Origin of the sequence: Muricoccus vinaceus, assembly GCF_042433125.1 — a bacterium.
GTDB lineage: Bacteria > Pseudomonadota > Alphaproteobacteria > Acetobacterales > Acetobacteraceae > Roseomonas > Roseomonas vinacea.
Genome location: NZ_JBHLVZ010000084.1, coordinates 169870 through 225708 on the forward strand (window position 1 = coordinate 169870; position 55839 = coordinate 225708).

Below are 55839 nucleotides of genomic sequence, written 5' to 3' on the forward strand. Positions count from 1 at the left end.
CCGCGGCAACCCCGCCGACGCCGAGATGCTGCAGCAGCTCACGCCCGGCGTGTCCAGCCGGGCGGATGTGACGGCGGTGTTGGGCTCGCCCAGCGCGACCTCCACCTTCGACCAGCGGGAGTGGTACTACATCAGCGCCACCAGCCACATTCGGCCGGGCCGGGTGCCCGCCGTGGACAAGCAGCGGGTGGTGGTGGTGCGCTTCGACGACCGCGGCATCGTCGAGGGCATTGACCAGAAGGGCCAGGACCAGATGCGGGACGTGGCGGTGGTGGACCGCACCACGCCCGTGCCGGGCAACGACCGCTCCCTGCTGCAGGCGCTGTTCGGCAATATCGGACGCTTTGGCCCGACCGCCGCGCCGGAAACCGTGCCCGGCGCCAATGGTGGGCTGGGCGCGCCCACGCGCTAGCGGCTTTCAGGCCGGGGCGGCGGCGCCCCGGCTCCGGCCGGCGCGGCGCCCGCCTATGCGGCGAAGCGCACGGGGCGGCGGGCGATCCGCAGCAGGGCGATGACCAGCGCCGGCAGCACCAGGATGTTCAGCAGGTTCCAGCCGCTGGTGGCGTGCAGCAGGCCCGAGCCGAAGGCCGTGCAGGCCACGGTGCCGAAGACGATGAAGTCGTTGGCGGTCTGGGCACGGACGCGCTCGGTGGGGGTATGGGCTTCGGCCAGCAGGGTGGTGGCGCCGGTGAACATGAAGTTCCACCCGACGCCGAGTGCCATCAGGGCCAGGGTGAAGTGCAGGAAGTCCTTGCCCATCAGCGCCAGCGCGACGCAGAGGGCGTTCAGCACGATGCCCGCCACGATGACCGGCCGCGTGCCGAAGCGGCCGATCAGCCGGCCGGTGACGAAGCCCGGGGCATACATCGCCATGGCATGTACCTGGATGACGGTGGCGCTGGCCGGGATGCCGAAGCCGCAGAGCATCATCTCCAGCGGGGTCGAGGTCATCAGCAGGTTCATGGAGCCATAGGCCACCGCCCCCGTCAGGGCCGCCGTCAGGAAGGCAGGGCGGGCCACGATCTCCATCACCGGGGTCGCCACGGCGGCACGGGGCGGCGCGGGCGGCAGGGTGACCCGTGTGAGCAGCGCCATGCAGGCCAGCGGCATCAGGGCCAGGAACAGGTAGGTGCCCAGGAACAGGAAGGGCGCCAGCAGGTCGCGGCTGTGCTTCACCAGTTCCGGCCCGAGCGCGGCCGCGATCACGCCGCCGGCCATGACGAGCGCGATGGCGCGCGGCCGGTAGGCCGGCGAGGCGACCTCGGCGGCCGCGAAGCGGTAATGCTGGGCGATCCCGAAGCCGAGGCCCGCCGGGATGGCGCCCAGGCAATACAGGGGAAAGCTCGCCTGCCAGACGCCCAGCGCGAAGACGAGGCTGCCCAGCAGGCTACCCGCGGCGCCCAGCATGAAGCCCGCCCGGCGGCCGAGATGGGCGAACACCATGCCCGCGGGGATGGAAGCGGCCATGGTGGCGAGCATCTGCAGGGCCATCGGCAGGGTGGCGAGGGACTTGTTCTCGGCCAGGCTGTAGCCGATCAGCGCACCCATGGTGGCCTGCCCGACAACCGAGGAATTCATCAGCGCCTGGCAGCAGAAGAGCAGCCGGACGTTGCGGCGCATGGCGGTGTCGGCGGGACGGTCCATGGTGGTCGCTGACATCAGAAGTGACTCCATCCCCCCCGCGGAAGGGTCACGGCCCGCCCGTCATGGTCCCGCACCGTGGCCTCCGCCGGCCCTGGCGTGAAGTGCCCGATGCGCGCAACCGCCGTGCCCGTGGCGCGGGACGCGGCAAGGATGCGCGGGGCATCCTCCGGGGCGGCGGCGAACAGCAGCTCGTAGTCGTCGCCGCCCGTGGCGAGGCGGGGGAGCCAGGACGGGTCGGCCCCGACCAGGGCGGCGGCGGGCGGGGAGAGCGGAAGGGCCGCGAGGTCCAGCACGGCGCCGAGGCCGCCCGCGCGGCAGAGATGGCCGAGGTCCTGGATCAGCCCGTCCGAGACGTCCATGGCCGCCCGGGCCAGGCCACGCAGCGCGGCGCCAAGGGCGAGGCGCGGCTCGGGCAGGCGGTAGCGCCGGGCAAGGTGATCGTCGGGCGGAAGGCGGCCCTGGAGAACGGCGAGGCCGAGCATGCCATCGCCGATCGTGCCGGAGACCCAGAGGTCGTCGCCGGGCAAGGCGCCCGCGCGGCGCAACGCCCGGCCAGGCGGGACGGTGCCGAGAATGGTGAGGGAAAGGCAGGCGGCGCCGGAGGTCGCAACGGTGTCCCCACCCAGCACATGCAGGCCGAACTCCCGCTGGTCCGCAGCCAGCCCGGCCGCGAAACCCTCCAGCCAGCCGGGCGGCGTGCCGCGCTGCAGGGCGGTGGTCATGAGATAGGCGAGCGGCGCCGCCCCCATGGCCGCGAGATCGGACAGGTTCACCCGGAGCAGCTTGCGGCCGACCGTCTCCGGGGGATCGTCGGGCAGGTAATGGACGCCCTCCACCATGGCGTCGGCTGCCAGGACGAGGTCGAGGCCGGGCGGTGGCGAGAGGAGGGCGGCATCGTCCGACAGGTCCAGCGCCCCCTCTCCCGCGAGGGGGCGGAAGTGGCGGGCGATGAGCGCGAATTCGGGGGGAAGGCTCACCCTGGAGCTCAGCCTGGGCGCGTCAGGCGCGCGGCTGGAACTCGGCACCGCGCATCTGGCGCGCGAGCGCGTCCAGCACGCCGTTGGCGAAGCGGGGCTCCTCGCCGTCGAAGAAGCCGTGGGCGATGTCCATGTATTCGTTGATCACCACCCGCGCGGGGGTGTCGCCCCCGGCCCAAAGCTCGGCGGCGGCGGCGCGGAGGAGGGCGCGCAGCACGGGGTCCAGCCGCTCGATGGTCCACTTGTCCGACAGGTGGGCGGCAATGGCGGTGTCGATCGTCTCGGAGTCCTTGGCGGCGCCGCGGACGATCCGACTGAACAGCGGCACGTCGGCCTGGGGCACGCGACCGTCCTCGAAGCCGTCCTCGGTGCCGAGGGTGCCGATGCGGTGGCGAACGAACTGGTCGATCACCGTCTCGGCGCTTTCCCCGCCCGCCTCGGACTGGAAGAGGGCCTGCACGGCGGCCACGCGGGCGCCGGTGCGGGGCCGGCCGGGGTTCGGGCGGGCTCCCTTGGCGCCCTTCGATGCGCCGGGTTTCGGGGCCTGGGTCATGCCGCCGTCTCCGTGAATGTCCCGGCGAACTTCCGGGCGAGCGCGATCTGGCCGATCATGGCGTTCGCGGCCTCCACCCCCTTGTTGTGCCGGTCGGGCGAGGAGCGGGCGATGGCCTGCTGGATGCTGTGGACGGTGAGCAGGCCGAAGCCGATGGCGGCGCAGGTCTCGATGGACACGTCCATGACGCCGCGGCAGGCCTCGCGGCAGATGTGGTCGTAATGGTCGGTCTCGCCCTTCACCACGCAGCCAAACACCAGGAAGCCGTCATGGCCCCCGGCGCGGACGGCCATGCGCAGCGCCGCCGGAAGCTCGAAGGCGCCGGCCACGTCCACCACCTCGGTCTCGGCGCCGAGGCCGGCGAGGACCGCGAGCGCGCCATCGACCATGCCGCCCACCACGTCCGCGTAGTAGGGGGCCTGGATCACCAGCACGCGGGGCGGCGGGCCATCCAGCTCGGGCGGGGCGCGGAGCGGGCTGTCGGCGGTGCTCACGGGTTGTCTCCGATGGGTCGGGTGTCGTGCAGGGTGATGCCGTAGCCCTCCAGGCCCACGATGGGGCGGGGGTGGTTGGACAGAAGGGTCATCTCGCGCACGCCGAGGTCAGCCAGGATCTGGGCGCCGATGCCGTAGTCGCGCAGCTCGGGCGAGATCTTCTCGCGCCCGGCACGCACGCGCTCGGACAGCGCCGTGGCCTTCACGTCGCGGATGAGCACCACGACTCCCCTGCCCTCCCGGGCGATCTCCTCCATGGCCATGTGCAGGTCCTTGGGGCCGTGGCGGCCGGTGATGTCGGCCAGCAGGTTCACGGCATGCATGCGGACCGGCACGGGGCCGGGGCGGGACAGGTCGCCCTTCACCAGGGCCACGTGCTCCCCGTATTCCAGGGTGTTGGCATAGATCACGACGCGCCAGGGCCCGCCGGGGGCGTCGTCCTGGGTGCCTTCCTCGACGCGGCGGATCAGGCGCTCCGTGCGGCGGCGATGGCCGATCAGGTCGGCGATGGTGCCGAGCTTCAGGCCGTGGAGCTGGGCGAAGGACACCAGGTCGGGCATTCGGGCCATGGTGCCGTCGTCGTTCATGATCTCGCAGATCACGCCGGCGGGGTTCAGGCCCGCGAGGCGCGAGAAGTCCACGGCGGCCTCGGTGTGCCCGGCGCGGACCAGCACGCCCCCTTCCCGCGCCACGAGCGGGAAGACGTGGCCGGGGGTGACGATGTGCTCGCGGTTCAGCTCGGGGTTGATGGCCACCGCCACCGTGCGGGCGCGGTCGGCGGCCGAGATGCCGGTGGTCACGCCGTCGCGCGCCTCGATGGAAACGGTGAAGTTGGTCTGGTGGCGGGTGCCGTTGCTCTGCGCCATGAGCGGCAGGCCGAGCTGCTCCACCCGCCCGCGGGTCATGGCCAGGCAGATCAGGCCGCGGGCGTAGCGGGCCATGAAGTTGATGGCGTCCGGCGTCGCGAACTGGGCGGGGATCACGAGGTCGCCCTCGTTCTCCCGGTCCTCGTCGTCCACGAGGATGAACATGCGGCCGCGGCGGGCCTCCTCCAGCAGCTCCTCGGTGGGGCTGATGAAGTCGGCGAAGGAGGTGGTGGTGGTCTGGATGTTCATGCGCCGGCCCCCTCGAACTGACGGAGCCGGGCCACGTAGCGCGCCAGCATGTCGATCTCGATGTTCACCCGCCCGCCCGGCCGGAGGGTGCCGAGGGCCGTGACCTCGGTGGTGTGGGGGATCAGGTTCACGCCGAAGGTGGTGTCGTCGGCCGCGTTCACGGTCAGCGAAACGCCGTCCACGGTGATGCTGCCCTTCTCCGCCACGAAGCGCGACAGGCCCTGCGGCAGGCGGAAGGTCCAGCGGTGGGAGCCATTCTCGGGGAACACGGACAGGATCTCGGCCACCCCGTCCACATGGCCGGAGACCACGTGACCGCCCATCTCGTCGCCCATGCGCAGCGAGCGCTCCAGGTTGATGCGCGTGCCCTCCGCCCAGGCGCCCAGCGTGGTGCGCGACAGGCTTTCGGCGGAGATCTCCACCTCGAAAAGGTCCTCGGCCAGGGTCACCACGGTCAGGCAGCAGCCGGAGCAGCAGATGGAGGCGCCGATGGCGACCCCTTCGAGCCAGCCGGGCGGGGTGGCGATGGCGACGCGCATGTCCTGGCCCGCCCCGATGGGGGTCAGGCGTCGGATCGTGCCGATGGCGGTGACGATGCCGGTGAACACGGGGGATGGTTCCGTTTCGATCGGGAGAAGCCCCGGAAGGGCCCGGAGGAGATTTCCGGTCTGCACCAGGGGATGGCGTGGGGGGCGCCTCCTGGCAAGGGGGAAGCCGCGCAGGTCAGGCCGGCGCGGCTGGCCCTGGAACAAGGTCGGCCTCGACCAGCCAGCAGGTCCCGGCGGGGCGGCGGGCGGTGACGCGGAGGCGCGGCATCTGGTCCAGCCGGTCCACGCCGAGGGAATGCAGCCCGGGCAGGCCATCGCCGCCCATCAGGGCGGGGGCCGCGAACCAGGCCAGACGGTCCACCAGCCCCGCGCGCAGGAGGGAGGCGGCCAGCGCGGCTCCGCCCTCCACCATCAGGCGGGTGATGCCCTTGGCGGCCAGGGCGCGCAGCAAGGTGAACGGTTCCAACCCGCCGCCGGGCGCGGGGGGCACGTCGATCAGCTCCGCCCCCCGCTGCTCCAGGGCCGCCATGGTGGCGGGGTCGTGGCCGGGGGCCGTGGCGATCCAGGCCGGGGCCTCGCTGTTGAAGAGGCGGGCGGCGAGCGGGGTGCGGAGGCGCGCGTCGGCCACCACCCGCACGGTGGGCACGGGGGCATAGCCCGGCAGGCGGCAGGTCAGCTCGGGGTCGTCGGCCAGCACCGTGCCGCTGCCGGCCATGACGGCGTCGTGCGCGCCCCGCAGCGCATGGGCCAGGCGGCGCGCCTCCGGGCCGGTGATCCACTGGCTCTCGCCGGCGCGGGTGGCGATGCGGCCGTCCAGCGTGGTGGCGAGCTTGAGCGTGACCATCGGCAGCCCCTGGGAAAGGCGCTTGCTGAAGCCGGCGTTGACGCGCCGCGCCTCCTCCTCCAGCAGGCCGACCTCCACCGTGATTCCGGCGTCGCGGAGACGCTTGAGGCCCACGCCGTCCACCCGCGGGTCGGGGTCCCGCAGCGCCACCACCACGCGGCCGACGCCCGAGGCGATCAGCGCATCGGTGCAGGGGGGCGTGCGGCCCCAGTGGCAGCAGGGCTCCAGGGTGACGAAGGCGGTGGCCCCGCGTGTCTGCCCGGCAGCGGCGCGGATGGCCTCGGTCTCGGCATGCGGGCGGCCGCCCGGCCGGGTGTGGCCGCGGCCGACCACGCGCCCGTCCCGGACGATGACGCAGCCGACGGAAGGGTTGGGCCAGGTGTTCCCCAGGCCCCGCGCCGCCAGGGCCAGGGCCGCCCGCATATGCTGCTCATCAGACACGGGGCGCATGTGCGCGCGGGATCAGGAGTTGTCCAGGGAGCCCAGAAAGGCGTGGAAGTCCTTCGCGTCGCGGAAATTCTCGTAAACGCTGGCAAACCGCACGTAAGCCACGGGATCCAGTTCCCGCAGCACCTCCATCACGCGCTGGCCGATCATGCGGGAGGTCAGCTCCTCCGGCCCTTCCGACTCCAGCCGGCGCTGGATGCCCGTGACGATGCGCTCCACCTGGTCCTCGTTGACCGGGCGCTTGCGAAGGGCCACGCGGATGGAGCGGGCCAGCTTCTCGCGGTCGAAGGCAACGCGGCGGCCGTCGGTCTTGAGCACCGTCAGCTCACGGAGCTGCACCCGCTCGAAGGTGGTGAAGCGGGCGCCGCAGGCGTTGCAGGAGCGGCGCCGGCGGATGCTGGCGCCATCCTCCGCCGGACGGCTGTCCTTCACCTGCGTGTCCTCGGACTGGCAGAAAGGGCAGCGCATCCGGCTGTTTCGGGCTTAGCTGGCGTAGATCGGGAAGCGGGCGCAGAGGGCATGAACCGCCTCGCCCGCCGCCGCCTCAACCGCCGCGTTGCCCTCCGGCGAGTTGGCGCGGGACAGGCCGTCCAGCACCTGGCCGATCAGGCGGGCCACCTCTGCGAACTCGGCCTCGCCGAAGCCGCGGGAGGTGGCGGCGGGCGAGCCCAGCCGCACGCCGGAGGTGACGAAGGGCTTGGCGGGGTCGAAGGGAATCGCGTTCTTGTTCACCGTCAGGTGGGCGCGGCCCAGCGCGGCCTCGGCCGCCTTGCCCGTCAGGTTCTTGGGGCGGAGGTCCACCAGCACGAGGTGGTTGTCGGTCCCGCCGGTGACCAGGCCGAAGCCCTGCGCTGCCAGCTCGGCGGCCAGGGCGCGGGCGTTATCGACGACGGCACGGGCATAGGTGCGGAACTCGGGGCGCAGCGCCTCGGCCAGCGCCACGGCCTTGCCGGCGATGACATGCATCAGCGGCCCGCCCTGGGTGCCCGGAAACACCGCGGAGTTGAGCTTCTTCGCCAGCGCCTCGTCATCCGAGAGGATCAGGCCGCCGCGGGGTCCGCGAAGGGTCTTGTGGGTGGTGGTGGTGACCACATGGGCGTGGGGGAAGGGTGAGGGATGGGCGCCGCCAGCCACGAGCCCCGCGAAATGGGCCATGTCCACCATGAAGATCGCGCCCACCTCGTCCGCGATCTCGCGGAAGCGGGCGAAGTCCCAGGTGCGGGCATAGGCGGAGCCGCCGGCCAGGATCAGCTTGGGGCGGCTCTCCCGCGCGATGCGGGCGACCTCCTCCATGTCGATCATCTGGTCCTCGCGCCGGACGGTGTAGGGCGCGACCTTGAACCACTTGCCGGACAGGTTTACCGGGGAGCCGTGGGACAGGTGCCCGCCGGCCGCGAGGTCCAGGCCCATGAAGGTGTCGCCGGGCTGAAGGAGCGCGAAGAACACCGCCGAATTGGCCGAGGCGCCGGAATGGGGCTGCACGTTGGCGAAGCCGCAGCCGAAGAGCTTCTTGGCGCGCTCGATCGCCAGCGTCTCCGCGATGTCCACGATCTCGCAGCCGCCGTAGTAGCGCTTGCCCGGCAGGCCCTCGGCGTACTTGTTGGTCAGCACCGAGCCCTGGGCCTCCAGCACGGCGCGGGAGACGATGTTCTCCGAGGCGATCAGCTCGATGCCGTCCTGCTGGCGCACCATCTCGCGCGCCAGGACGTCGGCGATCTCGGGATCGATCTCCGAGAGGGGGGCGTTGAAGAAGCGGTCGGTGCTGGCGGCGGGCGAGAGGTCGTTCATGGGGTGCGGGTCCAGTCCGGCGAGAGCTTCAGGACCCGGCGGTCGTGGCGGCCGCCGGCATAGGGGGTGGCGAGAAAGGCGCGCAGCGCTTCCAGCGCCGGTTCGACCCCGGTCATGCGAGCGCCGAAGGCGATCACATTGGCATCGTTGTGCTCGCGCGAAAGGCGGGCGCCGGTGGAGTCGTGCACGAGGGCGCAGCGGATGCCCGGCAGGCGGTTGGCGGCAATGGAGATGCCGATGCCAGTGCCGCAGACCAGAACCCCGTAGCGGGCGCGGCCGGCCTGCACGGCCTCGGCCACGGCCGCGCCGAAGTCGGGGTAGTCCACGCTTTCCGGGCCCTGGGTGCCCATGTCGAGCACGGAGTGTCCGGCCTCCTCCAGCGCCTGGCGGAGGGTGGACTTGAGGGCGACGCCGGCATGGTCGGCGCCGACGGCGATGGTGAGCGGGGCGGACATGGCGGCGCCTCTACCACGGCTTGTGCCGCGGGTGGAACGCCGGCGCTCATCCTTGGGGGCAGGTCCGCCATGCGGGAGCGCGGGGAGGCCGGGCGGAGCGGCAGGGCTTGGCGCCCGCGCCCGGCGGCGCGACAACATCCGGCATGACCCACGCCCCCTTCCCCACCGCCCGCCCGCGCCGGAACCGGCTGGACGACCCGACCCGCCGGCTGGTGGCGCAGAACCGGCTCTCGGTGGACGACCTGATCTGGCCGATCTTCGTGGTGGAGGGCGAGGGACAGCGCCAGGCGGTGGCCTCCATGCCCGGCGTGTTCCGGGTCTCGCTGGACGGGCTGTCCGACCATGTGGGCCCGGCGGCGGCGCTGGGGATCCCGGCCGTGGCCCTGTTCCCGGCCACCCCCGCGGAGAAGAAGGACGCGGAGGGAACGGAAGCGAAGAACCCGGAGAACCTGATGTGCCGGGCGGCGCGACAGCTTGCGCGGGACTTCCCGGAACTGGCGCTGGTGGGGGACGTGGCGCTCGACCCCTACACCGACCACGGTCATGACGGGGTGATCCGGACCGGCTACGTCCACAACGACGAATCGCTGGAGGTGCTGGTTGCCCAGGCGGTGGTGCAGGCCGAGGCGGGCATCGGGATCATCGCGCCGTCGGACATGATGGACGGGCGGGTGGGCGCGATCCGGGCGGCGCTGGACCGGCGCGGGCTGATCCATACGCGCATCATGGCCTATTCGGCGAAATACGCCTCCGCCTTCTACGGGCCCTTCCGCGATGCCGTGGGCTCGGGCGGAGCGCTGAAGGGCGACAAGCGCACCTACCAGATGGACCCGGCCAATTCCGACGAGGCGCTGCGCGAGGTGGCGGCCGATCTGGCCGAAGGCGCGGACATGGTGATGGTCAAGCCCGGCATGCCCTATCTCGACATCCTCCAGCGGGTGAAGGAGCACTTCTCGGTGCCGACCTTCGCCTATCAGGTGAGCGGCGAGTACGCGATGATCGCGGCCGCGGCGCAGAACGGCTGGATCGACCGGGAGCGGGCGATGATGGAAAGCCTGATGAGCTTCCGCCGCGCGGGCGCGGACGGCGTGCTCACCTATTTCGCGGTGGATGCCGCGAGGCGGCTGCGCGCCGGCTGAACCGGCGCGCGGGGTGGCTGCCGCCCGCCGGGGCACCGGCCGGACCGGTGCCCCGGGGGCGCGTCGTCACATCGCCGCGCGGCGACGGCCCTGGCGCGGCGGCGTCGGCACGTCGGCCGGCGCGCTGAAGGCGGTGCGGAGCGCCTCGCCCACCTGACGCTGGGCCTGCTTGGCCTTGGTCAGCACCGCGTCGGCCCCGAAGAACTCGTGGGTCACGCCGGGATAAACCGTGTGCGTGACGGGCACGTTGGCCGCGCGCAGCTTGTCCGCCAGTCGGTCGCCGTCAGAGGCCAGCGGGTCGATCTCGGCATTCACCAGCAGCACGGGCGGCAGGCCCGCGAGGTCGGCGCGGCCGACGATGTCCAGGCGCGGGTCCTGCAGCTGCGCGGGGCCGGTCGTGTAGTTGGCGACGAACCACTGGATCATCGGCTTGTTCAGCGGCTTGGCGTTGGCGAAGCGGGTGTAGGAGGGCGTCTCCAGGTCCACGCCGCCGACGGGGTAGATCGCGACCACCGTGCGCGGGGCGACCAGGCGCCGGTCGCGCGCGAAGATGGCGGCGTTCAGGGCGAGGTTGCCGCCCGCGCTCTCGCCCACGATGGCCAGGCGGTTCGGGTCGCCGCCGATCGCGGCGGCGTTGGTGACCAGCCAGGCATAGGCGAGGTTGGCGTCGTCATGCGCGCCGGGGAAGCGGACCTCGGGTCCCTGGCGGTAGTGGACGGAGACCACGATGGCCTCGGCCTCGGCGCAGAGGGCGCGGGCGGAGGCGTCGTAGGTCTCGATGTCGGCGATGACCCAGCCGCCACCGTGGAAGTAGAGGATCACGGGCAAGGGGCCGCTCGAGCGCGTGATGGGGCGGTAGATGCGCGCCTGCAGCGCGTTCGGCACCGTGGTCAGCGCCAAGTCCTGCTGGCTGTTGATCGGGCGCTGGGGATTGATGTTCTGCTGCTCCAGCGCGCGGGCGCGCACCGCGTCGGCCAGGCTCGGCTGCTGGCGGGCCTGGGCGGCGCCGAGCGTCTCGATCGGCAGGGGGTTCAGCCGGGCGTAGCTTTCCAGCAGCGACAGCATCTCGGGGTCGGCGCGGCCGGTCGGGTCGGCGTTCATCGCCATCTGGCGGGCGGCGGGGGCACAGGCGGCGGTAAGGCCAGCCAGGCCGAAGGGCAGCATCATCGCCCCCCGGCGGGAAAGAGTCGTCATGTGGGGTTCTTCTCCAACGGCCCGGGTGGGCACTGCCGGCAGGAACGTCACGCTGACGGTGCAGTTGCCGGCCCCCTCCTGCGGCCTCCGCCGCGTTCAGCCCTCCGGAACGGCCTTGAGGAGAAAGCCCGCGACCAGTTCGGTTTGTCCGGAATCCATCAGGGCGGGAGCATGGCCGCAGCCGGCGACGGTGACGAGCTGGGTCGCCGGGCGGCCGGCCATGGCGGTGGCGGTGCTCTCCTCCAGCAGGTCGCTCTCGGCGCCGCGCAGAACCAGGACGGGACAGCGGATGGCGTTCCAGAGGGCCCAGAGGTCCACATCCGCGACCGGCCCGGCCATGGGGGCGGCGATCGCGGGGTCGTAGTGCAGCACGGTCCGGCCCTCGGGCGTGCGGCGGGCGCTGGTTTCGGCCAGGTGGCGCCAGGCCGCATCGGGCAGGTTGCCGAAGGGGGCGTGGACCAGGCGGAGATGGGTCTCCACCTCCTCGATCCCCGCGAAGTCGTGGGACAGGGCGAGATAGGCCGCGATGCGCTGCAGGGCCGCGGCGGGGATGAAGGGGCCGATGTCGTTCAGCACCATCCGCCGGGGCCCGGCACCGGGGGTCGCGGCCACCGCCATGCCGATGAGCCCGCCCATGGAGGTGCCCACCCAGTCGTAGGGCCGGCCGAGCCGGGCCAGGAACTGGTGGAAGGCCATGGCGTAGTTGGGCACGGCATAAAGGCTGCCGTCGGGCAGCCAGTCGCTGAAGCCGCGGCCGAAGACGTCCGGGCAGATCACGCGGCGCCCGGCGCGGGCGAGGCGGGTGGCCAGGGCGTCGAAGTCCCGGCCCGTGCGGGTCAGGCCGTGGACGCAGAGAATGGGGTCGCCCTCCGGCGGCCCCCATTCGAACCAGCGCAGGGTCGCCTCCAGCGAGCCAAGGCGGGCGCGGAAGGCGCCCGGCCGGGGCTGCTCGCGGGGCGGCTCAGGCCGCGCCATCGGACCGCAGCTTCGCAATGGCGTCCGCGTCGAGGCCGAGGCGCGCCAGCACCTCCTCCGTGTGCTGGCCGAGCACGGGGGCGGCGCTGCGGTAGGAGGGCGGCGTGGCGGAAAGGCGCACGGGGTTGGCGATCACCTGCACGCGCTCGCCGCTGGCGTGGTCCATCTCCACGATCACCTCGCGCGCCTGCACGTGCGGATCGGCGAACACGTCCTTGAGGGTGTTGATGGGGCCGCAGCCGATCTTGGCCGCTTCCAGCGCCTCGACCCATTCCTTGGTGGTGCGGGTGCGCATCACGGGGGTGAGGGTGTCGGTGACGAGCTGGCGGTTCTCCACGCGCTTCGCGTTGGTGGCGAAGCGAGGATCGGCGAGCAGCGCCTCCTGGCCGGTGAGCTTGCAGAAGCGCTCAAAGGTCGGGTCGTTGCCGACCGAGAGAACGATGTAGCCGTCCTGCGAGGGAAACACCTGGTAGGGCACGATGTTGGGGTGCTGGTTGCCCAGCCGGGCCGGGTTCTCGCCGGTGGCCAGAAAGTTCATGCCCTGGTTCGCGAGCCAGGCGACATGCGTGTCGAGCATGCCGATATCGATGCGCTGGCCCTGGCCGGTGCTGTTGCGGTGGTTCACCGCCGCCAGCACGCCGATGCAGCCGTAGAGGCCGGCGAAAAGGTCGGCCACGGGGATGCCGACCTTCTGCGGCTCACCATTGATCTCCCCGGTGAGCGACATCACGCCTCCCATGGCCTGGATCAGCGCGTCGTAGCCGGGGCGCGGAGCATAGGGGCCGGTCTGCCCGAAGCCGGTGATGGAGCAGTAGATCAGGCGGGGGTAGCGGTCCTTCAGGTCCTCCCAGGCCAGGCCGTACTTGGCGAGGGCGCCGACCTTGAAGTTCTCGACGAGAATGTCGCACTCGGCGAGCAGCCGGTGGACGATCTCCTGCCCCTCGGGCCTGGCGATATCGAGCGTGACCGACTTCTTGTTGCGGTTCACGCCGACGAAATAGGCGCTCTCGGTGGTCTTCGGCACGTAGGGGGGCGCGAAGCCACGGGTGTCGTCGCCGGCGCCGGGGCGCTCGATCTTGATGACCTCGGCACCGAGGTCGCCCAGCATCTGCGTGCAGGTGGGGCCGGCGAGGACGCGGGTGAGGTCGAGCACCTTCAGCCCGGCCAGCGCGCCGGGCGCGAATTGGGGCGCCACGCTCAGGATGCCTTGGCCGGGCGCGTCTTGTCCTTGCGGACGGGCAGGGCCTTGGGCGGCGCGAGCAGGGCGTCGACGCCGCCCGAACGCACCACCGTGCCGCCGCGGGCGAAGGCCTCGTGGTTCCGCTCGATCTCGTCGCGCTCGTAGAGATAATTGACCATCAGTCCGTAGGATTCCTGCATGCCGCGGGGCGCGGTGTTGCCCAGCCAGTTGATCCGCTCGAGCCTTGCGCCGTTGCCGAGGTGGAAGCGCGCCACGGGGTCCATGCGCTCGCCCGGGCGCTCGCCGGTGCCGGTGAGGTACTCGGCGCAGAGCCGCATCAGGGGCGCGCGCAGCCCTTCGGCCCGGGCGGATTCGCGCCACCATTCCGGCTCGGAGAGCGGCAGCGCGAGCTCGCCGTCGGCGGCGCCATCGGCGATGCGCTTGTCCAGCCAGCGCCGGAAGCCGGGAATGGGCGAAAGGGTGGAGAAGCGGACGAGCTGCGGGAGTTCCGCCTTGAGGTCCTCCACCACCTGCTTGATCAGGAAGTTGCCGAAGGAGATGCCGCGCAGGCCCTCCTGGCAGTTCGAGATGGAGTAGAAGATGGCGGTATCGGCCTCCGCCGCCCGGGCCTCGGCGCCAGCCTCCCCTTCCGCCTCCAGCAAAGGCTGCACCGCGGCGGACAGGCCCTGCACGAGCGCCACCTCCACGAAGATCAGCGGCTCGTCCGGAAGCGACGGGTGGAAGAAGCCGTAGCAGCGGCGGTCGGCGGCGAGGCGGCGGCGCAGGTCGTGCCAGCCGGCGATCTCGTGCACGGCCTCGTAGCGGATGATCTTCTCCAGCACCGCGGCGGGCGTCTGCCAGTCGATGCGGCGGAGCTGGAGGAAGCCGCGGTTGAACCAGGAAACGAAAAGGTGGTGCAGGTCGGATTCCAGCGGCTTGAGCGCCGGCTCCGTCCGCATCTCCTGCAGAAGCTGACGGCGCAGCTCCACCAGGGCCGCGGTGCCGCCCGGGGACATGTTCATGCGGCGCAGCAGCTCCTGCCGCGGCGGCTCGGCGCAGCGGGACAGGTGGGCGGCGTTGGCCGGGCTGGGGTCGGACAGGTAGGCCAGCGCCGCCTCCCGCAGGGAGTCGGGCTTCGGGCCGAAGCTGGTGGCCATGAAAAGGTGGAACGCGGCGCGGTCGGCGGGGGCGAGGTCGCGCAGCGCGCCCATCACCTCCCGCGCGACGGCGGCGCCGGAGGCCTCCCCGCGCTCGGTCAGCAGGGCTTCCACCAGGCTCTTCGCGCGGTCCAGCGGGGGGATGGAATCGCTGGGGACGGAGGCGAAAAGGCGGCCGCGGTCGGCAATGGAGGACCAGAGCCGCTCGATCCAGGAGCGGGCGGCGGCGGGGGCGGCCTCGGCCTGGGCGTCCTGCTCGGGCGCCTCCCGGTCGACGGTCGTCACGGCCTCTGACATGTATCTCTCCGGTGCGGGGCCCGCGGCCATGGGGCCGGGGCGGGTCTGGCCCCCCGGTTCCGAGGCCGGGGCGCGATCGCCCGCAGATTGGCCGGGCGGGGCGAAGCGGGCAAGGCACGCTTCCGCCAGGGCGCCGGCGCGCTTGCGGCCCGGGGCCGGCGGGGGCACCCTCCCCCGCCTTTTCCGGAGGAAACACCATGCTCGACCGCCCGCATCCCACGCCAGAGGCGCCCACCACCGACCCCTTCGTGCTGGCCAAGGCGCTCTCCGGGCAGCACTTCATCGGGGGGCGCTACGTGCCGGCGCGCTCGGGCAAGACCTTTGCCGTGGTGAACCCCGCGACCGGCCAGGAGGTGGCGGCCGCGGCCGAGGGTGACGCCGCCGACGTCGACGCGGCGGTGCAGGACGCGGCGCGCGCCCAGAAGGAATGGGCCAGGACCCCCGCGCGCAAGCGCGGCGCGCTGGTGGCGCAATGCGCCGCCGTGATCCGCGCCCATGTGGAGGAGCTGGGCCGGCTGATCGCGCTGGAAACCGGCAAGGCGCTGCGCACCGAGAGCCGCGTGGAGGCGAACACCGTCGCCGACATCCTGGAGTTCTTCGGCGGCCTGGGCGGCGAGCTGAAGGGCGAGAGCGTGCCCTTCGCGCCCGACGTGCTGTCGGTGACGGTGCGCGAGCCGCTGGGCGTGGTGGGCGCCATCATCCCCTGGAACGTGCCGATGCTGCTGATGGCGCTGAAGGTCGCGCCCGCGCTGGTGGCCGGCAACGCCGTGGTGGTGAAGAGCGCCGAGGAGGCGCCGCTGGCGGTGCTCCGCATCTGCGAGCTGATGAACCGCATCCTGCCGGCAGGCGTGTTCAACATGGTCTCGGGCTTCGGCCCCGAATGCGGCGCGCCGCTGGTGGAGCACCCCAGGGTCCGCAAGGTGACCTTCACCGGCTCGGTCGAGACCGGAAAGATCGTCTACCGCGCGGCCGCGGAGAAACTGATTCCGGTGACGCTGGAGCTGGGTGGCAAGTCGCCCATGATCGTCTTCGCCGACTGCGACTTCGAGAAGACGCTGGCCGGCGCCATCACCTCCATGCGCTTCACCCGCCAGGGGCAGAGCTGCACGGCGGCCAGCCGCATCTACGTGGAGCGCCCGATCTTCCAGCGCTTCGTGGACGCCATGGCCGAGCGCGTGGACCAGATGGTGATGGGCGACCCGCTGGACGAGAGGACGGACATCGGCACCATCATCTCCGAGGGCCAGTTCGAGAAGGTGAAGTCCTTCATCGACGAGGGCGTGGCCACCGCCGGCGCGAACGGGCGCGCCTGCTCCGCCATGCCGACCGACCCCGCGCTGAAGAAGGGGCTCTTCATCCGCCCCTACATCTTCACGGGTCTGGACAAGGACAGCCGCCTGGTGCGCGAGGAGATCTTCGGCCCCGTCACCTGCGTGATGCCCTTCGACGACCCCGAGGCGGTGCTGGCCGAGGCGAATGACAGCGACTACGGGCTGGCGGCCAGCTTGTGGACCAACAACCTCAAGGTCGGGCTGAACCTGGCGCACAAGCTGGAGGCCGGGCTGGTGCAGATCAACCAGAACCTGGTGGTGCAGGCGAACCTTTCCTATGGCGGGGTGAAGTCCTCCGGCCTGGGCAAGGAGGCCTCGCTGGAGGCGATGCTGGAGCACTTCACCCACAAGAAGACCATCATGGTGAACATGGGCTGATGGCCCGGCCACCCCGGCGCCGGGCGCCGGGGTGGCCGTCATTGTGCTGACCGGCCGGTCATGATTAAGCTTTCTCCAGAATGGCGCACCCAAGCGCCCTCGGGAGGAACACGATGCCACCAACCCCCTGGCGCCTGCCACTTGCCTGCGCCCTGACCCTCGCGATCTCCCTGCCCGCCCTCGCTCAGCAGCCCGCGCCGGCCGCCGCGGCTCCCGCCGCCCCACCCTCCTGGGCCCAGGGCCGCGGCGCGGAGCAGGCGAACAGCCCGCTGGCGCCGCACTCGCCACGGCTGACCGCGACGCCCGCCGACCGCATTCCCGTCGATGCCATCCGGCTGCCCGCGGGCTTCCGCGCCGAACTCTGGGCGTCCGGCATGCCCGGCGCGCGCATGATGACGCGCGGCGAGGACGGCACCGTCTATGTCGGCACGCGCACCATCGGGCGCGTTTACGCGATCAAGGACGAGGGCGGCACGCGCACGCCGCGGGTGCTGGCCCAGCGCCTGGACAATCCAAACGGCGTGGCCGTGCGGGACGGCTCGCTTTACGTCATCGCGATCAACCGCGTGCTGCGCTACGACAACATCGCGCAGAACCCCAACGCGGAGCCCGTGGACCTGACCCAGGCCTTCGCGCTTCCGACCGAGGCGCATCACGGGTGGAAGTTCGCGTCCTTCGGGCCGGACGGCAAGCTGTACATGAACATCGGCGCGCCCTGTAACGTCTGCGACATCGACGAGAACAAGCATGCCCTGATCGTGCGCTTCAACCCGGACGGCTCGGGGCGCGAGGTGGTCGGGCGCGGCGTCCGCAACTCGGTGGGCTTCGACTGGCAGCCGGGCACGGGCGTGCTCTACGCCAGCAACAACGCGCGGGACTGGGTGAGCAACGAGGTGCCGCAGGACACGCTGCACCGGCTGAACCGCGTGGGCGAGCACCACGGCTTTCCCTTCTGCTCGGGCGAGGCCTGGCAGGACCCCGGCCATGCCGGGCGGGTGTGCTCAGAGTTCCCCGCGCCCGTGGCGATGCTGGGCTCGCACACCGCGCCGCTCGGCATGCGCTTCTACGGCGGCACCATGTTTCCCGAGAACTACCGCGGCCGCGCCTTCGTCGCCCGCCACGGCTCCTGGAACCGCGACGCCAAGAGCGGCTTCGACGTGGTGACCGTGACGCTCAATGCCGACGGCTCGCGTGGCACGGTGGAGCCCTTCCTGACGGGGCTGCTGGACAGCGGCGACAACAGCTTCAAGGGCCGGCCGACGGACGTGATGGTGATGCCCGACGGCTCCATGCTGGTGTCGGACGAGCTGAACGGCGCGATCTACCGCATCTCCTACGCCCGGTGACCGGGTTGCGGATGATGCTCGCGGGGGGGCTGGCGCTTGCGCTGGCCCTTCCCGCTTCCGGGACCCTTGCCGCCGATGCCGCGCGGGGCGCGGCACTGGCCGAGGAGCGGAACTGCGGCGCCTGCCACGGCGCGCGCGGCGTCTCGGCCATCGAGAACATCCCCTCGCTCGCCGGGCAGCAGCCGGAGTTCATCGCGCTGCAGCTCGTGCTGTTCCGCGAAGGGCTGCGCGACGTGCCGCCGATGGAGGCACCGTCCTCGGGGCTGACGGACGAGCAGGTGGAGGATCTGGCCGGGCATTTCGCCTCCCTCCCCCACGCGCCGCCCGAGGACCGGGCGCCGCGCAACGCCGAGGCCTTCGCGCGCGGCGAGGCGCTGGCGGGGCCGCTGCGCTGCGGAATATGCCACCGCGCCGACCTTTCCGGGCAGAACCAGGTGCCGCACATCGCGGCGCAGCGGGAGGATTTCCTGGCGGAGTCCCTGCGCGCCTATCGCGACGACAAGCGGCGCGGCTCGGACACGCAGATGAACGGCGTGGTGCAGGGGCTGAGCGACGCCGACATCGCGGCGCTCGCGCATTACGTGGCCCAGCGCTGACCGTCAGACCGCGGCCTTCGCCCCCATCTCGCGATAGGTGAAATCCGGGGGGGCCGCGGCCGCTTCCCGCACCGCGAGGTCCAGCAGATGGTGGTGGGGGGAGAGGGAGCAGGCGGGATCCGTGCTGGCGGCGTCCCCGGTGAGCGCGAAGGCCTGGCAGCGGCAGCCGCCCCAGTCGACCTCGGCGCGCTCACAGCCCCGGCAAGGCTCGGGCATCCAGTCGGTGCCGCGGAAGCGCCCGAAGGCTTCGGAACCGCTCCAGGCTTCGGCGAGCGATGTGTCCCGCACATTGGGAAAATCAAAGCCGGGCAGGCTTTCGGCGGCGTGGCAGGGCAGCACCTTTCCGGCCGGGGAAACAGCGAGGAAGCTGCGGCCCCATCCGCCCATGCAGGCCTTGGGGCGGTGCGCGTGGTAGTCCGGCACGACGTAGTCGATCACCAGGCGGCCGTGCAGGGCGCGACGCGCCTCGGCGACCGTTGCCGTTGCCGCGTCAAGCTGCTGGCGGCCCGGCAGCAGAGCGTCGCGGTTGCGGAGCGCCCAGCCGTAATACTGCACATGCGCCACCTCCAGCCGCCCGGCGCCGAGTTGCAGGGCGAGGTCGATCAGGGCCGGCAGGCGGTCCAGGTTCTGGCGGTGGACCACGGCGTTCAGCGTCAGGGGCAGGCCGGCTTCCCGCACCTCCGCGGCGAAGCGGAGCTTTCGCGCATGGCCCCCGGAAAGACCGCCGATGCGGTCGGCCGAGGCCTCTTCGGCGTCCTGCACGGAAAGCTGGACATGATCCAGCCCGGCGGCGGCCAATGCCCGCAGGCGCGCGGCATCGAGAAGCACGCCGGAGGTGATGAGGTTGCTGTAGAGGCCAGCGGCGGCGGCGTGCGCGACGATCTCGGCCAGGTCGCGCCGCGCCGCGGGCTCTCCGCCGGACAGGTGGAGCTGGAGCACGCCCAGGCTCGCGGCCTCCCGGAAGACACGGCCCCAGGTGGCGGCGTCCAGTTCCGCCGAGGCGCGGGAAAGCTCCGTCGGATTCGAGCAGTAAGGGCAGCGCAGCGGGCAGCGGTGGGTGAGTTCCGCGAGCAGGCCGAGAGGGGCGGGCGGCGCGGTCACGCCGCCACCACGCCGCGTCCCGCAAGGTCGCGCAGAAGGGCGAGCACGTCCGCCTCGATCGCCGGGCGCGGGGCGTCGTAGCGGGCGGCGAGATCGTCCACGATGGCGTCCACGCTGCGGGCACCGTCCAGCAGGCGGAGAATTTCCAGTGCGATCTCGTCGGGCACGAACAGGCGTTCGGGGCCGATCACCACCCAGCGGGCGCGCGTGGCGTCCTCGCGCAGGCGCATGCCCCGGGCCAGGCGCAGGACGGTGGCGCCCTCCACCGTCATGCCGGCGCGGCCGTGAGCGCTTCGGGCACGAAGGCGCCGGGGGGCGGCAGGCCCGGGGAAACATAGGCGTGGTGCAGGGCGTCGAGCTGGGCCCAGAGAAGGTCGCACTTGAAGCGCAGCGCCGCCATGACCTCCTCCTGCTGCGCCCGCGTCCGGGCTTCCCGCGCCACGTAATCGAGCGCGAAGGCGACGTCCTGCGGCGCCTGGGTCAGGCGCGGGGTGAAATAGGCGAGCGTGTTCTCGTCCACGAAGTCATAGGCGCGGAGCATGCCGCTGACCCGCTCGGAGATGATGGCGGGGGAGAACATCTCGGTGAGCGAGGAGGCAACGGCCTCCAGCACCGTGCGCTCGCGGACGAAGTGCACATAGGCGTCCACCGCGAAGCGCGTGGCGGGGAGGAGACCGGCCAGGGACGTGACATAGGCTTCGTCCAGCCCCAGGCCGCCGGTGAGGCGGAGCCAGCGCTCCACGCCGCCGGGCTTGCTGCCGTCGCCGTCATGGTCCTCCAGCCGCCGGCGCCACTCCCGCCGGAGGTCCGTGGTGGGCAGCCGGGCAAGGAGGCTGGCGTCCTTCGCGGGGATGCTGGCCTGGTAGTAGTAGCGGTTCAGCGCCCAGGCCTGGACCTGCCCCTTGTTGAGGTGGCCACCGTGAAGCAGCCGGTGGAAGGGGTGAAGGCTGTGGTAGCGCTCGGCGCCGATCGCGCGCAGGCGGAATTCCAGCTCCTCGCGCGAAAGCGGGGGTCCGCTCATGCTGGCCCGGCGCGGACGGCCGGCGGGGTGGGCTGCACGAAAAGTTCCATTCCGTCCTCCGCGACCTCCCATCCGGCGGCCCCAGCCAGCGCGCGCTCCGGGCTGTCGGCGAGGAGAAGGGGGTTGGTGTTGTTGAGATGAACCAGGACGCGCCGGCGCACGCCGAGATCCCGGAAGGCGGCGATCACGCCGCCCGGCCCGTCCACGCTCATATGGCCCATGCGGGCACCGGTTTTCACCCCTGCGCCGGTGCGCTGCATCTCGTCGTCGCGCCACAGGGTGCCGTCGAACAGCACAAGGGCCGCACCACGGAGACGCTCGCACAGGGCCGGGGTCATGGCGGCACAGCCCGGGATGAAGAAGGCGGGCGGGGCATCGCCCGCGCGGATCGAAAGGCCGATCGTGCTGCCCTCCTCCTCGTGCCCGGGATCGGCGCCCTCCTCAAGGAAGAGCGGGATCTTGCCTGGCACGGAGAAGGCCTCGACCGTCAGGCCCAGAGACTCTCCGGCCGCGTCCTCCAGTTCCGTCTCGCCCACGGCGAGCGGCCGGCGGGGAACGAGGCCGGGATCGAGGGCCCGGAAGATGGGGTTCGCCGCGAGCACCGCCAGCGCCTGCGGCGCGGCGTAGAGCGCGAAGGGGTGGCGCTCCCGGAGCGAAAGAAGGCCGGCCACCGTGTCCACCTCCGCCCCGGTCAGCACGGCGGCGGCGATGGGGGAATGGCGGACCTGCCCGGGCGCGGGGTGCGGGTGAAGGGCTGGGGTGGCCGCGATCTGGGCGGTGAGTTCCGGCGCGGCGTTGAGCAGAACCCATCGCCGCCCATCCGCGCTGGCGGCCAGGGAACACTGGGTGCGGGGGCGGGCGGCAGGATCACCGGCGCGCGCGCGCAGGCAGCCCGGGCCGGCGGAGTTCCATTGCGGAAACCCACCGCCCGCCGCCGAGCCAAGCACGATCAGCCGGAGCATGGCATCCGGGGCATGAAGGGTTCGCGGTGGTCGAAGCCCCCGGCCTGCCGGCCGGGGGAGAACGGCATCAGACCTCGGCGCAGGCGTAGGAGTTGATTTCCATGGCAACCGAGATCTCGACGATCTTGGGGGTCTTCCAGGTCATTGCGTTCTTCCTCATTGTTTGGCTGGGCGGGTTGGCGCCGCCTCCATTCGGGCGGATTTGGCGGCCCGCGTCAACGGCAATGGCGCCGCGCCTTACACGACGCGGCGGAGCGGGCGCGCGAGAAGCAGAAGCGCCGCCCCGGCCAGCACCAGCGGAATGGCGGCCAGCGACCAATCATGCCGGGCCATGGCGGCGATTGCGAGGGGCGCGACGACCGAGCCGGCATTGTTGCACTGGACCAGGAGGCCGAGCGCCGGGCCGGTGAGCGAGGGCGAGCCGACCGAGCGCGGTGCCAGCGCGAAAAGCGAGGCGGGAACCACCCCGCCGATGCCAGAACCCAGCAGGGCCGCCGAAAGGGTGAGCGGAAGGGAGAAAGGCAGAGCGAAAGCCCCGGTGGACAGAAGGGTCATCGCCGCCCCCGCCGCCATCACCAGCCGCGCGGGGTGGCGCCCGGCCCGCAACAGGGCGCCCGCCAGGAGGTTGCCGGCGATGTTGGCGGCCGCCGCGACGGCGCCGGCGATGCCCGCGAGCGACAGCGGCAGCCCGAAACCCGCGACGAGCCGGGCGGACAGGAAGCTCGCGATGCCGAAGTACACGACCGCGTAGCAGGCGAAGGCCAGCGCCACGAAGACCGGAAGGCGCGCCTGCCAGAGTGCCGCGACCTGATGGAGAAGGCGCCCTTGCGCCGCGATGGGGCGCCCGGCGGAGCGCGGGACCCGCGAAAGGCAAAGCAGCGCCGCCGCCCAGGGCAGCGCGGCGGAGAGGGCCCATGCGACGCGCCAGCCAAACTGCTCCACGAGGGGTGCCGCCAGCAGGCCGAGCGCGATGCCCGTCGGCATGAAGGCGCTCCAGAGCGTCATGGCCAGCGCCCGGTCCGGCGCGGCGGCGCGGGCGGCCACGAGGGTGGGGGCGGAAACGATCACCGCCAGGAAGGCCGCGCCCTCCAGCCCGCGCGCAGCGTAGAGAAGGCCGGGCCCCGGTGCCAGGGCGGCGGCGATGCCCGCGGCGCCGAGCGCCCAAAGGCCGGCCAGAAGCACCCGCCGCACCCCTGCCCTGGCCGCGAGAAGCCCGGCCGGCAGCCCCGCCGCGGCGGCCACGAGGGCGAAGACCGAGATCAACCCCGCCGCGCCGGCCAGACCGATGCCGAAGCCCTCCCCGATCGGGATGAGGGAGGGGGCGACCTTGCCGAATTGCAGGGCGGCCGCCACGCCGGCCGCCACAAGCGCGCCGATCTCGGACCAGCGCGTGGGCGCTTCAGCCATCGCGCCCGGCGGCGAAGTACCAGGCGATGGAACGGCGCTCGACCCAAAGGAAACCGCGGTTCAGGGCATAGCCGAGGAAGGCGAGAACGAGAACGGCGGCATACATCTCCTCCGCCCGGCCCGCGAACTGCATGAGCACGAGATAGTGGCCCACGCCCTGCTCCCCCGCGATCATCTCCGCCACCACCGTGGTGACGAGCGCGAGTGCGAGGGCCACCCGCAGCCCGGCCATGACATAGGGCAGGATCGCCGGCAGCGTGACGCGGAACAGGCGCCGCCAGCCCGGCACGCCGAAGGTGCGCGCCATGGCGATCTGGTCGGCCTCCACCGCGCGCAGGCCCTGCGCGGTGTTCGTCAGTAGTGGGAAGAAGGCGGAAACGGCCGCCACCGTGATCTTCATGCCGTTGTCCAGGCCGAGGAACAGCACCAGCGGCGGGATGACGGCCGGGATGGGGATGGGGCGGATCAGCTCCACCGTGGGCCCCAGGACCCGCTGGGCCAGGGTGCTGGCGCCGAAGAGGAGGCCCGCGGCGATGCCGGCGATCGTACCGGCGGCCAGCCCCGCGAACATGCGGGCGAGGGTGGAGCCGACGAGCATCGGGATCTCGCCCGACACCGTGTCCCGCGCCAGCGCCGCCGCGACGCGCGACAGCGGCGGCCAGTTGGGACTGTCCACCATGCCGGTCCGTGCCGAAACCTCCCACAGAAGGAACAGGCCGAGCACCAGCCACACGCCCGAGCTGGGGCGGAACCCTCGGGTCGCCGCGAGGACGCCGCCCGCCACCTCAGGCCTTCGCCGTGCGGAAGATGAGTTCGGCCGGCGCGGGATAGCGGCCGCCCAGGCCGAACTTCGTCATGGTTGCGATCATCTCCGCGATCTCGGCGGTGGTGACCTCCTTGGGATAGGCGGTGAAGGCGACCTTCTGCAGCCGCTCCAGCGGCACGCGCGTGAAGTTGGCGACAAGCTGCAGCAGCTCGGGCTTGCCGGCGGCCGCGTTCACCCAGTCCGTGCCCCTGTGCAGGGCGCGCACGAAGCGCTCGAAGACCTCGCCGTTCTTGTCCAGGTCCTCCTTCATGGCGACGTACTGCGCGATGGAGGAGGAGGGCGCGGTTTCCTGGATGATCCAGCCGATGCGCTCCAGCTTGTCGCCATGCGTCTCCAGGGCAGAGGTCACGAAGGGTTCGCTGAACAGCCCGGCGTCGATCTGGCCCCCCGCCAGGGCGTCCGCCATCTGCGGGAACGGCACCTCCACCGTCGTGACGCGCTTGAAATCGCCGCCGGTCTTGTCGATCCAGGCCATGCCGCGCAGCCAGACGATGTTGTTGCGCGTGTTGGAGGCGACGCGCTTGCCCTCCAGCTGCTTGCCGGTGGTGATGCCGGAGCCCTTGCGCACCAGGATCGCCATGGTGTCGGGCGGCTGGGCGAGCGAGCGCGCGGCGCCCGAGATGAACCGGAAATCCAGCCCCTCCCGCACGCCGAGCAGGGCGGAGACGGTGTTGGAGAAGGTGACGCGGTACTGCCCCGCGACGAGGCCGGGCAGCCCCGTCGCGCCGCCGGCGGTGGAGGAGGTGTCCACTTCGATGCCCTCGGCCGCGAAGTAGTTCTGCGCGATGGCAGCGTGGAGCGGCGCCACGTCGAGCACGGGAATGACGCTGACGCGCATCTTGGTCAGAGCCTGGGCACGCAGCGCGGGCGCGGCCAGGGGCAGGGCCAGCGCTCCGCCCATGGTCGCGCCGAGCGCGGCGCGGCGGGTGAACTCGGTCATTCTCGTTGTCTCCTCACTTACAGGTTGCGGGTCTGCCAGTGCAGCGCGCGCGCTTCCGCCCAGGCGAAGAGGGCGTTCAGCGCCAATCCCACCAGCGCCAGGATCACCAGCCAGGCGTACATCTGGCGGATCAGGAAGGAGCGCTGCATGTCCAGGATCAGGAAGCCGAGCCCCCCCTGCCCCGTCAGCATCTCCGACAGCACGGCGATGATGAGCGCGAGGCCGAGGCTGGTCCGCATTCCCGCCAGGATGAAGGGCAGTGCCGCCGGCAGCACCACGTACCGGAGCGCCCGCGCCGTTCCCCAGCCATGGGTGCGCGCCGCGTCCAGCAGCACGCGGTCCACGCCGCGCACGCCTTGCAAGGTGTTCACCAGCACGGGGAAGGTGACGGCCAGCGCGACGGAGGTGATCTTCATCGTGTCGCCGATGCCGAGGAACAGCATGAGCGGCGGCACGAGCGCCGATTTCGGAAGCGGCCGGACCATTTCCACCAGCGGTTCCAGCAGGCGGTAGGCGGGCGCCCACCAGGCCATGGCGGTGCCGAGCGCGATGCCGATCCCCGATCCGATGGCAAAACCGATAAAGACGAGGCGCAGCGTGGAGGTGAGCGGCCCCAGGACCTCGCCCGAGGCGACGAGGTCGCTCAGCACATCCCAGATGGCGGAGGGCGGCGGCATCAGGGCGCGGCGGATCACGCCGGCATTCACCGCCCATTCCAGGGCGGCGATGAGCAGCGCGAGGAACAGCAGGCCGGGAAGGAGGCGAAGGAGCTTCTCAGGCCGCATGGGCGCCCCCGGGGGCATGCCGGGTCAGTAGGGCATCCAACAATTCGTGCCGCAGTTCGAGGAAGCGGGGCGTCTCGCGCACCTCCACGGCGTCGCGCGGGCGGGGCAGTCCGGTTTCCACGATGCGGGCGATGGTGGAGGGGCGCTTGGTCAGCAGTGCCACGCGGTCGGACAGCGCAACCGCCTCCTCCACGTCATGCGTGACCAGCACGACGGTCAGGCCGCGCTTTTCCCATAGCTCCAGCATCAGGCGGTGGAGGTCGAGGCGGGTGAGCGCGTCCACGGCGCTGAAGGGCTCGTCCAGGAGCATGATCTTCGGCTCGGCGGCAAGGGCACGGGCGAGCGCCACGCGCTGCTGCATGCCGCCCGAGAGCTGCCAGGGAAAGTGGTCCCCGAAGCCGGTGAGGCCGACGGCCGCGAGCTGGATGTCGGCGGCCTCCCGCGCCTGGCCCTTCGACACGCCCGCGCGGTGCTCCACGGCGAAGGCAACGTTGTCGCGCACCGTCCGCCACGGCAGGAGCGAGCGGCCGTATTGCTGGAAGACATAGACGGCTTCCGGCGGCGGCGCGCTGATGCGGCGGCCAGCGACCCGCACCGTTCCGGCGGTGGGCGGCATCAGCCCCGCGGCGATCTGCAGCAGGGTGGACTTGCCGCAGCCCGACGGCCCGAGGATCGAGAGGAACTCGCCGTCCCGCACGGAAAGGGTGATGCGATCCATGGCGAGCATGGCCGGCCCGCCACGCGAGGGGAAGGATTTCTCGACCGCCTCCAGCTCCAGGATCGCCATGACCACCGTTTCCTAGAAGAGTTCGAAGTATTCGCGCTGTTCCCAGTCCGAGACCTCCGCCTCGAAGCGGGCGATCTCGGCGCGTTTCAATCGCAGGAACCAGTCGATGACGCCCGTGCCGAAAGCCTCGCGCGCCGTCTGGTTGCTGTCCAGCGCGTCCAGGGCCTCGGCGAGGTTCCGGGGAAGCAACGGTGCCTCCATGTCATACGGAGCGTCGGCGGGCGGGCCGGGCGCGCGGGCGCGCTCGATGCCGTCCAGGCCGAAATGGAGCTGGGAGGCCATGTAGAGGTAGGGGTTGGCCGCGGGCTCGCCCACGCGGTTCTCCAGCCGCGTCGCGCGGTCCCCGGGGCGGCCGAGGGCGCGCACCATGACGCCGCGGTTGTCGATGCCCCAGACCGCGCGGTCGGGCGCGAGCGACATCGGGCGGTAACGGCGGTAGCCGTTGATCGTGGGCGTGGAAAAGGCCGCCGCCGCCCGCGCGTGGTGCAGCAGGCCTCCGAGATAGTGGCGCGCGGTGTCGGACAGCAGCGCGCCCCCCTCCCCCACGAAGGCGTTGCGCCCCGTGGCGGCGTCACACAGCGACTGGTGCAGGTGCCAGCCGGAGGACATCACGTTGGGGATGCGCGGACGGCACATGAAGCTGGCATGGTAGCCGTGGCGCCGGGCCACCTGCTTGACCGCGGAGCGGAACAGGATCGCGGTGTCGGCCGAGGCCATGGCGTCCTGCGCGTCGAAGGTGAACTCCACCTGGCTCGGCCCGTACTCCACCTCCATGGAGCGCAGCGGCAGCTCCAGGGACTCGAGCGCGTGGCGCAGGATCTCCAGCACGGGGTCGAGCGCGTCGTAGCGGCTCTCCGTCAGGTAGTTGTAGCCCTGGGTCAGCAGCGCGACCGCGGGCGGCGTGCCGGGCTGGCCGGCATCCTCCGGCGCGAGGTGCGGGTCGAGCAGGCGGAACAGGTGGAACTCCAGCTCCACACCGGTGGTGAGGCCGAAGCCGAGACCGGCGGCGCGCGACAGCGCCCGGCGAAGCTGGTGGCGGGAGGACAGCGGCACGGGCCGGCCATCGGCGAAATAGGCGTCGCAGAGCATCCAGCCGGTGTGCGGCGCCCAGGGCAGGACACGGAAGCTGGTGGGGTCGGGCAGCAGCAGGAAGTCGGCCGCACCCTCCATCTCCTTCATGCCCAGCGCCCCGCCGGCGGAGAAGACGGGCCAGGCCGTGCGGTGGGCGCTGTCCTTCAGCAGCATGGTCGTTGTCATGGCGATGCCGTCGCGCAGCGCGCGCGCGGCATCGGCCGCGACAACCGTCTTGCCGCGGAGGATCCCGTGCTGGTCGGGCCAGGAGAGGCGGAGCACGCCGATGCCCTCGGCCTCGATCCGCCGCAGCACATCCTGGGCCTGCCGGCGGGCGTCGTCGCCACCGATCCCGTGCTGGTCGGCGAAGCTCATGCGGGGATTGGCGTTCACTCGGCGGCGAGCGTCAGCGCGGGCGGAGCCCAGGGGGCCTGGGCACGGCGGCGGGCGACGGCGTCGCGCCAATGCGCCTCCCAGCCCTCGGTGGGGGCCATGCCGTCGATGGTGGCGGGGCCGGTCAGCCGTGCGGCCTCCTCCTCCCCGATGGCGAGCAGCGGCGGGCGGCCTTCCTCCACCGCGGCCATGGCGCGCAGCAGCAGGCGGCGGTTGGCGGCGATGGCCTTGTCGGTGGAGGCCAGGTTTTCCCGCGTGCGGTCCTGGATGGCACCCTGGCTTTCCACCGCCCACTGGTCGTGCGTGTTGATGTCGTGGCCCATGCCCGTATAGGTCTGGCTGGCCTGCTCCTGCGGGTCGAAGCCGTATTCGTTGGTCCGGTTGCGGCGCGGCAGGTAGTCCGGCAGGGCATAGGTCTCCAGCCGCTGGGCACGCATGCGGGCGTGGTCCACGGGCGCCGCGAAGCTGGTGAAGATGGCCACCCAGTAGCAGCGCGTGTCATCCACCGGGACATGCCACTGGGTGATGGTCATCTCCGCGCTCATCGGGATCACGAAGGCCTGGGGGAAGTAGAGGTTGGTGACCCGCACATGCGTCGTCGCGTCGCTGATGCGGCGCAGCGCGGTGAGGCGCAGGCCGTAGTCCGTGCTCTCCACCTCGATCCGCGGGCGCGGGAACTCGCGCAGCACATAGGTCATCGGCAGGTCCGATCCGTCGGAGGCGCCGCGGAACTGCTTGCCATAGGCGGCGCCGGCGTCCTCGTCCTCGAAGAAGCGGTGCAGGAAGGAGGCGTGGGCGGGGTCGATGCCGACCTCCAGCGCCTGCAGCCAGTTGCACTCGATCAGGCCCTTGAAGGCGAAGGTGTGGGTGTCGGGCGCCACGAAGCAATCGAAGGCGGGCAAGGCGGGGGCTTCCCCTTCGCCCAGCCAGGCGAAGACGATCCCGGCGCGGACCTGCACCGGATAGGAGCGCGCACGGATGCGCTGGCAGAGGGTGCTGCCCTCGGGCTCGGCGGGGGTGTCCAGGCAGCGTCCGTCGGCGGCGAAGAGCCAGCCGTGAAAGGGGCAGCGCAGCCCGCCATCCTCCAGCCGGCCATAGGCGAGGTCCACGCCGCGGTGCGGGCAGGCGCGGTCGATCAGGCCGAGGGTGCCGGCCTCGTCGCGGAACAGAACGAAGTCCTGGCCCAGCGCGCGGATCGGGCGGACGGGGCGCGGGCCGTCCAGCTCCTCGATCAGCGCCACCGGCTGCCAGTAGCGCCGGAGCAGCCCGCCGCCAGGGGTTCCAGGGCCGACCCGGGTCAGGCGGTCGTTCATGTCCGCGCTCATCATGGTGGCCAAGCCCCTGCTGTGTCCGATGACCGAACCGCCGTTCGATGCGCGGGCGGATGGTAGGATAGGCCGCGCGCCCGGCGCAACGGGCCGTCCACGTCCCCTCCTCCGGCGGGGCACCGGCCGCCCGGGATCGTGCTCGCGGTGCTGCCGAACTCCCCGCCCGCTCGGCCGTTCTTCGAGGCCAGCATCTTGGCGGTGGAGGTTCGGTGCAACAGCACGCGCCAGCGAGGAACGGCCCGTCGAAAGGTACCCCGGGTGGCCATTCGGGCGGCAAGGGCGGCGGGGATCCGGAGATCGCTGTGCTGCGGGCGGCTCTGGCCGAATCGCGCGCGGAGGCGGCAGGGCTTGCGCTGCGGTTGCGCTCGGCCGAGCGGCAGGCGGCGGCGGGACGGGCTCTGGCCTCGGCCCGTCTGGCCGCCTCGGACGAGGACGATCGTGCCCTGGGCGCGGCACTGGGCGACCTGTCCGCCTTCGCGGCCGAGCTCGAGGACGCCAACGCGGCGCTGGCGCAGGAGGTGGCGGAACGTCGGGCAGAACTGGTCGCCATCGACGCCGCCCTGCGCGAAAGCGAGGAGCGGGTGCGGCTCGCGCACCGCCACGCCGGGGCGGGATCCTGGGACTGGAACATCGCCGAGGGGACCATGAGCTGGTCCGAGGAATACCGGGAGCTGCTGGGCCTCGAGCGTGACGCGGAAGCCTCGTTCCCGGCCTGGATGGAGGGGATCCACGCCGAGGACCGCGCGGCGGTGGAGCGTGCCGTGCGCGGCTGCCAGGAGCAGGCGGCGCCGGACTGGGAGGTCGAATACCGCACGCGGCACCCGCGGCGGGGCGTCCTCTGGCTTTCGGGGCGTGGGCGACTCCAGCGGGACGCGGCCGGCGCGCCGCTGCGGCTGGTCGGGCTCTGCATCGACATCACCGCCCGCAAGCGGGCCGAGCTCGCGCTGCGCGACGCCAACGAGAATCTCCGGCGCGAGGTGGAGCGCGAGGTGGCCGCGCGCGAGGCCGCCCAGGCGCGGTTGACCGAGACGCTGAAGCTGGAGGCGCTGGGGCGGCTGACGGGCGGGGTGGCGCATGACTTCAACAATTTGCTGGCCGTGGTGACCGCCGGGGCCTCGCTGCTGGCCAGGGCCGAGGACCCGGCCCGGCGGGCGCGGCTGACCGCCAGCATCGCGGCGGCGGCCGAGCGCGGCGCGGACCTGACCCGGCGGTTGCTGACCTTTGCCCGCCGCCAGGCCCTGCGGCCTGAAGCGGTTGCGCTGGGCCCCTGGCTCAGGGAGATCGGGGCGCTGCTGTCGCGCTCCCTCCGGGCCGATCTGGCGGTGGAGATCGATGCGCCCGACGACCTCTGGCCCGTGCACGCCGATCCCTCGGAGATGGAGTTGGCGGTCACCAACCTGGCCCTGAACGCGCGGGACGCGATGGAGCGCGCGGGCGTGCTGCGGATCGCGGCGCGCAACGTGACGCTGGATGGGACGGAGGAGCCGGAGGGGCTGCGCGGGGACTTCCTGCGGCTCGAGGTGTCCGACACCGGCACGGGCATGTCCCCCGAGGCCGTGGCACGGGCGTTCGAGCCCTTCTTCACCACCAAGTCCGGTGGCGGGGGCGGGCTCGGCTTGGCGCAGGTCTATGGCTTCACGCGGCAGAGCGGGGGGGCGGCCCGGGTGGGCAGCCGCCTCGGGCACGGGACCTGCGTAACGCTGCTCCTGCCACGGGCTTCGTCCGAGGCGGCCGAGGCGGCGCGGGCCTCGCTTTCCGCCCGGGCAGGCGCGTCGGAGGCGGCGGAGAACACCGCCCTGCGCGTCCTGGTGGTGGAGGACGACGAGGCTGTGGCGGCGCTGGTGCTCGACATGATGCAGCACCTGGGGCACGCCGCCGTGCGGGCGACGGGGGCCGCGGATGCACTGGGGAAACTGGCGGGCGGGCTGGAGGCGGACCTGGTCTTCACGGATGTCCTGATGCCCGGCGAGATGGACGGGCTGGACCTGGCGCGGGCGATCGAGCGCGAGCGGCCGGGCCTCAGGGTGCTTCTGACCAGCGGCTATGGCGGGGCGCCATCCCGCGTGGCGGCGGCGGGGCTGCCCCTGCTTCGAAAGCCGTATGACCTGCAGGGGCTGCGCCAGGCACTGGCCCTGGCGGTGCGGCACTGAGGGACGGGAGCGCGGCGCGCCCTTGGTCCTTCGCGCGGGCGGGGGCCATATGGCCGGCATGCCTCTGACACCCGGGCCGTCCCGGCCTCCTCACCGAACTCTCCTGCGCTGGCTTGGCCGCGCCTTCCTCGTGATCCTCGCGCTGCCCCTTCTGGCGGCGATCGGCGCCGGGGTGCTGCTTTGGGTCACCCAACCCGGCGACGCCGAGGTGCTGAAGCTGGAGGGACTTTCCGCTCCCGTGGAGATCGGGTTCGACGCCCGTGGAATTCCCCGCATCCGGGCGGCGAATGAACGGGACGCGGCCATGGCGATGGGCGCGCTGCACGCGCGGGACCGCCTGTTCCAGATGGAGATGACGCGGCGCGGGGGTGCTGGCCGGCTGAGCGAGATCGCCGGCTCCTCCACCCTCCGCCTGGACCGCTTCATGCGCACCCTGGGCCTGCGCCAGCGCGCCGAGGAGGACCTGGCCGCCTTGCCCGGCCAAGCGCGCGAGCTGCTGGAGGCCTATGCGGCGGGGGTGAACGGCTGGGTCGCGGCCCATGGGCGATACACCGCGCCCGAATTCATCCCATTCGGCCAGCCCGAGCCCTGGCGGGCCGCCGACAGCCTCCTCTGGGGCAAGGTGATGGGGCTCTGGTTGTCGGGCAACTGGCGGACGGAGACCGAGCGGGCACGGCTCGCGACGGTGCTTTCGCCGGAACGTCTCCGGCAGCTCTGGCCATCGGACGACAGCGCCGGCCGCCCGGACCTCGCCGCGCTCCCCACACCCGAGAGGCTCGCTGGCCTGCTGGCGGCGACGCCGCGCTGGGGCGAGGACGCGCCGCTTCCGGAGTCGGCCTCCAACGCCTGGGCGGTGGCGCCGTCCCACTCGGCCAGCGGCGGCGCGCTGCTCGCCTCGGACCCGCACCTCGCGCTTGGGGCGCCCGCCCTGTGGTACCTCGTCCGGATCGAGCTGCCGGAGGGACGCTTCCTGGCGGGGGCGACGGCGCCGGGCGTGCCGATGGTGGTGATCGGCCGCAACGAGCGGCTGGCATGGGGCTTCACCACCACCCATTCGGACACGCAGGACGTGTTCATCGAGCGCCTGGCGGGGCCCGACGCCTACGACACCCCCGATGGTCCGCGGCCCTTCACCGTCAGGGAGGAACGGATTGCCGTGCGGGGCGGCGAGGAGCAGGTGCTGCGGGTGCGGGAAACGCGGCACGGGCCGGTCATCTCCGACCTGGACGAGACACCGCCCGAGGGCAGCGTGCTCGCGGTTTCCATGGCCAGTCTCGCGCCCAGGGATACCCAGGCGGCGGGGCTGCTGGCGCTGAACCGCGCCACCTCGATCGAGGACGCCCGCGGCGCGGCCTCCCTCATCGCGTCCCCCGCGCAGAATCTGATGGTGGCGGATGCGGCGGGGGACATCGCGATGTTCCTGACGGGGCGGACGCCCCTGCGCGCGGCCGGGGACGGCTCCATGCCGGTGCCGGGCTGGGACGGCGCGCATGACTGGACGGGATGGGTGCCCTTCGAGGCCATGCCGCATGTGGTGCGGCCCGAGGGCGGCGTGCTGGCCAATGCCAACAACCGCGTGCAGCCGCCGGGGGCGCAGCCCTTCCTCGGGCGCGACTGGTTCGGCGACTGGCGCTTCCGGCGCATCGGGGAGATGCTGCGCGCCCGGCCCCGGCACACGTCCGCCGACTTCGCAGCCATGCAGGCCGATGCCGTCAGCCTCTTCGCGCGCGAGATGATGCCGCTGCTGATGGCACCGCCGCGGCCGGAGGGCATGGCGGGCGCCGCGCGCGACCTGATCCAGGGTTGGGATGGCGCGATGCTGCCGGAGCTGGCCCAGCCCTTGGTGTTCAACGCCTGGACCCGCGAGCTGGGCCGTCTGGCGCTGGCCGCGGGCGGTGTGCCGGAGGGCGCCTTCGGCGCCGGGCCGGAGTTCCTGCGGATGCTGCTGTCCCCCGAAGGAGCGGGCTGGTGCGGCGAGGGCGGCTGCGCCGCGCTGTCGGGCCGCGCGATGGAGGCGGCCGTGGCCGGGCTGGCCGAGCGCCTCGGGACGGAGCCCGCGAACTGGCGCTGGGGCGATGCTCACCGGGTGCGGCTGGAGCACCCGCTGCTGCGCTTCGTGCCGGGGCTGGCCGAGTGGACGCGGATCGAGGCGCCGACGCCGGGCGATGGGGAAACGGTGAACCGCGGCGGGTTGGCCCGGGACTTCTCCCATGTCCACGGACCGGGGCTTCGGATCGTGATGGACATGGCCTCCCCGGACGGAGTCATGGCCTCGATCGCCACGGGGCAGTCGGGCAACCCCTTCTCGCCGCACTGGCGCGACATGAACGCGGGTTGGGTGGCGGGCAATCCGGTGCCGCTCGGCGCGCGGGCGCCGACGGTCGCGGTGCTGAAGCTGGTGCCGTGATGGAAAGAAGCCGAAACCCCGGCGGAGGCGTTGCGCTAGCCATGGACGGCGGCCCCGGTTCGGCCGAGAGTGGAACCCGAATGCTGCACCGTGCCCAACGACGCCCGCAGTTCTTCTACACCACCGCTCCCCTGCCCTGCCCCTACCTGAGCGGGAGGACGGAGCGAAAGGTCGTGACCGAGCTTTCCGGCCCGGAGGGCGAGGCACTGCACGACCGCCTGTCCCGCGCGGGGTTCCGCCGCAGCCACAACATCGCCTATGCGCCGGTTTGCCCGGGCTGCCAGTCCTGCATTCCCATCCGGATCGTGGTGGACGACTTCGCGCCGGGCCGCACGCATCGCCGCGTGCTGAAGGCCAACTCCGGGGTGGTGGCCCAGGAGGTGCCCGCACGGGCGACGGCGGAGCAGTTCGCGCTGTTCCAGCGCTACCAGCGCGCGCGGCACCGGGACGGCGACATGGCCGCCATGGGCTTCTACGACTATCGCGCGATGGTGGAGGACACTCCGATCACCACCATGCTGATCGAGTTCCGCGAGGCGCCGGACCGGCTGATCGGCGCCTGCCTGACGGACTGGCTCAAGGACGGCCTTTCCGCGGTTTACTCCTATTTCGAGCCGGACCATGCGGGGCGCTCGCTCGGAACGCTGGCCATCCTGCACCTGGTGGACCGGGCGCGGGCGCTTGGGCTGCCCTATGTGTACCTGGGCTATTGGGTGCCGCAGAGCGCCAAGATGGCCTACAAGGCCGGCTTCAAGCCCAGCGAGATCCTGACCCATGGCGCCTGGCACCCGCTGCGCGACGGCGTCCCGCCGATCGCGGAGCTGGTGCCGGAGAGCGTCGCCTAGCGCTGATCTTTGCGCGGCGGCCGCCGGCTGCGAGGGACCGGGAAAGAAGGGGTTCCTTCCTCGCCACCGTCTGCTGACGTGTTCTCCCGCCGCCTCGCTGCGTTTCGCGCGGTGCGCCTCAGCTTCGCGAGAGGCCAGCAGAACTTTCCTTCGGCTCAACGCCTCCGCTTCAGCTTGCTGCGTCTGGAAGCCCAGCCTGCCGGCAAAGGACGTCCGGCCGGCACGGTGGCCGGTCCGCAAGCCGCGGGAACCGGCGGATCAGGGCCGCTCAGCTCTCCCGCGCCGCGAAGGCGATGGCCGCCGCCGCCTCCTCCGGGCTTGGCTGCGAAGCGCGTGTCCACGTCACGCGTTCCTTCAGGACGCGCATCGGCACGCCGCCAACGAGGGTGCAGGGCGCCACGTCCCGCGTGACAATGGTGCCGAGCGCGACGATGGCGCCGCGTCCGATGGTCACGCCCCGGCCCACGACCACATCCGCTCCGATCCAGGCATGAGGACCGATGCGGATGCTGGCGGGAGGGTTCAGCGCGCCCGACGGCTGATCGAGCGAGACGATGCCGTGGCTGTCGCTGGTGCGGAGCTGGACGCGGTAGGACACCATCGCGTCGTCGCCGACGACGATGCTGCGCCGCGGCCCCTCCACCAGGCAATCCGCCCCGTTCACGGTGAAGTTCCGGCCGAGGAAGAGCGCGCCCTCGTGGTGGCGGAAGGTGGCGGTGACGTGCAGCGTGCCGCGGCCGTTGCAGACCAGGAGATGCCCGTTCCCCTCGAAGCCGATGCTGCCGGCCAGCCTGCACTCGGAACCCAGCACCACGATGCCGCCTGCCCGGCCGTTGAGGCGGAGGCGGAGATTGTGTCCGCCCTGCCCGCCGTCGAGCAGGATCAGGTTCCCTTCCCCGCCCGCGCCCTCGACATGGATGCCGAGCGCGGCCAGTGCCGCAAGATCCTCCGCCCCGGTGCCGTGGACGCGGGCTGCACGCAGGTCGGGAAAGCCATGGTCGGGCGGCGCGGCGTCGAAGAAACCATCCCAGGCCGGATGGCCGAGGATGGCGCCAGCCAGAGCCTCGCGATCCCGGCCCGGCATCACCCGTCGAAGCGGTTGGACTTGGGGAAGCCGTTGGGCGGCATCTTCCCGGCGCCGCCGCGGTTGCCGCGCCAGGGGGCCAGCGCCGTTTCCGTGCGCGTGCGGCCGCCGAGCTGCCAGGTGAGGCCATCGGCCTTGGCGAAGACCTTCACGTCCGACAGCTTGCCGTCGCGGTAGCCCTGGAGTGCGACGCCGCGCCCGCGCGTCATCTCCGGCACCTGCTCGAGCGGGAAGACCAAGAGCTTCCGGTTTTCCCCGATCACCGCCACCGTGTCGCCCTCCACCGGGGCGCAGGCGACGAGGGTGTCGGGGGAATCCACCACCAGGATCTGCTTGCCCGTCCGCTTCTCCGAGAGAAGGTCCTCGGACTTGCACATGAAGCCACGGCCCGTGGCGGAGGCGAGCAGGAAGCGCTGGCCCTCGCGGAACACGAAGGCGGACAGGATGGAGTCCTCGTTCCCGAGCTCCACCATTAGCCGCACGGGCTGGCCGTCACCCCGCCCACGAGGGATGGAATCGGCCTTGACCGTGTAGGCGCGGCCATTGGAAGCGAGCAGGCCGATGCGGTCCGTGGTTTCGGCATGCAGCATCAGGGCGAGGCTGTCGCCCTCCTTGAAGCGGAGCTCCACCGTGGGCTCGATGTGCCCCTTCACCGCGCGCAGCCAGCCCTTCTCGGACAGGATGATGCTGATCGGCTCGCGCTCGACGAACTGGGCCTCGTCGAAGGCAACGGCCACGGCCTCGGTCTGCATCGTGCGGCGGTCGCCCAGGGCGCCGGAGCCGAACTTCTGCCGGGCCTCCTCGATCTCCTCGCCGATGCGGGTCCACTGGGCCTTATCGCTGGAAAGCAGGCGCTGGAGGCCCTTGAGCTCCTTGGTGAGCTTCGTGTGCTCGCGCCGGATCTCCATCTCCTCCAGCTTGCGCAGCGCGCGCAGCCGCATGTTCAGCACGGCCTCGGCCTGGTTGTCCGTCAGGGCGAAGGTGCGGATCAGCGCTTCCTTGGGGTGGTCCTCCTCGCGGACGATGCGGATGACCTCGTCCAGGTTGAGGTAGACGATCAGGTAGCCGTCGAGGATCTCCAGCCGGCGCTCGATGGCGGCCAGCCGGTGCGAGGAACGGCGCACCAGCACCACCTGCCGGTGGTCCAGCCAGGCGCGCAGCACCTCCCGCAGGCCCATCACGCGCGGCGTGCGCGAGGCGTCCAGCACGTTCATGTTGAGCGGGATGCGCGATTCCAGCGGGGTCGCGCGGAACAGGCTTTCCATGAGCATCGCGGGCTCGATGGTGCGGGTCTTGGGCTCCAGAACCATGCGCACCTTGTCGGTGCTCTCGTCCCGCACGTCCGCCAGGAGCGGAAGCTTCTTGGCCTCCAGAAGCTCGGCGATCTGCTCGATCAGGCGGGACTTGCCGACCTGGTAGGGGATCTCGGTGACGACCACCTGCCAGGTGCCGTTCTTGAGCTTCTCCACCTCCCACCTCGCGCGCAGGCGGAAGCCGCCGCGGCCGGTCTCGTAGGCCTGGAGGATGCTGTCGGCGGGCTCCACCATGACGCCGCCCGTGGGGAAGTCCGGGCCGGGCATATGGGCCAGCAGCTCGGCCGTGGTGGCGCCCGGGTTGCGGATCAGTTCGAGGGCGGCGGCGCAGGCCTCGCCAGCGTTGTGCGGCGGGATGGAGGTGGCCATGCCCACCGCGATGCCGTTGGAGCCGTTGGCCAGCAGGTTCGGGAAGGCCGCCGGCAGCACCACCGGCTCCTGCTCCTCGCCGTCATAGGTGGGACGGAAATCGACGGCGTCCTCGTCGATGCCGTCCAGCAGCGCCTTGGCCACCTCGGTGAGCTTGGATTCCGTGTAGCGCATGGCGGCGGCGTTATCGCCGTCGATGTTGCCGAAGTTCCCCTGCCCCTCCACCAGCGGATAGCGGGCGGCGAAGTCCTGTGCGAGGCGGACCAGCGCCTCGTAGACGGAGGTGTCGCCGTGCGGGTGATACTTGCCGATGACGTCGCCGACGACGCGCGCGCACTTCTTGAAGCCGCCGGCGGGATCCAGCTTGAGCTGCTGCATGGCCCAGAGAAGCCGGCGGTGAACCGGCTTCAGCCCGTCCCGCACGTCCGGCAGGGAGCGGGACATGATGGTGGACATGGCATAGGCGAGGTAGCGCTCGGACAGCGCGCCGGCGAGCGGGGTCTCGTTGATCCGGCCGCCTTCGGGGATGGTCTTCAGGTCATCGGGCATGGTCGGCAGGGCCCTGTTCTCTCTTCGTTCCAGCGCTCCCTTTTCTAGCAGGGTGCGCGCCGCGGCGCCAGGGGATGAGGGCTCCGCACAGGTTCGGGTTGCGGCCGGGCAGCGGCAAGGTTAGCACCGTCGCAACGAAGCGGAGGGTGTTGCATGGCGCGGCGTGGATGGGGACTGCCCGCTTCCGGGCGGGCCGGCTGCCTTGTGCTGGCCATGGGAGCGCTGGCGTCCGGCGCGGTGGCGCAGGATCTGCTCCGCCCGGTGCAGGGCGGAGCCCTGAAGAGCCCGGCGCCACCCTCCTCCGCCCCGCCGCCCGTCGCGCCCGCGCGCCCGGCGCAGCCGGCCCGCCCCTATGGATTGAACGCGGCCGAAGCGGCGCGCGTGCCGCCGCTCGCGCCGGACCGTCCGGTGCGGGTGAGCCTGTCGCGCGGACAGCAGGCCTTTTTCCGCGTGGCGCCGGAGGCCGGGGAGGCCTGGGCGGTCGTCACGCGCGCCCTGGCCCGCAACGCCGACACCGTGCTGGCCGTGCTCGACGAGCGCGGCGAGGTCGTGGCGGAGGACGATGACGGCGGAGAGGAGAGCATGGCCTCCCGCGTCGAGATCCAGCCCGGGGATGGCGCGGCCCTGGTGCGGGCCGGCACGCTGGAGAATGCCGGCGGGCGCTTCGAGGTCGTGCTGACCCGCATCCCCGCCGAGCCGCCGGCCGATTTCGGCGCCACCCAGGCCGATGCCGCGGGGCGCCCGCCGCTGGAGCTTGGGCAGCCCGCGCGCGTCCGGCTGCGGCGCAACCAGGAGGCTTTCTTCCGCCTCCCGGACGACCGGAGCAATCTCGTGGCACGCACGCGCGAGCTTTCGCGCGGCGCGGACACGTCCCTCGCCTTGCTGGATGCGGCGGGCACGGTGCTGGCCGAGGACGACGACGGCGGCGAGGGCCTGGCCTCCCTGCTGCCGGTGGGGCAAGCGGCAGCGGGGCCACTGACCCTGCGTGCCTCCCTGGTGAGCGGGACCGGGCGGTTCGAGGTGGTGCTGGAGCGCGAGGCGGCCATGCCGCCGCCGGATTACCCGACCACGGCCGAGGAAGCGCGGGCGCGCGGGCCGCTTTCGCCCGGGCAATCCGTGCGGATCGTGCTGGGACGGCAGGGACAGGCGATCTTCGCCCTGCCGGAGGATCAGGCGGTGACGGTGGTGACGCGCAACCTGGAGGGGGATGCGGACACCGTGCTCGCGCTGCTGGACGCGAACGGAGCGGTGGTGGCGGAGGACGACGACGGCGGCGGGGGCCTGGCCTCCCGCATCGCGACCGGCGCCGCGCGGGGGCAGGCGGCGTTTGTGCGGGCGACGCTGCTGAACAACGCAAGGGGCGCTTTCGATCTGGCCGTGATGGCCGCGTCCGGCAGCGGAACGGCGGGGGCTTCGACCGGGATCGAGGAGGCGGCACGGCGGCCGGCCCTGGTGATCGGCGAGGCCGTGCGAATCCGGGCGGAGGCGGGGCAGCCGGCCGTGATCGCCCTGCCTTTCGACGGGCGTGCCGCGATCGCCATGACCTTCGACCTCGGCGCGGGGCTGGACACGGTGATGGAGCTGCTGGACGCCTCCGGCACGGTGCTGGCCGAGAACGACGACGGCGATGGGCTCGCCTCGCGCCTGGACGTGCCGGCGGAGCCGCGGCCCGCCTTCCTGCGGGTGCGGCTGCTGGAGGACAAGGCAGGGGAGTTCAGCCTGGTGCTGGTGCGCCCCGCCCCCTGAGAGCGGCGGGACTCAGGCCGGCGGCGGTGCCTCGGCTTCCATCCCCGCCGCTTCCGCCTGCCCGGCCCCCGCCCCCGCCCCCGCCCTGGTGGCGATCCGGTCCGCCAGCGCCTCGCGCGCCGCGGGCATGGGACGGTGCCGCGTCCCGAAGGCGTCGCGGGCCAGGAAGTGGCCGGTCACGCGCAGCGCCGCGGACCAGTCCGTGGGTCCGCTCGGCAGGGTGGCGTCCCGCAGAAAGGCGGGCAGCGGAAGCATCCGGTCGGCATAGGGGGCGGCGATGTCAGCCCGTGCGGCGCGACCGGATCTCGGGGAAACATGGGTCAGGTCCCGCGTGTCGCCGGTCACGGCGCAGCGGGCGAGGTCCAGCCCGTAGCCGAGCTCCGAGAGAAGCAGCACCTCCCAGTGCAGGTAGTCGGGGATCACCTCCTCCGCCCCCTGCTGAAGATGGGCGAGGATGGGGAGGAGGGCGCGGAAGACGGCGGGATGGGGTTCGCGCTCCGGCAGGGCCTCGGCAGCCACGGTGCAGGCGGAGGACAGCAGGGCAAGGGCCAGCGGATCCTCCATGGCCAGGGCGGCGGTGGGGTGCACCAGCTCCCCGCTGATGGCGCCGAGCTGGTCGGAGAGGCGGGCGACCCAGTGGGCCTCCACGAGGTTGCCGGGCAGCCAGGTCGCGGCCTGCGCGCGGGAGGCGCCGCCCTTGGCGAGGCCGCCATGCCGCCCATGCTCCTCGGTGAGGAGGGTGATCACGGCGCCGCCTTCCCCGAGGGGGCGGGCCTCCAGCACGATGCCCGGAGCAGTCCATTCCATGCGGACAAGATGGGGGTTCGCCGCGGCGGGCGCCACGGGGCGGGACCGGCTTTCGCCCCTGCCCTGCCCGCCCATCCCGGCCATGCGCCGGCGCGGTGCCGCTGATTCGCCCGGTCGCCCGTTGTTCACGCTCCCGGCCGGTGGCCGCAGGCAAAGGAACGACGACGATGAGCAAGCAGGGCGCGACCTGGTACGTGGTGGCCGATGGCCAGAAGGCGCGGGTGCTGGTGGGCGGCGAAGGCGGGATGCGGACGCAGCACAGCTTCGATGCATCCGGCCGGGGCAACGTGGTGGAGGACGCGGATTCGGGTGTCAGCCAGCTCAAGGCTCCGAGGGCCAACCCGAAGGACCAGGCGGAAGGCCGCTTCGGGCGGGCGGTGGCCGACTACCTGAACGAGGGCGTGCGCCTGGGGCAGACCGCCTCGCTGGTGATCGCGGCCTCGCCCTCCATCCTGCACGAAATCCGCGAGGGGCTGAACAAGCAGGCCTCGGCCGTCGTGGAGAAGACCATGTCCAAGGACCTGACCAACATCGCCGATGCCGAGATGGCGTCCCACTTCGCCTGAGGGCGCGTGCCGCCCCCGGGCGGGTGGCCGGAGAGGCGGCGGAGCTGAAGGTGGCTCCTCCGCCCACCGGTCCTGCGTGCCCGGTTCCGCGGCGGCAGGAGCAGGCTAGTCCAGGTCCTCCAGGCCGAGCGCGCGGAGCCGGCCCCGCTCCTCGTCCCAGCCCGGACGGTCCTTCACGTTGAGAAACAGGTGGACGGGCCGCTCCAGCAGCTTGGTCAGCTCCGCCCGGGCGCGCTGGCCGATCTCGCGGATGCGGGATCCGCGGTCGCCGATCAGGATGGCCTTCTGCGAGGCGCGGCCGACATAGATGGTGCAGTCGATCCGCACGGAGCCGTCCTTGCGCTCGGCCCAGGATTCGGTTTCCACCGTGGCGTGGTGAGGAACCTCCTCGTGCGTCTGTCGCAGGATCTGCTCGCGCACGATCTCGGCGGCCAGCATGCGGTCGGTCACGTCCGACAGCTCGTCCTCGGGGAACAGCCAGGGGCCGGGCGGCACGGCCTCGCAAAGCCGGGTGCGCAGGCGGTCCACGCCGTCGCCGGTCTCGGCGGAGATCATGAAGGTCTCGGCGAAGGAGAGCAGCGCGGTCAGTTCGGCGGTGAGCGGCAGCAGGCGCTTGGTGTCGAACAGGTCGGTCTTGTTCAGCACGAGCCAGAGAGGCGGCGTGCCCTTGGCGAGCCTCCGGATGATGGCGCGCAGCGGTTCGGTGAGGCCGGCGCGCGCGTCCACCACCAGCATCGCCACGTCCGCGTCCTGCGCGCCGCCCCAGGCGGCCGCGACCATGGCACGGTCCAGCCGGCGCCGGGGGGCGAAGATGCCGGGGGTGTCGGTCAGCACCACCTGGGCCGGGCCCTCATTGAAGATGGCGCGGATCCGGAAGCGCGTGGTCTGCGGCTTGTTGGAAACGATCGAGACCTTGGCCCCCGCGAGCCGGTTCACCAGCGTGGACTTGCCTGCATTGGGCGCTCCCAGCACAGCGGCGATGCCGGCGCGGGTGGGCTGGGCGGGAACCGCACCGGGCTCGTCGCCCGGGGGGGCCTCTGATTCGTCAGCCACGGGCGAGCTCCTTCAGCAGGGCCTCGGCGGCCAGTTGCTCGGCGCCCCGCTTGCTGTCGCCCGAGGCCACGGCGGTCTTGCCGCAGGCGCGGACGCTGACGGTGAAGAGCGGCGCGTGGGAGGGGCCCTCCGCGCTCACGGTAACATATTCGGGCAGGCCCTGGCCGCGGCCAAGCGACCATTCCTGCAGGCGGCTCTTCGCCGACATCGGGGGCGATACATCGGCCTCCATGAACCCCGTCCATTCGCGGCGAACAAAGGCGCGGGCCTTGTCCAGCCCGCTGTCGAGGTAGAGGGCGCCGATCAGGGCCTCGGTCGCGTCGGCCAGCACGTTGGCGCGCTGGCGCAGGCCGGTGCGGCCCTCGGCGGGGGGGATGCGGAGCGCGGCCGAAAGACCGATCGAATCGCCGACCTTGGCCAGGGTGTCCGCCGCGACCAGCACGGCCAGGCGCTTGCCGAGTTCCCCCTCGCGCTCCTGCGGGAAGCGCTCCGACAGCCACTCGGCCATCAGGAGGGCGAGGACGCGATCGCCCAGGAACTCCAGCCGCTCGTTGGAGTCGAGCTGGTTGCGCTTGGGGTCGGCGGCGGAGCGGTGGGTGAGCGCCTGTTCGAACAGGGCGGGGTCGTTGAAGTCGTGACCCAGCCGCGTGGCCAGGGCTGCGACAGGCGCTTTCACGGGCCGGCTCTCATGGGCAGGAAACCATCAGCGGATCCCCGAGAAGATGCGCGACCAGCGGACCGCGAAGGGCCAGGCCCACACCTCCCACCAGCTGGCCGAGCCGTCCCAGGAGAAGAAGATGAACTCCGCCCGGCCCACCAGGTTCTCCACCGGCACGAAGCCGACATAGCTGGTGGCGCGGCTGTCGAGCGAGTTGTCGCGGTTGTCGCCCATGGCGAAGACGTGGTCGGCGGGGACGACGAATTCCTGGGTGTTGTCGTAGGGGCCGTCGTCGGAGGCCTCCAGGATCTCGTGCGTGCGCCCGGGCGCGCTGTTGCTGGGCGGCAGGGTCTCGCGGAACAGATTGACCGTCAGGCGCGGGCCGTCACCCTCTACGGTGTAGGGGCCGATGCGGACGCGGTTCACCGGGGTGCCGTTCACGCGGAGGATGCCGCCGCGGACCTGGATGCGGTCGCCGGGCAGGCCGACGATCCGCTTGATGTAGTCCGTCACGCCGTCGCGCGGGAGCTTGAACACCGCGACATCCCCGCGCGCCGGCAGGCTGCCCAGGACACGGCCGCGGAACAGGTTCGGGCTGAAAGGCAGCGAGGCCCGGGAGTACCCGTAGGAGTATTTGGACACGAACAGGTAGTCGCCCACCAGCAGGGTGGGGATCATGCTGCCTGAGGGAATGTTGAACGGCTCGAAGGCGATGGTGCGGATGCCGACGGCGATGAGGCCCGCGTAGAGGATCGTCTTCAGGCTCTCCAGCCAGCCGCCGGAGGACTTCTTGGTCATGGTGGTGATGCTCGCGGCCCCAACCGGCCGGCCGAACGCTCCCAAAACCCATGGATGGGGCTCGGGTCGGGCCGCCGCAGGGGCGTTGGGTGCGCCAGATGGGCGCTTGTGTCAAGGAACCCCCCTCAGGCGAGGGGCACGGCCGAGATGATCACCACGGCCTCGGCGTAGGGATACTCGTCGGTCATGGTGAGCGACACCTGCGCCGCCTGGCCCGGCGGGGTGAGCTGGGCGAGGCGAGCTGCCGCGCCCCCGGTCATGCGCAGGGTGGGCTGGCCGGAGGGGAGGTTCACCACCCCGAGGTCGCGCCAGAACACGCCAGCCCGGAAGCCGGTGCCCAGCGCCTTGGAGGCCGCCTCCTTGGCGGCGAAGCGCTTGGCATAGGTCGCGACCCGCATCCGCTCGCCCCGGCGCTCGGCCTTGGCACGCTCGGCCTCGGTGAAGATGCGCTCCAGGAAGCGGTCGCCGTGGCGGGCGATGGTGCGCTCGATCCGGCGGATGTCCACCATGTCGTTGCCAAGACCGATGATCACGACTTCGCCCGCTCCACCTGCTCGATTCCCGGAAGGGAGCGCAACGCCGCGATCACGCTGGACAGGTGGCGGAGGTCCTTCACCTCCAGGTCCACGTTCAGCTCCGCGAAGTCCGAGGCGCGGTGCAGGAAACGGAGCGACTGGATGCGGGCGTCCTGCTTGGCGATGGCCGTGGTCATGCCGGCGATGGCCGGGCCCTCGTTGGAGGTGACCACCGAGAGGCGCGCCACGTGCTCCCCGGCGGCGCCGGGCTGGGTGTCCCAGTCCACGTCGATGAAGCGCTCGGGCGTCGCCGCGAAGGCCTCCAGCGTGTGGCATTCCTGCTTGTGGATGGTCACGCCGCGTCCCGTGGAGACGATGCCCACGATCCGGTCCCCGGGCACGGGGTGGCAGCAGCCGGCGAAGCTGACGGCCATCCCGGAGACGAGCCCGGTGATGCCGTGCGCCACCTCCCGCTCGCGCGGGCCGCGATGGGGCACGGTGGAGCCGGGCTTGCCGCGGGCGCGGGTGAGGGCGAGGGCCTCCAGCCCGGTGACCGCCGGGCGCGGCGGGCCGCGAAGCTCCGGCACGGCGGCGTGCAGCACGTCGCGCGCCGTGATGTTTCCGTTGCCGACCGCGACGCAGAGCTCCTCGAAGCCCGGCTGCTTGAGCGCCTTCACGGCGGGCTCGGCGATCTTCTCGGAAAAGTCGAGGCCTTCCTGGCGGAAGGCGCGGGCGATGGCCTGGCGGCCCGATTCGCGGCTTTCCTCGCGCTGGCGGGCCAGCACGGTGCGGCGGATGCGGGCGCGCGCCTTGCCGGTGACGACGAAGCGTTCCCAGGCCGGGTTGGGCGTGCCGCCGCGCGCCGTGATGATCTCGACCTGGTCGCCGTTCTCGAGCTGGTGGCGCAGCGGCACGATGCGGCCGTTGATCTTCGCGCCAACGCAGGAATCACCGATCTGGGAATGGACGTGATAGGCGAAATCGACCGGCGTCGCGCCGCGCGGCATGGCGATCAGGTCGCCCTTGGGCGTGAAGCAGAAGACCTGGTCCTGGTGAAGGGCGAGCTTGGTGTTCTCCAGGAAGTCCTGCGCCTCGCCGGCATTCTCCAGGATCTCCAGCAGGTCCTTGACCCAGGGGAAGCGCTTGCGGTCCCGGGCGGCGTTCACCACCCCGTCCGGGCCCTGCTTGTAGATCCAGTGGGCGGCGACGCCGAACTCCGCCACCTCGTGCATCTCCGGCGTGCGGATCTGCACCTCGATCTTGGCGTTCCGCCGCTCGGGCACCGTCACCCCCGTGTGGAGGGACTGGTAGCCGTTGGGCTTGGGGGTGGAGATGTAGTCCTTGAAGCGGCCGGGGACGACGCGATAGGCCGAATGGACCGCCCCCAATGCCGCGTAGCAGTTCGCCTTGTCGTCGGTGACCACGCGGAAGGCCATGATGTCCGAGAGCTGCTCGAACTCGACTTTCTTGGAGTGCATCTTCAGCCAGATGCCATAGGCGGACTTCTCGCGGCCCTGGATGTCGATCACGGGCACGTCGGCGTCGCGCAGGCGGCGGCGGAGGTCGGTGGCGATTTCTGCGATCAGGTCCGCGCCCTGGCCGCGGAGAAAGGAAAGGCGGGCGGTGATGGTCTGTGAGGCGTCGGGCTGAAGCTCCCGGAACGCCCGGTCCTCCAGCTCGTCCTTCACCGCCTGCATGCCGATGCGCTCGGCGAGCGGGGCGTAGATCTCCATCGTCTCCCGCGCCGTGCGCTCTCGCCGGTGCTGCTGGGGAACGAAGTGGAGCGTCCGCATGTTGTGCGTGCGGTCGGCGAGCTTGACCAGGAGGACCCGGATGTCCTCGCTCATCGCCAGCACCAGCTTGCGGAAGTTCTCGGCCTGCTTGGTGCGCTCGGATTGCAGCTCGAGCCGGGTCAGCTTCGTCACGCCGTCCACCAGCCGCGCGATCTCCGATCCGAAGTCGCGCGACAGGTTGGCCAGGGTGATGCCGGTGTCCTCCACCGTGTCGTGGAGCAGGGCGGTCGCGATGGTGGCGGCGTCCAGCCGGTAGCCGGCCAGGATGTTCGCGACGGCCACGGGGTGGCCGATATAGGGGTCGCCGTTGTCGCGCTTCTGCTCGCGGTGGGCACTCTCGGCAACCCGGTAGGCGCGCTCGATCATCGCGCCATCGGCGCGCGGGTCATAGCCGGTGACGAGGGCCGCCAGGGCGCGGCCGGGATCGGCTTCGGCCGTCGTGCCGGCGGAAATCGTCGGGCCGGGGGCACGCCCGCCCACGCCCTCGGGCTCCCAGAAGGGGCCCGGAACGGCACCGGGAGATGAAGGGATCCCGGCGCCGTCGTTCATCGGGGGGTGCTGGCGCCGGTCAGCGGCGGCCGCCGAGTTCGGCCGCGATGGCGGCTTCCAGGTCGTCTCCGGACATGTCCTCGACCTGCATGCCGGCCTCGGCCGCGCTTTCCTCGGTGACGTCCATGACGCCGAAGATGTTCTCGTCGGTGGCGATCAGGTCGATCACCTCCTCCTCCACGGGCTCCGGCTCCGGCGCGCGCAGCAGGGACTTGATGATGTCCTGCTCCAGTCCGCCGAGCTCAACCGTCTGGTCGGCGATCTCGCGCAGGGCGATGACCGGGTTCTTGTCGTTGTCCCGATCGATCGTCAGCTCCTCGCCGCGCGAGATGGCGCGGGCGCGCTGGGCCGCCAGCAGGACGAGGTCGAAGCGGTTGGGAACCTGGAGGATGCAGTCCTCGACCGTGACGCGGGCCATGGCGGACTCCCTTTAGATATGCACGAGGCTGTGTACGGGGCGAAAGGGTGAAATAGAGAGGCGGACCACCAAAGGCAAGGCCGTCCACGGACAAGCTCATCCCACCGGGCGCATGGGGGCGTCCGGCAGGCCGCGGATCAGTTCGGAAACGCTACGTCCCCCCGCCGGGTCCGTCCAGTCCGGCCAGACCTCCGCCAGGGGCACCAGCACGAAGCGGCGGAGATGCGCGCGGGGATGGGGGAGGATGGGGTCGGGTGCGGCGCGCACCAGCCGGCCCATGGCCACGATATCGAGGTCCAGCGTGCGCGGGGCGTTCGGATAGGGGCGCACCCGGCCCGCCGCATCCTCGATGGATTGCAGCGCGGCCAGCAGCGCGGCCGGGTCCGCCTCGCCGCGCAGGCGGGCGACGCCGTTCACGTACCAGGGGCTGGCCGGGTCAGGCGGCTCCGGCGCGGTTTCCCACCAGCCGGACAGGGCAGTCAGGGAAAGACCCAGCATGCCGTCCAGGCTGGCCGCGGCGCGGCGGCACGTGGCGAGGGGCGCGGCGCCATCGGTGCCCGGCAGGTTGGCGCCTATGGCGACCAGGATGTCTCCCCGGCCTTCGCCGCGCGGCTCAGGAATAGCGCTCTTCCTGCCAGGGGTCGCCGCGCTCGTGATAACCGCGCACCTCCCAGAAGCCGAGCCGGTCCTCAGGGATCAGGGTGATGCGCCGGATCCACTTGGGGCTTTTCCAGAAGTAAAGATGCGGCACCACGAGGCGCAGCGGGCCGCCGTGCTGTCGGCTGAGCGGCTCGCCATCCCAATGGGTGGCCAACAGGTTCTCGGGGCGGTCCAGATCGGCCAGGGGCAGGTTCGTGGTGTAGCCGTCATGCGACTCCATCGTGACGAAGCGGGCCTCCGCGCGCGGCCGTGCCCGCGCCAGGAGGGCTGCCACGGAAAGGCCGCGCCAGTCGTTGTCGTAGCGCGACCACTGGGTGACGCAATGAATGTCATTGCGGCGCTCCTCCTGCGGCAGCGCCATCAGCTCGGCCCAGGAAAGGGAGAGCGGGGCTTCCACCAGCCCGTCGATGTCGAGCCGGGCGGCGGCCTCGGCCACGGCGGGCTGGATGCCGAGGTCCAGCACGGGCCAGTCGGTCACCAGCCGCTGCCCGGGGGGCAGGCGGTCGCGCAACGGGTCGCCGGCGGCGCCGGTGAGAAGGCGTCCTTCCTCGGCCCAGCGCTGCTTGGTGCGGACCAGCTTGTCGCGGGTGCCTTCCGGGGCGCCTGCGGTGTCCGGGCGGCCGGTGCCAGGTGGTGCGGTGTCGTCGGTCATGGCCACAGGAGGTGCCCTCGCGGGAGCGCGGATGCAACTGCCTTCACGCGGGTGCCTTCACGCGGGCGCCTTGCTATGGGCGGTCCCTTCAGGGATGCGCGTCGATCCAGCCGTCCACCGGCGCCCCCCAGCTTGCGGCGCCGGCGGGGGCGTAGAACAGGTCGTGGCCGTCCTTGCCGAAGGCGGGAAGTTCCACCAGGGAGGCCCGCCCGCCGGCCCCGGCATGGGCGGCGTGCATCGCCCGCACCAGGGCGGGCGCGAAGTAGCTGTCGTTGGGCGTGTGCAGCCAGAGCACCGGCAAGGCGGGCCGGGCATCGGTTTGGGGGCGCAGGGCGAGGCGCCCGGCATCCTCCGCCAGGCGCCCGGGGTTGCAGTTCCGGTTCGCCTCCCCGCGCATGTGCCCTCCCCGGCCCGGCGCAACCGCCACCAGGGCCGAGACGCCGGGCGGCGGGTCGGCGGCCAGGGCCAGCACGCCCCATCCGCCGGCCGACTGGCCGACCACCGCGATTCCGTCGGGCGCGAGGCCCGGCAGGCCGCGCACCGCCTCCAGTGCGGCGCGGATGTCGCGCGCGGTCTCCCGGCCGGCGCGGGCGTAGTCGGGCGCTCCGCACGACCCGAAATCCTCCGCCCAGGCGCCCGCATCCTCCCCGTAGCCGCGGCGGAGGGGCGCGAGGACAGCCTGCCCCCGTGCCAGGAAGTGCCTGGCCACGGCGGAACCGCAGGGCAGCAGCCGGTAGCGGGACCTCGCCGCGCGCCCTTCCCCGGGGGAGCCGTGGTTGACCACCACCAGCCGCGCCGGACCAGTTCCAGGAGGGCGGCAAAGGCGGGCCGGGATGTGGCGGATCGTCCCGTCCGCCTCCCGCACGGGAACCGGGAGAACCTCCGGGTCCAGCGCCGCGCCCCCGGCGCAACCGACGAGCAGGGCGGCCAACGCCATCGAAACGACGAGAAAACGACCGGCCCGGGGCGGCGATGCCGCCGGGCGGACGTTTCGCTTCTGAGGCGGGAATGGCGAAGGGTAACGAGGCATGGGGTCCGGCAACGATCCACCCTACTATAGGGGGGTGCGAGACGTGATTTCACCGGCCATCCCCCCGCAGGCCACGCGGCGGGGGACCAGCAGGCTTATGCTCGGTGCCTTCCTGGGGGCGCTGCCAGCGGGCTGCGCCCTTCTGCCGGAGGGCATTCCCGGCATCGCGACCGGCCCCGACCGGTTCCGCGAGAGCGCCGGCGGCCCTGTCTCCTGGCCCGACCCGGATTGGTGGCGGCGCTTCGGCTCGACCGAGTTGGACCGGCTGATGCTGCGCATGGCGTCCCAGAACCTCGATCTGGCCGCGGCCCAGGCGCGGGTGCGGCAGGCGGATGCGGCGGCGCAGGTGGCGGGGTCGGCGCTGCTGCCGCTGGTGACGGGCGGCGCGGACACGCAGCGCAGCCGCACCGGGCGGGGCGGCAGCGCGGCGCGGCGGTATTCCGTGGACCTGGCCGCCTCCTACGAGCTGGACCTCTGGGGCCGGAACCGGAACAACCTGGAGGCGGCGCGGCTTTCGGCCGAGGCGCAGCGCTTCGACCTCGGCACCACGCTGATCACCACCGAGGCCTCGGTCGCCAACACCTATTTCACCATCCTGGAGGCGCGGGACGCGCTGCGCATCCAGGAGGACAACCTGCGCGCCGCCCGGCGGGTGCTGGGGGTGATCCGCCAGCAGGTGGCCGCCGGCACGGCCACGGGGCTGGACCTGGCGCAGCAGGAAACCGTGGTGGCCCAGCAGGAGGCGGCGGTGCCGCCGCTGCGCCAGACGGTGGCGCAGAACCAGGCCTCGCTCGCGGTGCTGGTGGGCATGCCGCCGGTGGAGCTGGAGGTGGTGGGCGAAGGCTTCGCGGGGCTCGACGTGCCCTCCCCCGGCGCCGGGCTGCCCTCCGCGCTGCTGGCCCGCAGGCCGGACGTGCTGGCGGCGGAGGCGGCGCTGGCCGCGGCCAATGCGGACGTGGCGGTGGCGCGGGCGGCGCTCTATCCCAACGTTACCCTTTCAGCCCAGGGCGGGTTCCAGTCGGCCCTGCTGGGCACGCTGCTGCGGCCGGAGGTGCAGTTCTACAGCATCGCGGCCAGCCTGGCGCAGACGGTGTTCGACGGCGGCGCCATCCGCGGCCGGATTGCGCTCTCCCAGGCGCAGGCGGAGGAGCTGCTGGCCACCTACCGGCAGGCGATCCTCTCGGCACTGTCGGACGTGGAAGGCGCGCTGGCCGCGTTGCGCGAGACCACCGAACAGGAACGGCTGCTGGCCGAGGCCGAGCGCCGGGCCGCGCGCGCCTATTCCATCGCGGAGGACCAGCTTCGCGGCGGCATCATCAACCTGATCACCCTGCTGAACACCCAGCTCACCCTGTTCACCGCCCGCCGGAACCTGTCCCGCGGGCGGCTGCTGCGCTTCCAGGCGGCGGTGGGGTTGTTCCGGGCGCTGGGCGGAGGTTGGGGCCCCGGGGTTACCGGGGGCAATTCCGTGCGCATCTCATCCGCCGGGTCAGGAGGCAGCCGATGAGGCGCAGGTTCGGATGGCTCCTCGCCGTTCTGGTGCTGGCGGGGGCCGGGGGTGCCGGCTGGTGGTGGTGGCAGGACCGGGCGGATGGGGCCGACCCTTCCGCCGCGCGTGACCAGCGGCAGGCGCAGGGCCCTCAGGGTGGAACCCAGGCCCCGGTCGCGGGACAGGGACCCGGATCCGGACAGCAGCGCGGCGCGGGCGGTGCGCGTGGCGGGCGGCCCGGCGGCGGCATCCCCGTGCCCGTCACCGTGGCCGAGGCGGCGCAGCGCGACGTGGCCCTGAGCGTGGACGGCCTGGGCACGGTGGTGCCGCTGGAAAGCGTGGTGGTGCGCACGCAGCTCGACGGCCAGCTGATGGAGATCAACTTCCGCGAGGGCCAGGAGGTCGCGAAGGGCGACGTGCTGGCGCGGGTGGACGACCGCACGGTGCAGGCGGCGCTGCAGCAGGCCGAGGGCAAGCGCGCCTACGACCAGGCGCAGCTGGCCAATGCCCGTGTGGACCTGCAGCGCTACCAGGGGCTCGCCCAGGGCGCGGGGGTGACGCGCCAGCAGGTCGACACCCAGCGTGCCCAGGTGGCCATGCTGGAGGCCCAGGTGCGGCAGGACGAGGCGGCGATCGATCAGGCCCGCGCGCAGCTGGCCTTCGCCACCATCCGCTCGCCGCTGGCCGGGCGGGTGGGCATACGCCAGGTCGATCCCGGCAACATCGTGCGGGGCTCGGACACGAACGGCATCGTCACGGTGACCCAGATGGCGCCCATCGGCGTCACCTTCACCCTGCCCCAGCAGGAGTTGCCCCGGCTGCTCCGCGCGCTGGCCGCGGGGCCGGTGCCGGTGGAAACCCTGCCCGGGCCGGGCAACGCCCCCACCGCGCGCGGCACGCTGCTGACGGTGGACAACGCGGTGGACCCCACCACCGGCACCATCAAGGCTAAGGCGACCTTCCCCAATGAGGACCGGGTGCTCTGGCCCGGCTCCTTCGTGAACCTCCGCCTGCGGATCGAGGTGGTGCCGCAGGCGACGGTGATCCCGCTGGTGGCCGTGCAGCGCGGGCCCGAGGGCCCCTACGCCTTCGTGGTGAAGGAGGACCGGACGGTGGAGCAGCGGCCGGTGACCATCGGGCAGATGACCCAGGCCGAGGCCGTGGTGCAGGCCGGGCTGCGGCCCGGAGAGCGCGTCGTGACCTCGGGCGGGCTCAGGCTCAGCGCGGGCACCACCGTGGCGCTGGGCGATGACGCGCCGCCGGCAAGGCCGCCGGGGGGGCGCCGGCGGACGGCCGACGCCCAGCCCACCGGCGGGCAGCCCCCCAATTGAACATCTCGGCCCCCTTCATCGCGCGGCCGGTGGCGACGACGCTGCTGTCCGTGGCGGTGCTGCTGCTGGGGCTCTGGGGCTACTGGCGGCTGCCGGTCTCCTCCTTGCCGGAGGTGGACTTCCCGACGATCGAGGTGTCCACCCAGCTTCCGGGCGCCTCCCCCGACACGGTGGCGCTGCTGGTGACGGCGCCGCTGGAGCGCTCGCTCGGGCAGATCGCCGGCATTTCCGTGATGACCTCCACATCGGGGCCGGGAACCAGCCGGATCGCCCTGCAGTTCGCGCTCGACAAGGATCTGGACGAGGCCGCGCAGGACGTGCAGGCGGCGCTGGACGCGGCGCGGGGGACGCTGCCGACCACCCTTCCCTACCCGCCGCTCTACGCCAAGGTGAACCCGGCGGACCCGCCGATCATCACGCTGGCCCTCACCTCGGACACCCTGCCCATCGCGCGGCTGTCCGACACGGCGGACACGCTGCTGGCGCAGAAGCTCGCGCAGTCGGCGGGGGTGGGGCGCGTGACCGTGCAGGGCAACATGCGCCCGGCCGTCCGGCTGCGGATCGATCCGGCCCGGCTCGCGGGCTACGGCCTGTCCATGGCCGACGTGCGGACGGCTGTCACGGGGGCCAACGCCAACACCCCCAAGGGCTCGCTGGACGGGACGCGGCAGGCCTCCACCATCATGGCCAACGACCAGATCACCTCCCCGGCCGAGTTCGCCGACGTGATCGTGGCCTACCGCAACGAGGCGCCGATCCGCCTGCGCGACCTCGGCCAGGCGGTGGAGGGACTGGAGAACGACCGCAACGCCGCCTGGTTCAACGGCCGTCCCGCCGTGATCCTGGACGTGCAGCGCCAGCCCGGCGCCAACATCGTGGACACGGTGAACCGGATCCGCACCCAGCTGCCCGACCTGGAGCGGGGCCTTCCGGCGGGCATCAGCATGGCCGTGGTGTCGGACCGGACCGAGACCATCCGCGCCTCCGTGCGCGAGGTGGAGCTGACGCTGGTGCTCTCGACCGTGCTGGTGGTCGCGGTGATCTGGCTGTTCCTGCATTCCGGGCGGGCCACGATCGTGCCCGCCGTTTCCCTGCCGCTTTCGCTGATCGGCACCTTCGCGGTGATGAGCTGGTTGGGTTTCTCGCTCGATAATCTTTCCCTGATGGCGCTGGTGATCGCGACCGGCTTCGTGGTGGACGATGCCATCGTCATGGTGGAGAACATCGTCCGCCACATCGAGGAGGGCATGGCCCCGCTGGCCGCCGCCTACGAGGGCGCGCGGGGCATCGCCTTCACCATCATCTCGCTGACCGTGTCGCTGATCGCGGTGTTCATCCCCCTGCTGTTCATGGAAGGGGTGGTGGGGCGGCTGTTCCGCGAGTTCGCGGAAACGCTGACGGCGGCGGTGCTGGTCTCCATGGTGGTCTCCCTCACCCTCACGCCCATGATGTGCGCCCTCCTGCTGCGGCCCGCCTCGCCGAAGCGCGGCTGGCTGGCGCGGGGGACGGACCGGGTGTTCGACGGAATGCTCCGGGCCTATGGCCGCGCCCTGCGGGTAACGCTGCGCTTCGAGGGGCTGACGCTCCTGGTGGCGCTGGGCACGCTGCTGCTGACGGGCTGGCTGTACGTGGCGATCCCCAAGGGCTTCCTGCCGGCGCAGGACACCGGGCTGATCCAGATCGCGACGGAGGCGCCGGGAGACGTGTCCTTCGCCCGCATGTCCGATCTGCAGCGCCAGGTCGCCGACGCGGTGCGGGCGGATCCGGCGGTGCAGGCCGTGACCTCTGTGGTGGGAGCGGGCACGGTGAATGCCACGCTGAACGGCGGGCGGGTGACCGCGGTGCTGCGCCCGCGGGAAGACCGCGCGGAGACGGCGCAGGAGATCATCGCGCGGCTCGCCCCCCGGCTGGCGGGCATCGCGGGGATCGTCAGCTATCCCTCGGCCGTCCAGGACATCCAGATCGGCGCGCGGGCGAGCACCACGCAGTACCAGTACACCATCGTGGACGCCGATGCCGCGGTGCTGGCCATCTGGTCGCCCCGCATCCTGGCGGCGCTGCGGGAGGAACCGGCACTGCTGGACCTTTCCTCCGACCAGCAGCAGCAGGGCCTGCGCATCGCGGTGGAGGTGGACCGCGCGCGGGCGGGCCGCCTGGGTGTGACCATGCAGGCAATCGACGACGCGCTCTACGACGCCTTCGGCCAGCGCCAGATCTCCACCATCTACGCGCAGAACAACCAGTATCGCGTGATCCTGGAGGCATCGGAGGACTTCCTCGCGGACCCGACCCGCCTGGGCGTGCTCCGGGTGGCCGGCACCACGGACGGCACGGCAACGGTGGTGCCGCTCTCGGAGGTCGCGCGGATCGGCCGCGCCTCAGGGCCGTTGCAGGTGACGCGGGAGAACCAGTTCCCCGCCGTGACATACTCCTTCAACCTCGCCGAAGGTGTCGCGCTCGGGGAGGCGGTGGCCGCGGTGGAGGGGACGATGCGGCGCCTGGGCGTGCCGCCCACCGTGACGGGGCGCTTCGCCGGGGATGCGGCGGAGTTCAGCTCCTCCCTCCAGAGCCAGCCCTGGCTGATCCTGGCCGCCGTGGTGGTGATCTACATCACACTGGGTGTCCTCTACGAAAGCCTGGTGCACCCGCTGACCATCCTCTCCACCCTGCCCTCCGCCGGGATCGGGGCGCTGCTGGCGCTGGAGCTGTTCGGGCTCGACCTTTCCCTGGTGGGGATCATCGGCATCCTGCTGCTGATGGGGATCGTGAAGAAGAACGCGATCATGATGATCGACTTCGCGCTCGACGCGCAGCGCGAGCGCGGCATGGCACCGCGGGAAGCCATCATGGAGGCGGCGATGCTGCGCTTCCGCCCCATCACCATGACCACCCTGGCCGCGCTGCTAGGCGCGCTGCCGCTGGTGCTCGGGCACGGGGCGGGATCCGAGCTTCGGCTGCCGCTTGGCGTTTCCATCGTGGGCGGCCTGTTGCTGAGCCAGCTGGTCACGCTGTTCACCACGCCCTCGGTCTACCTGGCGCTGGAATGGGTGCGGGCGCGGCTTTTGCGGCGCCGGCCGTCGGTGGTGCCCGCGGAGTGAGCGGCGCCCGATGAGCATCTCCGGCCCCTTCATCGCACGGCCGATCGCGACCTCCCTCCTGGCGGTGGGGCTCGCGCTCATCGGCCTCGTCGCGCTGTTCCGCCTGCCCATCGCCTCGATGCCGCGGGTGGACATCCCGACCATCGTGGTCTCGACCATGCAGCCGGGGGCAAGCCCGGAAACCATGGCCAGCACGGTGGCCGCGCCGCTCGAGCGCCGCCTGGGAGCCATACCGGGGGTCACGGAGATGACCTCCTACTCCTCGCTCGGCAGCGCCACGATCATCCTTCAGTTCGACCTCGGCCGCACCCAGCGCAGCGCCGCGCGGGATGTGCAGGCGGCGGTGAACGGCGCGCGGCAGGACCTGCCCTCCGGCCTGCCCACGCCGCCCAACATCCGCAAAATCAACCCGGCCGACGCGCCGGCGATGATCCTCGCCATGTCGTCCGACACCATCCCCGGCCCGGCGGTCTACGACGCCGCCGACACGCTGGTGGCGCAGCGCCTGGCGCAGGTGCGGGGCGTCGCGCAGGTGACGGTGAACGGCGGCGACCAGCCGGCCGTGCGGGTGGCGGTGAACCCCGCGGCCGCCGCGGCGGCCGGCGTTTCGCTGGAGCAGATCCGCACCGCCATCACCCGCGCCAACGTGACCCAGGCCACCGGCTTCATCGAGGGACCGGACCAGAGCGCCGCCATCCGCACCAACGATCGCATCGACAACGCCGATGCCTTCCGCGACGTGGTGGTGAAGGCCCAGGCCGGCGCCATCCTGCGGCTGGGGGACGTCGCGCGCGTGGAGGACGGCGTGCGCAGCCGGCGCCAGGCCGGCATCTTCAACGGGCGCCCCGCCATCCTGCTGGTGGTGATGAAGCAGGCGGAC

Annotated in this window: 52 protein-coding genes (2 of these 52 cut by a window edge); 14 read left to right on the plus strand and 38 right to left on the minus strand. The window is 72.2% G+C overall.

Annotated features, from left to right (window positions below):
* Window positions 1-412: the 3' portion of an outer membrane protein assembly factor BamE gene (locus tag ACFFIC_RS23930; protein ID WP_377055096.1), read on the plus strand. The gene continues 68 nt to the left of window position 1, outside the view; 412 of the gene's 480 nt are visible here — the last part of the coding sequence; its start codon lies beyond the left edge, outside the window; its stop codon occupies window positions 410-412.
* Window positions 413-465: 53 nt separating this feature from the next.
* Here the strand turns inward: ACFFIC_RS23930 and ACFFIC_RS23935 are convergent, their stop codons facing one another.
* The 10 genes from ACFFIC_RS23935 to rpiB form a co-directional block, all read right to left on the minus strand.
* A complete protein-coding gene (locus tag ACFFIC_RS23935; RefSeq protein ID WP_377055098.1) occupies window positions 466-1659 on the minus strand; it encodes an MFS transporter in 1194 nt (397 codons plus the stop codon).
* A complete protein-coding gene (thiL, locus tag ACFFIC_RS23940) occupies window positions 1659-2621 on the minus strand; it encodes a thiamine-phosphate kinase (protein ID WP_377055100.1) in 963 nt (320 codons plus the stop codon). Before thiL ends, ACFFIC_RS23935 begins: the two co-directional genes overlap by 1 nt.
* Before the next feature lie 22 nt (window positions 2622-2643).
* Window positions 2644-3174, minus strand: a complete 531-nt coding sequence (gene nusB, locus ACFFIC_RS23945; RefSeq protein WP_377055102.1) for a transcription antitermination factor NusB — start codon at window positions 3172-3174, stop codon at window positions 2644-2646.
* Window positions 3171-3668 carry a 6,7-dimethyl-8-ribityllumazine synthase gene (gene ribH, locus ACFFIC_RS23950; RefSeq protein WP_377055104.1) on the minus strand — a complete coding sequence of 166 codons (498 nt, stop codon included), beginning with the start codon at window positions 3666-3668 and terminating at the stop codon, window positions 3171-3173. The genes nusB and ribH overlap by 4 nt, the downstream gene beginning before the upstream one ends.
* Entirely contained in the window at window positions 3665-4783 is a 1119-nt protein-coding gene (ribB, locus tag ACFFIC_RS23955) for a 3,4-dihydroxy-2-butanone-4-phosphate synthase (protein ID WP_377055106.1), read from the minus strand. Before ribB ends, ribH begins: the two co-directional genes overlap by 4 nt.
* Window positions 4780-5391: a riboflavin synthase gene (locus tag ACFFIC_RS23960; RefSeq protein WP_377055108.1), complete on the minus strand. Its 612-nt coding sequence runs from the start codon at window positions 5389-5391 to the stop codon at window positions 4780-4782. Before ACFFIC_RS23960 ends, ribB begins: the two co-directional genes overlap by 4 nt.
* A 115-nt stretch (window positions 5392-5506) precedes the next feature.
* Window positions 5507-6625 carry a bifunctional diaminohydroxyphosphoribosylaminopyrimidine deaminase/5-amino-6-(5-phosphoribosylamino)uracil reductase RibD gene (ribD, locus tag ACFFIC_RS23965; RefSeq protein ID WP_377055110.1) on the minus strand — a complete coding sequence of 373 codons (1119 nt, stop codon included), beginning with the start codon at window positions 6623-6625 and terminating at the stop codon, window positions 5507-5509.
* A 12-nt stretch (window positions 6626-6637) separates the two neighbouring features.
* On the minus strand, window positions 6638-7090 hold the full coding sequence (gene nrdR / locus ACFFIC_RS23970) for a transcriptional regulator NrdR (protein ID WP_377055112.1): 453 nt from the start codon (window positions 7088-7090) through the stop codon (window positions 6638-6640).
* Between the two features lie 15 nt (window positions 7091-7105).
* Window positions 7106-8410, minus strand: coding sequence for a serine hydroxymethyltransferase (glyA, locus tag ACFFIC_RS23975; protein ID WP_377055114.1), 1305 nt, complete (start codon window positions 8408-8410; stop codon window positions 7106-7108).
* On the minus strand, window positions 8407-8865 hold the full coding sequence (rpiB, locus tag ACFFIC_RS23980) for a ribose 5-phosphate isomerase B (RefSeq protein WP_377055116.1): 459 nt from the start codon (window positions 8863-8865) through the stop codon (window positions 8407-8409). Before rpiB ends, glyA begins: the two co-directional genes overlap by 4 nt.
* Before the next feature lie 143 nt (window positions 8866-9008).
* Here rpiB and hemB point away from each other — a divergent pair, with 143 nt between their 5' ends.
* Window positions 9009-10004 (plus strand): porphobilinogen synthase, encoded by a 996-nt coding sequence (gene hemB, locus ACFFIC_RS23985; RefSeq protein WP_377055728.1) that lies wholly within the window; start codon window positions 9009-9011, stop codon window positions 10002-10004.
* Window positions 10005-10070: 66 nt separating this feature from the next.
* Here hemB and ACFFIC_RS23990 read toward each other — a convergent pair whose 3' ends face one another.
* The 4 genes from ACFFIC_RS23990 to ACFFIC_RS24005 all read right to left on the minus strand — a co-directional run bounded on the left by ACFFIC_RS23990 (window position 10071) and on the right by ACFFIC_RS24005 (window position 14807).
* Window positions 10071-11198 (minus strand): alpha/beta hydrolase, encoded by a 1128-nt coding sequence (locus ACFFIC_RS23990; protein ID WP_377055118.1) that lies wholly within the window; start codon window positions 11196-11198, stop codon window positions 10071-10073.
* Between the two features lie 96 nt (window positions 11199-11294).
* Window positions 11295-12173 (minus strand): alpha/beta fold hydrolase, encoded by an 879-nt coding sequence (locus ACFFIC_RS23995; protein WP_377055120.1) that lies wholly within the window; start codon window positions 12171-12173, stop codon window positions 11295-11297.
* Window positions 12160-13368: a CaiB/BaiF CoA transferase family protein gene (locus tag ACFFIC_RS24000; RefSeq protein WP_377055122.1), complete on the minus strand. Its 1209-nt coding sequence runs from the start codon at window positions 13366-13368 to the stop codon at window positions 12160-12162. Before ACFFIC_RS24000 ends, ACFFIC_RS23995 begins: the two co-directional genes overlap by 14 nt.
* Before the next feature lie 2 nt (window positions 13369-13370).
* Complete coding sequence (locus ACFFIC_RS24005; RefSeq protein ID WP_377055124.1) at window positions 13371-14807, minus strand: malonyl-CoA decarboxylase; 1437 nt, start codon at window positions 14805-14807, stop codon at window positions 13371-13373.
* A 197-nt stretch (window positions 14808-15004) separates the two neighbouring features.
* Here ACFFIC_RS24005 and ACFFIC_RS24010 point away from each other — a divergent pair, with 197 nt between their 5' ends.
* From ACFFIC_RS24010 to ACFFIC_RS24020, 3 genes are all read left to right on the plus strand, one after another.
* Window positions 15005-16516, plus strand: coding sequence for an aldehyde dehydrogenase family protein (locus ACFFIC_RS24010; RefSeq protein WP_377055126.1), 1512 nt, complete (start codon window positions 15005-15007; stop codon window positions 16514-16516).
* A 113-nt stretch (window positions 16517-16629) separates the two neighbouring features.
* Window positions 16630-17862, plus strand: coding sequence for a PQQ-dependent sugar dehydrogenase (locus ACFFIC_RS24015; RefSeq protein ID WP_377055128.1), 1233 nt, complete (start codon window positions 16630-16632; stop codon window positions 17860-17862).
* Window positions 17863-17873: 11 nt separating this feature from the next.
* Entirely contained in the window at window positions 17874-18458 is a 585-nt protein-coding gene (locus ACFFIC_RS24020; RefSeq protein ID WP_377055130.1) for a c-type cytochrome, read from the plus strand.
* A 3-nt stretch (window positions 18459-18461) separates the two neighbouring features.
* Here the strand turns inward: ACFFIC_RS24020 and pqqE are convergent, their stop codons facing one another.
* The 12 genes from pqqE to ACFFIC_RS24080 form a co-directional block, all read right to left on the minus strand.
* Window positions 18462-19559 (minus strand): pyrroloquinoline quinone biosynthesis protein PqqE, encoded by a 1098-nt coding sequence (pqqE, locus tag ACFFIC_RS24025; protein WP_377055132.1) that lies wholly within the window; start codon window positions 19557-19559, stop codon window positions 18462-18464.
* Window positions 19556-19831: a pyrroloquinoline quinone biosynthesis peptide chaperone PqqD gene (pqqD, locus tag ACFFIC_RS24030; RefSeq protein WP_377055134.1), complete on the minus strand. Its 276-nt coding sequence runs from the start codon at window positions 19829-19831 to the stop codon at window positions 19556-19558. Before pqqD ends, pqqE begins: the two co-directional genes overlap by 4 nt.
* Entirely contained in the window at window positions 19828-20580 is a 753-nt protein-coding gene (gene pqqC, locus ACFFIC_RS24035; protein ID WP_377055136.1) for a pyrroloquinoline-quinone synthase PqqC, read from the minus strand. The genes pqqD and pqqC overlap by 4 nt, the downstream gene beginning before the upstream one ends.
* Entirely contained in the window at window positions 20577-21542 is a 966-nt protein-coding gene (pqqB, locus tag ACFFIC_RS24040; RefSeq protein ID WP_377055138.1) for a pyrroloquinoline quinone biosynthesis protein PqqB, read from the minus strand. Before pqqB ends, pqqC begins: the two co-directional genes overlap by 4 nt.
* Window positions 21543-21609: 67 nt before the next feature.
* Window positions 21610-21702, minus strand: coding sequence for a pyrroloquinoline quinone precursor peptide PqqA (gene pqqA, locus ACFFIC_RS24045; RefSeq protein WP_377055140.1), 93 nt, complete (start codon window positions 21700-21702; stop codon window positions 21610-21612).
* A gap of 77 nt (window positions 21703-21779) precedes the next feature.
* Window positions 21780-22949: an MFS transporter gene (locus ACFFIC_RS24050; protein WP_377055142.1), complete on the minus strand. Its 1170-nt coding sequence runs from the start codon at window positions 22947-22949 to the stop codon at window positions 21780-21782.
* The gene (locus ACFFIC_RS24055; protein ID WP_377055144.1) at window positions 22942-23733 is read right to left on the minus strand and encodes an ABC transporter permease; all 792 of its coding nucleotides are present in this window, start codon (window positions 23731-23733) and stop codon (window positions 22942-22944) included. Before ACFFIC_RS24055 ends, ACFFIC_RS24050 begins: the two co-directional genes overlap by 8 nt.
* A 1-nt stretch (window position 23734) precedes the next feature.
* Window positions 23735-24715 (minus strand): ABC transporter substrate-binding protein, encoded by a 981-nt coding sequence (locus tag ACFFIC_RS24060; RefSeq protein WP_377055146.1) that lies wholly within the window; start codon window positions 24713-24715, stop codon window positions 23735-23737.
* Window positions 24716-24732: 17 nt separating this feature from the next.
* Window positions 24733-25500, minus strand: a complete 768-nt coding sequence (locus ACFFIC_RS24065) for an ABC transporter permease (protein ID WP_377055148.1) — start codon at window positions 25498-25500, stop codon at window positions 24733-24735.
* Entirely contained in the window at window positions 25490-26287 is a 798-nt protein-coding gene (locus tag ACFFIC_RS24070) for an ABC transporter ATP-binding protein (RefSeq protein WP_377055150.1), read from the minus strand. The genes ACFFIC_RS24065 and ACFFIC_RS24070 overlap by 11 nt, the downstream gene beginning before the upstream one ends.
* Before the next feature lie 12 nt (window positions 26288-26299).
* Window positions 26300-27733 (minus strand): glutamine synthetase family protein, encoded by a 1434-nt coding sequence (locus ACFFIC_RS24075; RefSeq protein ID WP_377055152.1) that lies wholly within the window; start codon window positions 27731-27733, stop codon window positions 26300-26302.
* Between the two features lie 14 nt (window positions 27734-27747).
* Complete coding sequence (locus ACFFIC_RS24080) at window positions 27748-29064, minus strand: Rieske 2Fe-2S domain-containing protein (RefSeq protein ID WP_377055154.1); 1317 nt, start codon at window positions 29062-29064, stop codon at window positions 27748-27750.
* Between the two features lie 317 nt (window positions 29065-29381).
* Between ACFFIC_RS24080 and ACFFIC_RS24085 the strand changes: the two genes are divergently transcribed.
* The 3 genes from ACFFIC_RS24085 (at window position 29382) to ACFFIC_RS24095 (ending at window position 34481) form a co-directional block, all read left to right on the plus strand.
* Entirely contained in the window at window positions 29382-31229 is a 1848-nt protein-coding gene (locus ACFFIC_RS24085; RefSeq protein WP_377055156.1) for a PAS domain-containing hybrid sensor histidine kinase/response regulator, read from the plus strand.
* A gap of 58 nt (window positions 31230-31287) precedes the next feature.
* Window positions 31288-33636 carry a penicillin acylase family protein gene (locus ACFFIC_RS24090; protein WP_377055158.1) on the plus strand — a complete coding sequence of 783 codons (2349 nt, stop codon included), beginning with the start codon at window positions 31288-31290 and terminating at the stop codon, window positions 33634-33636.
* 80 nt (window positions 33637-33716) lie between these two features.
* Window positions 33717-34481: an arginyltransferase gene (locus ACFFIC_RS24095; protein ID WP_377055160.1), complete on the plus strand. Its 765-nt coding sequence runs from the start codon at window positions 33717-33719 to the stop codon at window positions 34479-34481.
* 268 nt (window positions 34482-34749) lie between these two features.
* Here ACFFIC_RS24095 and ACFFIC_RS24100 read toward each other — a convergent pair whose 3' ends face one another.
* Window positions 34750-35565: an acyltransferase gene (locus tag ACFFIC_RS24100; protein ID WP_377055162.1), complete on the minus strand. Its 816-nt coding sequence runs from the start codon at window positions 35563-35565 to the stop codon at window positions 34750-34752.
* Complete coding sequence (parC, locus tag ACFFIC_RS24105; protein ID WP_377055164.1) at window positions 35565-37796, minus strand: DNA topoisomerase IV subunit A; 2232 nt, start codon at window positions 37794-37796, stop codon at window positions 35565-35567. Before parC ends, ACFFIC_RS24100 begins: the two co-directional genes overlap by 1 nt.
* Before the next feature lie 153 nt (window positions 37797-37949).
* Between parC and ACFFIC_RS24110 the strand changes: the two genes are divergently transcribed.
* Entirely contained in the window at window positions 37950-39542 is a 1593-nt protein-coding gene (locus ACFFIC_RS24110; RefSeq protein ID WP_377055166.1) for a hypothetical protein, read from the plus strand.
* 12 nt (window positions 39543-39554) lie between these two features.
* Here ACFFIC_RS24110 and recO read toward each other — a convergent pair whose 3' ends face one another.
* Window positions 39555-40349, minus strand: a complete 795-nt coding sequence (gene recO, locus ACFFIC_RS24115; protein ID WP_377055730.1) for a DNA repair protein RecO — start codon at window positions 40347-40349, stop codon at window positions 39555-39557.
* A gap of 167 nt (window positions 40350-40516) precedes the next feature.
* On the opposite strand from recO, the gene ACFFIC_RS24120 reads away from it, so the two are divergent.
* Window positions 40517-40915 (plus strand): host attachment protein, encoded by a 399-nt coding sequence (locus tag ACFFIC_RS24120; RefSeq protein ID WP_377055168.1) that lies wholly within the window; start codon window positions 40517-40519, stop codon window positions 40913-40915.
* A gap of 105 nt (window positions 40916-41020) precedes the next feature.
* Here ACFFIC_RS24120 and era read toward each other — a convergent pair whose 3' ends face one another.
* From era to ACFFIC_RS24165, 9 genes are all read right to left on the minus strand, one after another.
* Entirely contained in the window at window positions 41021-41968 is a 948-nt protein-coding gene (era, locus tag ACFFIC_RS24125) for a GTPase Era (RefSeq protein WP_377055170.1), read from the minus strand.
* Window positions 41961-42644, minus strand: a complete 684-nt coding sequence (gene rnc, locus ACFFIC_RS24130; protein WP_377055172.1) for a ribonuclease III — start codon at window positions 42642-42644, stop codon at window positions 41961-41963. The genes era and rnc overlap by 8 nt, the downstream gene beginning before the upstream one ends.
* Before the next feature lie 27 nt (window positions 42645-42671).
* Window positions 42672-43424, minus strand: coding sequence for a signal peptidase I (gene lepB, locus ACFFIC_RS24135; protein WP_377055174.1), 753 nt, complete (start codon window positions 43422-43424; stop codon window positions 42672-42674).
* Between the two features lie 125 nt (window positions 43425-43549).
* On the minus strand, window positions 43550-43957 hold the full coding sequence (gene acpS, locus ACFFIC_RS24140; RefSeq protein WP_377055176.1) for a holo-ACP synthase: 408 nt from the start codon (window positions 43955-43957) through the stop codon (window positions 43550-43552).
* The gene (locus ACFFIC_RS24145; RefSeq protein WP_377055178.1) at window positions 43954-46281 is read right to left on the minus strand and encodes a RelA/SpoT family protein; all 2328 of its coding nucleotides are present in this window, start codon (window positions 46279-46281) and stop codon (window positions 43954-43956) included. The genes acpS and ACFFIC_RS24145 overlap by 4 nt, the downstream gene beginning before the upstream one ends.
* A 19-nt stretch (window positions 46282-46300) precedes the next feature.
* The gene (rpoZ, locus tag ACFFIC_RS24150) at window positions 46301-46699 is read right to left on the minus strand and encodes a DNA-directed RNA polymerase subunit omega (protein ID WP_377055180.1); all 399 of its coding nucleotides are present in this window, start codon (window positions 46697-46699) and stop codon (window positions 46301-46303) included.
* Between the two features lie 96 nt (window positions 46700-46795).
* Complete coding sequence (gene folK / locus ACFFIC_RS24155) at window positions 46796-47320, minus strand: 2-amino-4-hydroxy-6-hydroxymethyldihydropteridine diphosphokinase (protein WP_377055732.1); 525 nt, start codon at window positions 47318-47320, stop codon at window positions 46796-46798.
* Window positions 47313-48011, minus strand: a complete 699-nt coding sequence (locus ACFFIC_RS24160; RefSeq protein ID WP_377055182.1) for a sulfite oxidase-like oxidoreductase — start codon at window positions 48009-48011, stop codon at window positions 47313-47315. Before ACFFIC_RS24160 ends, folK begins: the two co-directional genes overlap by 8 nt.
* 88 nt (window positions 48012-48099) lie before the next feature.
* Entirely contained in the window at window positions 48100-48948 is an 849-nt protein-coding gene (locus ACFFIC_RS24165) for an alpha/beta hydrolase family protein (protein ID WP_377055184.1), read from the minus strand.
* A gap of 190 nt (window positions 48949-49138) precedes the next feature.
* Here ACFFIC_RS24165 and ACFFIC_RS24170 point away from each other — a divergent pair, with 190 nt between their 5' ends.
* The 4 genes in view from ACFFIC_RS24170 to ACFFIC_RS24185 are tightly spaced (at most 10 nt apart) and all read left to right on the plus strand, a layout consistent with a single transcriptional unit that may run on beyond the window.
* Window positions 49139-50548 carry an efflux transporter outer membrane subunit gene (locus tag ACFFIC_RS24170; protein WP_377055186.1) on the plus strand — a complete coding sequence of 470 codons (1410 nt, stop codon included), beginning with the start codon at window positions 49139-49141 and terminating at the stop codon, window positions 50546-50548.
* Complete coding sequence (locus tag ACFFIC_RS24175; RefSeq protein ID WP_377055188.1) at window positions 50545-51861, plus strand: efflux RND transporter periplasmic adaptor subunit; 1317 nt, start codon at window positions 50545-50547, stop codon at window positions 51859-51861. The genes ACFFIC_RS24170 and ACFFIC_RS24175 overlap by 4 nt, the downstream gene beginning before the upstream one ends.
* Window positions 51858-54959 (plus strand): efflux RND transporter permease subunit, encoded by a 3102-nt coding sequence (locus tag ACFFIC_RS24180; RefSeq protein WP_377055190.1) that lies wholly within the window; start codon window positions 51858-51860, stop codon window positions 54957-54959. The genes ACFFIC_RS24175 and ACFFIC_RS24180 overlap by 4 nt, the downstream gene beginning before the upstream one ends.
* 10 nt (window positions 54960-54969) lie before the next feature.
* On the plus strand, window positions 54970-55839 hold the beginning of the coding sequence (locus tag ACFFIC_RS24185) for an efflux RND transporter permease subunit (protein ID WP_377055191.1). 2235 nt of this gene lie beyond the right edge of the window; only the first 870 of its 3105 coding nucleotides appear in the window; it begins with the start codon at window positions 54970-54972; its stop codon lies beyond the right edge, outside the window.

What these genes read in the sequence shown, in the direction of transcription:
- rpiB (WP_377055116.1), bottom strand. Translation starts at nt 8,865, where the DNA reads ATGTCCGCCCCGCTCACCATCGCCGTCGGCGCCGACCATGCCGGCGTC.
- ACFFIC_RS23990 (WP_377055118.1), bottom strand. Translation starts at nt 11,198, where the DNA reads ATGACGACTCTTTCCCGCCGGGGGGCGATGATGCTGCCCTTCGGCCTG.
- glyA (WP_377055114.1), bottom strand. Translation starts at nt 8,410, where the DNA reads ATGAACGACCTCTCGCCCGCCGCCAGCACCGACCGCTTCTTCAACGCC.
- ACFFIC_RS23935 (WP_377055098.1), bottom strand. Translation starts at nt 1,659, where the DNA reads ATGTCAGCGACCACCATGGACCGTCCCGCCGACACCGCCATGCGCCGC.
- ACFFIC_RS24145 (WP_377055178.1), bottom strand. Translation starts at nt 46,281, where the DNA reads ATGAACGACGGCGCCGGGATCCCTTCATCTCCCGGTGCCGTTCCGGGC.
- nrdR (WP_377055112.1), bottom strand. Translation starts at nt 7,090, where the DNA reads ATGCGCTGCCCTTTCTGCCAGTCCGAGGACACGCAGGTGAAGGACAGC.
- recO (WP_377055730.1), bottom strand. Translation starts at nt 40,349, where the DNA reads ATGGAATGGACTGCTCCGGGCATCGTGCTGGAGGCCCGCCCCCTCGGG.
- parC (WP_377055164.1), bottom strand. Translation starts at nt 37,796, where the DNA reads ATGCCCGATGACCTGAAGACCATCCCCGAAGGCGGCCGGATCAACGAG.
- ribB (WP_377055106.1), bottom strand. Translation starts at nt 4,783, where the DNA reads ATGAACATCCAGACCACCACCACCTCCTTCGCCGACTTCATCAGCCCC.
- ACFFIC_RS24090 (WP_377055158.1), top strand. Translation starts at nt 31,288, where the DNA reads ATGCCTCTGACACCCGGGCCGTCCCGGCCTCCTCACCGAACTCTCCTG.
- rpoZ (WP_377055180.1), bottom strand. Translation starts at nt 46,699, where the DNA reads ATGGCCCGCGTCACGGTCGAGGACTGCATCCTCCAGGTTCCCAACCGC.
- pqqA (WP_377055140.1), bottom strand. Translation starts at nt 21,702, where the DNA reads ATGAGGAAGAACGCAATGACCTGGAAGACCCCCAAGATCGTCGAGATC.
- ACFFIC_RS24020 (WP_377055130.1), top strand. Translation starts at nt 17,874, where the DNA reads ATGATGCTCGCGGGGGGGCTGGCGCTTGCGCTGGCCCTTCCCGCTTCC.
- ACFFIC_RS24015 (WP_377055128.1), top strand. Translation starts at nt 16,630, where the DNA reads ATGCCACCAACCCCCTGGCGCCTGCCACTTGCCTGCGCCCTGACCCTC.
- ACFFIC_RS24080 (WP_377055154.1), bottom strand. Translation starts at nt 29,064, where the DNA reads ATGAACGACCGCCTGACCCGGGTCGGCCCTGGAACCCCTGGCGGCGGG.
- ACFFIC_RS24175 (WP_377055188.1), top strand. Translation starts at nt 50,545, where the DNA reads ATGAGGCGCAGGTTCGGATGGCTCCTCGCCGTTCTGGTGCTGGCGGGG.
- ACFFIC_RS24005 (WP_377055124.1), bottom strand. Translation starts at nt 14,807, where the DNA reads ATGTCAGAGGCCGTGACGACCGTCGACCGGGAGGCGCCCGAGCAGGAC.
- pqqD (WP_377055134.1), bottom strand. Translation starts at nt 19,831, where the DNA reads ATGACGGTGGAGGGCGCCACCGTCCTGCGCCTGGCCCGGGGCATGCGC.
- ribD (WP_377055110.1), bottom strand. Translation starts at nt 6,625, where the DNA reads ATGCGCCCCGTGTCTGATGAGCAGCATATGCGGGCGGCCCTGGCCCTG.
- ACFFIC_RS24100 (WP_377055162.1), bottom strand. Translation starts at nt 35,565, where the DNA reads ATGCCGGGCCGGGATCGCGAGGCTCTGGCTGGCGCCATCCTCGGCCAT.
- nusB (WP_377055102.1), bottom strand. Translation starts at nt 3,174, where the DNA reads ATGACCCAGGCCCCGAAACCCGGCGCATCGAAGGGCGCCAAGGGAGCC.
- pqqB (WP_377055138.1), bottom strand. Translation starts at nt 21,542, where the DNA reads ATGCTCCGGCTGATCGTGCTTGGCTCGGCGGCGGGCGGTGGGTTTCCG.
- ACFFIC_RS24010 (WP_377055126.1), top strand. Translation starts at nt 15,005, where the DNA reads ATGCTCGACCGCCCGCATCCCACGCCAGAGGCGCCCACCACCGACCCC.
- ACFFIC_RS24095 (WP_377055160.1), top strand. Translation starts at nt 33,717, where the DNA reads ATGCTGCACCGTGCCCAACGACGCCCGCAGTTCTTCTACACCACCGCT.
- ACFFIC_RS24110 (WP_377055166.1), top strand. Translation starts at nt 37,950, where the DNA reads ATGGCGCGGCGTGGATGGGGACTGCCCGCTTCCGGGCGGGCCGGCTGC.
- ACFFIC_RS24160 (WP_377055182.1), bottom strand. Translation starts at nt 48,011, where the DNA reads ATGACCGACGACACCGCACCACCTGGCACCGGCCGCCCGGACACCGCA.
- hemB (WP_377055728.1), top strand. Translation starts at nt 9,009, where the DNA reads ATGACCCACGCCCCCTTCCCCACCGCCCGCCCGCGCCGGAACCGGCTG.
- ACFFIC_RS24050 (WP_377055142.1), bottom strand. Translation starts at nt 22,949, where the DNA reads ATGGCTGAAGCGCCCACGCGCTGGTCCGAGATCGGCGCGCTTGTGGCG.
- ACFFIC_RS24070 (WP_377055150.1), bottom strand. Translation starts at nt 26,287, where the DNA reads ATGGCGATCCTGGAGCTGGAGGCGGTCGAGAAATCCTTCCCCTCGCGT.
- ACFFIC_RS24060 (WP_377055146.1), bottom strand. Translation starts at nt 24,715, where the DNA reads ATGACCGAGTTCACCCGCCGCGCCGCGCTCGGCGCGACCATGGGCGGA.
- lepB (WP_377055174.1), bottom strand. Translation starts at nt 43,424, where the DNA reads ATGACCAAGAAGTCCTCCGGCGGCTGGCTGGAGAGCCTGAAGACGATC.
- ACFFIC_RS24120 (WP_377055168.1), top strand. Translation starts at nt 40,517, where the DNA reads ATGAGCAAGCAGGGCGCGACCTGGTACGTGGTGGCCGATGGCCAGAAG.
- ACFFIC_RS24170 (WP_377055186.1), top strand. Translation starts at nt 49,139, where the DNA reads ATGCTCGGTGCCTTCCTGGGGGCGCTGCCAGCGGGCTGCGCCCTTCTG.
- ACFFIC_RS24075 (WP_377055152.1), bottom strand. Translation starts at nt 27,733, where the DNA reads ATGAGCTTCGCCGACCAGCACGGGATCGGTGGCGACGACGCCCGCCGG.
- pqqC (WP_377055136.1), bottom strand. Translation starts at nt 20,580, where the DNA reads ATGAGCGGACCCCCGCTTTCGCGCGAGGAGCTGGAATTCCGCCTGCGC.
- ACFFIC_RS24165 (WP_377055184.1), bottom strand. Translation starts at nt 48,948, where the DNA reads ATGGCGTTGGCCGCCCTGCTCGTCGGTTGCGCCGGGGGCGCGGCGCTG.
- ACFFIC_RS23995 (WP_377055120.1), bottom strand. Translation starts at nt 12,173, where the DNA reads ATGGCGCGGCCTGAGCCGCCCCGCGAGCAGCCCCGGCCGGGCGCCTTC.
- ACFFIC_RS24065 (WP_377055148.1), bottom strand. Translation starts at nt 25,500, where the DNA reads ATGCGGCCTGAGAAGCTCCTTCGCCTCCTTCCCGGCCTGCTGTTCCTC.